This window comes from Vibrio sp. H11 (assembly GCF_004804295.1).
Lineage (GTDB): Bacteria > Pseudomonadota > Gammaproteobacteria > Enterobacterales > Vibrionaceae > Vibrio > Vibrio ostreae.
Genome location: NZ_SSHN01000001.1, coordinates 399,725 through 457,395 on the forward strand (window position 1 = coordinate 399,725; position 57,671 = coordinate 457,395).

Genomic DNA, 57,671 nt, shown 5'->3' on the forward strand with positions numbered 1-57,671 from the left:
GCGTATGCCAGTTATGATAATTCCATGGCATATTTCAATGACAGGGAAGTGTCAAAAAAGTGTCAGAAATACTTTTCCAGTTTTATGGTTAAATTATGTTCTGTGGCTTTTTTTTCTTCAGCTATATTATTATCGCCAAAGTCTTTTTCGGAAGATGAGATAATTTATCCCATGGATGAATCTTCATGGATATATAAAGGAGGTACTTTTAATTGCACGCTGATGCATACGGAAGTTCCGCAGGGGAAGTTTTATTTCCGCTCAAATAAAAAAGATAACGTTACTTTAGAATATCGTTTTAATAGTAATCAGTCTGGGTGGATATATGCACAGGCTGGCTTATTAACCCCGCCATGGATTAAGCCGTTACAAGCGGACACTGTTAGTCAAGGGCAGATAAATTCACAGCGTGGTTTTTCATTTAGTTCAGATATTGAGCGAATTCTTCACTCAATGAAAAACGGGAAGTGGTTGACGGTGTCTGTGGGGGGAAGTGAGGCTTCCTCCTCGCTCAAGTTGATTCTGCCGACGATTCGTATTCAGTCCGCACTGGATCAGTTTGCCGAATGTCGTCAGCGACTGCCGTTAATCACCTATCGTGAAGCGCGTGATATGACGCTGCACTACCAGGCTGGGCAGCAAAACTTAACGGCCGCCCAACGTGGTCAGCTGAAGGCGTTGATGAGTTATGTCCGTCTGGATAAGCGCGTCACCCAGGTGTTGATTGATGGTCATACCGATAGCGACGGTGCTCGTTTGGCGAATCTGGCCGTATCGCGCAAGCGTGCTGAGCAAGTCGCCGAGGCACTAAAAAATCTGGGACTGGATGGAGCGAAAGTGCAGGTTCGAGCTCATGGATCGCGTTATCCGCTCGCCAGTAATCACAGTGAACAAGGGCGGGCGAAAAACCGCCGGGTCGCGATACGTTTAGTCAGGGATAACGAAAGCGTGGTCAATTCTGCGCATACCAACAATAAAATAAAGGTCAAATAATGACGAAGTCAGATGTTCTGTTGGTTGAGCCCAATGACAATCTTGCTCAACCTATGATTGATGTCTTGATGGAAGCCGGTTATCGCGTGCGCCATGTGCGTACCGGGCGCAGCGCATTGCTTGAGCAATCGGCAGCAATAACCGTTGTTAGTGCAAACTTACCAGATATGGGAGTACGCGAATGGGTCGCGTGCCACCAGAAGCAGGCCGGGGCAGGCGTGGCGATCGCCATCGTCGATCAGGATCAGGGTATCGTTGCGGCGGAAACGATGAAAGCCGGAGCGACCGATTACCTGCTGCGTCCGTTTGAGACCGGTCAGTTACTTAACCTGCTGCGCCGCGTTGAAGCTTTAGGTAAGCCGATGGCTAATATCGTGGCTGAATCCTGGCGCAGTAAACAGGTGTTGCAGCTGGCTCATCGCGCCGCCTGTACCAGCGCCAGTGTGTTGATTACCGGTGAATCCGGTACAGGTAAAGAAGTGTTGGCGCGTTATGTCCATCAGCAATCCAGTCGCGCTCAAGGCCCGTTTGTGGCGGTCAACTGTGCAGCGATTCCTGAATCTATGCTGGAGGCGGTGCTGTTTGGCCATGTTAAAGGGGCGTTTACCGGCGCGCTGGCCTCGCAAAGTGGCAAATTCGAAGAAGCCAACGGCGGCACCATTTTGCTGGATGAAATCGGTGAAATGTCTCCAGCGGTACAGGCCAAACTGCTGCGTGTGCTGCAAGAGCGTGAGGTGGAGCGGGTTGGCAGCCATAAGGCGATTCAGCTCGATATCCGCGTTATCGCCGCCACCAATAAAGATCTGCGTGAACAGGTTCAGAAAGGCTTGTTCCGGGAAGATCTCTACTATCGTCTCGATGTTCTGCCACTGCACTGGCCTCCGCTGCGGGAGCGTAAAGAGGACATTCTGCCTATCAGCCAATTTTTTATTAACAAGTATCAGGATGGCAGCCAGTGTTTTCTATCTCAGGACGCGCGTCAGGCCCTGAGCCAGTACCCTTGGCCGGGTAACATCCGGGAGCTGGAAAACATTATTCAGCGTGCACTGGTGATGCGCCACGGTGATTACATCACCGCGCAGGATCTCATGCTGCCAGTCGAATATGCTGCAACGTCTGCCCCCAGTGTTACCGATACCACGATGGGGCACGTTGAAGCGAAAAAGCAGGCGGAATATCAGTACATCCTGGACAAATTACGTCAATTTGGTGGCAACCGTACTAAAACCGCCAACGCGCTGGGTGTGACGACCAGAGCTCTGCGCTACAAACTTGCCGCCATGCGTGAGCAAGGTATCGATCTACAGTCAGTATTAGGTTCAGCCGCCTAAAGGAAGGGGAAACATGGCAAATCAAATGATAGCGAATGCAATGTCAGCCGAGCAGCTGATGCTGGGCAAAATGGACGCGATGCGTGACATGGCGACACCGCAATTTGTGGTGCGTCCGAATCCGGTTGATGAGCCGTCGCTCAATCAGCCGCTCTCTTTTTCGGCGGCGATGACCAGTGTCTTAGACCGGGTTAACGCTCACCAGTCGGTTGCCAGCCAAATGATGACGGATGTTGAAACCGGTAAAAGCGATGACCTGGTCGGAGCGATGATTGCCAGCCAAAAGGCCAGCCTGTCTTTTAACGGCCTGCTGCAGGTTCGTAATCAGGTGGTCGGAGCGTTTGATGACATTATGAAAATGCCGGTGTAATCATGTCTGAACTTTCTACTCAAGTGGCTGGCGCGGCCAGTCTCAGTCCGCAAGTCTCCGCAGCTTCAGCGGCGCCGGGCATGGAAAACATTACCCGTAAGGCCAAGCAGCTTTGGTCGAGCAGCCAGCGTAACCTGGTGTTGTCGGCAGTACTGGCGGCGATTGTGGCAGCGATCATTGTGGTGGCGCTATGGAGTTCATCCCAGAGCTTTCGTCCGCTGTATGGCCAGCAGGAGCAGTTTGATGTCGGCGAAATTGTTTCTGTGCTGGAATCGGAAAGCATTAACTACCGCCTGCAGGAGCAAAACGGCCAGGTTCTGGTGCCGGAAGGGGATGTGGCGCGGGTACGTATGTTACTGGCGGCGAAAGGCATCAAGGCCAAGCTGCCAACCGGGCTGGATTCGCTCAAAGATGACAGCTCGCTCGGCACCAGTCAGTTTATGGAAACGGCGCGTTATCGGCATGGTCTGGAAGGCGAGTTAGTACGTACTATCATTGCTCTTAACGCGGTCAACAATGCACGTGTTCATCTGGCGATTCCGCGCCAGACACTGTTTGTGCGCCAGAATGCCGAAGCGCCGTCAGCCTCAGTGATGCTCGAGCTGAAAGCGGGGGAAGATCTGAAAGCGGAGCAGGTTGAAGCGATCATCAACCTGATTGTCGGCAGTGTGACCGGCATGAAACCGGAACACGTCTCTGTGGTGGATCAGTATGGTCGCCTGCTGAGTGCCGATGTGGCTTCCGGCGAAAGCGGTAAAGTGAATGCCAAGTATCTCGACTATCAGAAAAACCTCGAGAAGCAGGTGATTCAGCGGGCGTCGGATATGCTGACGCCGATTGTCGGACCGAGCAACTTCCGGGTTCAGGTTGCCGCTGATATGGACTTCAGCCGCGTGGAAGAGACGCAAGAGATTCTCGACAACGCGCCGGTGGTGCGCAACGAACATACCATACAGAATAATTCGATTGATCAGATTGCGCTGGGAATTCCCGGTTCACTGAGTAATCAGCCGCCGGTGACCGGTGAGCAGCCGACCAATGACAGTGAAAACAGTAACGCCCGTCTGGAAGTGAATCGTCAGTACGCGGTCGGCAGCAGTGTGCGTCGTACCCAGTATCAGCAAGGCCAGGTGCGCAAGCTGAACGTGTCCGTGCTGCTCAATTCGGCGTCAGCCCCTGGTGCGGAAGGCTGGAGCGATCAACAGAAAACCGAGATCTCCGCCATGCTGATGGATGCGGTCGGGATTAACGCTGAGCGTGGCGACAGCCTGAGCCTGATGACGTTCAACTTCACTCCGGTAGAAATCGAAGCACCACCAAGCATTCCATGGTGGCAGGATCCGACCGTGCAGCAGCCACTGCGTTACGTGATTGGCGGCTTGCTTGGTCTGGCAATGATCTTCTTTGTGCTGCGTCCGTTGATCATGCACCTGACCGGCGCGGATCGTCGCGATCGCGAACTGGACGTGGCGCCGCCACCGGAAGAGCCGTATTACGAAAATCTGCAGACGCGTGAAGAGCGCGAGCGTGAAGAAGCGCTCAACCGTCGTCTGGAAGAGAAAGGCATTAAAGCCAGCACGGGCCTGGATGTGACCAGCGATATGCTGCCACCGCCGGGATCGCCGTTAGAAATTCAATTGAAGCACCTGCAACTGATCGCCAATGAAGAACCGGCACGGGTAGCAGAAGTACTGAAACAGTGGGTAAATGTGAATGAGCACAGCACAGTCAACGCAGAACCAGAAGTTTAACCATATCGAGCAGACCGCGCTGGTACTGCTAGGTATGGGTGAAGACGCGGCGGCCAAAGTGCTGCGTCATTTCAGCCGTGATGAAACTCAGCGTGTCACCCGCGCGATGGCCAAACTGAGTGGCATCAAGAGCGACAGCGCCAAGGATATCATTCAGCACTTCTTTGAAGATTTTCGTCAGCACAGTGGTATTCGCGGTGCATCGAAAGAGTATCTGTCGAATACCCTGCGCAAAGCGCTGGGTAATGACCTGGCTAAAGGGTTGCTCAACAATCTGTATGGCGATGAAATTCGCAATAACATGCAGCGTTTACAGTGGGTTGATGCCGAGGTGCTGGCGCGCTTTATTGCCAATGAGCACCCGCAGATGCAGGCGATTTTTCTCGCTTATCTGCCACCGGACAGCTCTTCAGCGGTGCTGAAAAATCTGCCGTCTGACTATCAGGACGAGTTGTTGTATCGCATTGCGCGTTTGCAGGATATCGACCATCAGGTCGCCAACGATCTGAACGAACTGATTGAGCGCTGCATTGAACAGGTATCCATGACGCAAAGCGCGCCCCTGTCCGGCGTTAAGCAGGTGGCGGATATTATTAACCGCTTCGAAGGCGATCGTGCGACCCTGATGGAAATGCTTAAACTGCATGACGAACAAGTGGTGAGTGAAATTGAACAGAACATGTTTGATTTCATGGTGCTGGGACGTCAGCGTGAAGAGACCATGGACCGTCTGGTGCAGGAAATTGCGGTCGAGCAGTGGAGTATCGCGCTGAAAGGGGCCGAGATTACCCTGCAACAGGCAATCAAACGCTCCATGCCACAGCGGATGGCGAAATCACTCGAAGATGACATGCAGGCCCGCGGCGCAGTGGCGCTGAGCCGGGTAGAACAGGCACGTCAGGATATCATGCAAACGGTGCGTGAACTCAATGATGCCGGTGAAATTGAACTGCTGCTTTATCAGGAACCGACGGTGGAGTAAGCCATGGCAACGGAAAAAATTATGCGTCTGCCGAGTGGCAGCTATCGTCGTCACCGTTTCCCACCCCTGGCTCAGCCGGTCAACGCTAAGTCTGAGCCGGGCATGGAGGATGAGTGGTTAGACAGTCAGGTTGATGTTCAGCAGCAACTCGAAGCAGGTTTTCAGCAAGGTTTGCAGCAGGGCTACGATGAAGGTGTGCGTCAGGGGATTGAACAGGGTCACAAGCAGGGGCAACTGGAAGGTCAGAAAGAGGGCTTTCAGAAAGGGTTTGTCTCGGGCGAACAAACCGGTAAACAGACATTTCTTGACGCCGCCAAGCCGGTGAACGAGCTGTATCAGCGTCTGTCTGATTGGCAGGCCGAGCGTGAGCAGCAGCAGCGCCATATGATTTGCGAACTGGTGCAGAAAGTGGCGCAGCAGGTCATCCGAGCAGAACTGACGCTGATGCCGCAGCAGATTTTGTCGTTGGTGGATGAAACACTTGATGCGATGCCGGGTAAAACCGAAAGCGTGACCGTACATCTGAATCCGCAGGATCTGGATCGCATCCGCCAGGTTAATGCCGATCTGCCGCAAAGCTGGAAACTGGTCGCCAACAAAGAGCTGCCGGCTGGTGGCTGTCATCTGGTGACGGATGATGCCGAAGCGGACGCCAGCTGTGACTCACGTTTGGAAACCTGTATGGACAGTGTCAAGCAGCACTTGCTCGAAGAGGTGATTAACCCGGCTGAGGCTGAGCATGAGTAACCCGGTTGCGTCCGGTCAGTTGTCAGAGCGGCTCAATGATGCTCTGGCATCACTCGATTCGGTACCGGTGGCACGCGTCACCGGACGTCTGGTCAAAGTGAATGGCCTGATGCTGCAGGCGGTCGGCTGTCGGTTTAAGCTCGAGCAGCGCTGCATGGTTGAAACGGCGGAAGGCGACATGATCGAAGCGCAAGTGGTTGGTTTTGATCATAATGTCGCCTATTTAATGCCCATTCGTCGTTTGGGCGGCTTGTTTGCCGGCGCCAAGGTGATTCCGCTTGAAGGCGATAGTATGGTGCAGATCAGCAGCCAGTGGCTGGGGCGGGTGGTGAATGGTCTCGGCGAACCACTCGATGATGGCCCGGCGCTGCGGGGTGGTGAACGGGTATCGCTTGAGCCAAAGCCAATTAACCCGCTTAAACGCCGTCCGGTCGATACGCCGCTGGATGTAGGCGTACGGACAATCAATGGCTTACTGACGGTCGGCAAGGGCCAGCGCATCGGTCTGATGGCGGGCAGCGGCGTGGGGAAAAGCGTGCTGATGGGGATGATCACGAAGAACACCGAAGCGGATGTGATTGTGGTGGGCCTGATTGGCGAGCGCGGACGCGAAGTGCGTGAATTCATTGAGCGTAATCTGAGCGAACAGGCTCGCAAAAAGGCGATTATTATCGCGGCACCGGCCGATGAGTCCCCTTTGATGCGCCTGCGTTCAACCTTATTATGTCACCGGGTCGCGGAGTATTTCCGCGATCAGGGCAAAGATGTGCTGCTGCTGATGGACTCTCTGACCCGTTATGCCATGGCGCAGCGTGAAATCGCGCTCTCGCTCGGCGAACCGCCGGCGTCACGTGGTTATCCGCCGTCGGTGTTCAGCATACTGCCGCAACTGTTAGAGCGGGCCGGTAACAGTGACAACCTGGATGGCAGTCTGACCGCTATTTATACCGTGCTGGCGGAAGGCGATGATCAGCAGGATCCTGTGGTTGACTCAGCCCGGGCAATCCTAGATGGTCACGTCGTGCTGTCACGCCAGTTGGCCGAGCAGGGGCATTACCCGGCCATCGATATTAATGCGTCAATAAGCCGTTGCATGTCGGCCTGTACCCAGCCGGCACATGTCACTGTGGCGAACCAGTTCCGTCAGCTTTATTCAAATTATCTGCAGGTCAAAGAGCTGCTGCCATTAGGTGGCTATCAGCCGGGGCAGGATAGCGAACTGGATCGGGCGGTTGCCATGTATCCACAACTGAAAGCCTATTTACAGCAGGCCGCCGGTGAAGTGGTCGATTATCCGTCCAGTCTGACCCAGCTCGCACAGCTGTTTCAGAATCAGTAGCTTATCCTGCATCAGACAGGGTGCGCAGGCAGAAAGAGGTGGTGATGAAAGATAAAATTCGCGCAGTCGGTAAATTGCAGCAGGTTGAAGAGAAACGCCGGGATCGTATCGGTCAGCAGCTTGACACCATGCGACAGCGTCATCAGCATATGCAAAATCAGCTGGAGCAGCTAGCGCAGCTCAAGTCCGGCAACGGCGAATCGACCCGGCAGGCCTCGGCGCTCAACAGCACGGTACTGATGAATCTCAGCCGGGTTGATCACATGCTGCAAAAATTGCTGGTGCACCACGAGCAGGAACAGGCGGTGATGGAAGCACAGTGTCACTCGGTACAAAAAGAGCTCGCCAGTCGTCACGCAAGAGTGAAAGGTATTGAGCAGGTACTGGATCGCTGGCGCAGGAAGCAGGATTACGACAAAGCGCGCAAAGAGCAAAAGCATATCGAGGATATTCTCAATGCGCGCTATCGTAAGCGTGAGCTGTAACGACAGCATTTAAAACTCGCTGATAGCAAAACAACAACCGCGAGCGCTTAACGTTCTTTTTATCAGGCCAGCTTGCCGCTGGCCTGAAATCTTTCCAGCTGCCTCAGGTACGGCGTCAGATCGCCGATACGGGAAGCCAGCCAGGCCGGATTATAATACGTATCAAGGTAGCGCTCGCCGCTGTCACACAGCAGGGTCACAATCGAGCCCTGTTCACCTCTCTGCTGCATCTCACTGGCCAGTTGTAACGCTCCATACAAGTTGGTACCGGTCGAGGCTCCTGCTTTACGACCAATCACGCGCTCAAGCCAGTGGATGGTCGCGATGCTGGCGGCATCATCAATAACCCGCATTTCATCAACCACATCGGCGATAAAACTCGGCTCCACACGCGGGCGGCCAATACCTTCTATTCGGCTGCCACAATCGCGGGTCAGATGACCATCGCGGGTACGGTAATAGTCGGCAAAGACCGAGTGCTCTGGGTCAACCACACACAGTTTGGTGGTGTGCTGCTGGTAGCGGATAAAACGCCCTATGGTTGCGGACGTACCGCCGGTACCGGCGCTCATTACGATCCAGCTTGGCACCGGATGCGGCTCAAGCTGCATCTGGCGGAAAATACTGTCAGCGATGTTGTTATTGCCGCGCCAGTCCGTCGCGCGTTCCGCGTAGGTAAACTGATCCATATAATGGCCGCCCAGTTCCGTTGCCAGCCGGCGCGATTCGGCATAAATCTGATCCGAACGGGCGACAAGATGCGCTTTACCACCATAAAATTCAATCTGTTCAATCTTTTTACGCGCGGTGCATTCCGGCATGACCGCGATAAACGGCAGTCCGAGCAGACGGGCAAAATAGGCTTCAGACACCGCAGTACTACCGGAAGACGATTCAATAATCGGCGTATCACGGCCAATCCAGCCATTACAAATCGCATACAGAAACAGGGAACGCGCCAGGCGGTGCTTGAGTGAACCGGTCGGGTGGGTGCTCTCGTCCTTGAGGTAAATATCGATACCGTCCAAACAGGGCAGGTCAAGCTTGATCAAGTGAGTATCTGCTGTACGTTGTACATCAGCTTCGAGGATGCGGATGGCATCGGTTGTCCATTTGGTATCGCGCTGCATGACTGTGCTCCTTAACAGGTAATGGAAATAATTTACCCACCTTCGGTGAGAAAAGCTTGGCTAAATTCGGCCTGGGTTGCTAGGTTTGGAGAATAATTTTCTCCCAATGATGAAGTTGTAATGGAACTGGATAAAGTGGACCGCCAAATTCTGGCCATGTTGCAACAGGATGCGACCCTGTCACTCAATGAGCTGGCAGAGGCCGTCAACCTGACCACCACGCCGTGCTGGAAACGGCTGAAAAAGCTGGAAGAGAGTGGTGTACTGACCAAGCGGGTGGCATTGCTCGATGCCGATAAACTCGGCTTAGCTTTTATCGCGTTTGTGATGGTGAAAACCAGCGATCACTCCCATGAATGGTATCAGCGTTTTGTCAGTAGCGTTGAGTCTTATCCGGAAGTGATGGAGTTTTACCGCATGGCGGGAGAGTATGATTACATGATGAAAGTACTGGTCAAAGACATGAAACACTTTGACCAGTTTTATAAGAAGTTAGTCAACGGCGTCGACGGGCTCAATAACGTGACCTCCACCTTTGCAATGGAATCATTAAAATACACCACCGAGTTGCCACTGTCTTAACGTGTTCCGGGCGCACGCCCGATTGTCAGCCAAACAGCCAGGCGAGCAGCAGAACGAAAATCAGCAGACCGGCAAATGCTTTCAGCAGCGGTTTGATATCCGAACTGCCGCCGTTTGGTGGTTGATTACAGCATCCCATAAGATGACCCCCAGTAGGTGAATTCCGCCAACAGTGTAACGCTTACCCTAAGGGCAAGGTAAAGCATGAAAAGGCTGGCTGCCTAGCGATCTTTAAATCGCATCACCCCTTCCTGTACAGCACTGGCGACCAGGTCACCCTGCTGATTGTATATTTCGCCCCGTACCAGACCGCGTGTATTGCTGGCCGTCGGGCTCTCAATGGCATACAGCAACCATTCATCCATTTTAAACGGACGGTGGAACCAGATAGAGTGGTCAATGGTGGCAACCTGAAACTTAGGCGTCATCAGCGTGACTTCATGAGGATGCAGGGCGGTCACCAGGAAGCCCCAGTCGGAAGCGTAGGCCAGCAGATACTGGTGAATCAGCTGATTGTCGGGCATAGCGCCGTTGGCACGAATCCAGAGGTACTGTTTGGGTTCTGCCTTTTCTGGTTTGAGAGGGTTAATCACGGTGACCGGGCGCATTTCAATTGGCTTTTCACCGCACAAGATTTTTTTCACTTGTGGCGGCAGCAGGTGAGCAATCTGCTCCGCAAGTTCCGATTCGGAAGCAAAGTTTTCCGGCCCGGGTACATCCGGCATGGTTTTCTGATGTTCAAAGCCCGGCGCTTCACCGTGATATGAGGCGGTGAGGTAGAAGATCGGGCGGCCGTTTTGAATCGCTTTGACCCGGCGGGTAGAAAAACTGCGTCCGTCACGCAGGTTCTCGACATCATAGATGATTGGTTTTTCCGGATCGCCCGGATAAAGGAAGTAGCTATGGAAAGAATGTACGGTGCGCCCTGCATCCACGGTATAGCGCGCAGCAGAGAGTGCCTGACCAATCACTTGCCCGCCGTATACCTGTGGCAGGCCAAGGTTTTCACTTTCGCCGCGGTACAATCCTTCTTCCAGTTTTTCCAGCTGGAGTAAACTCAACAGCTCTTGCAATGGTTTGCTCATAGCGCCTCTCTTATTGTGTTTTTACTCTACTATTTTGTGAGCCAGGTCAAATGCTTGTCAAGACCTGCGTATAAGGATGACACGCCAATCTTCGTTATCTACAATGAATACAGGTTCACTAAATAAAAACACGATGAAAAATATTCTGATTTTGACGTCAACGTTAATTATTGGCTCGGCTTTATCCGGTTGCCAGATGACCGATAATGGCATGCATCAAACCACGCCTGCTCTGGAAAAAGCTGAAATTATGCCCGACAAGGTGCTGGATACCGTGAGCGGCACAGTTGCTTATCGCGAGCGTATTGCGCTGCCGGATAACGCGATTGTACGGGTTTCCCTGTTTGATGTTTCAAAAGCGGATGCACCGGCTACACTGCTCGGAACCCAGGAGTTTACCACCTGGGGGCAGCAGGTGCCGTTTGAGTTTTCTATTCCTTATGATTGCGCCGACATTGATCCGAAACACCGCTATTCAATCAGCGCCCGCATCGAAGTGGATGGTCGTCTGATGTTCATCAGTGACAGTCATTATGGCGTGATTACCGACGACAAGCGCACGCACCAGGTCGAGATGAACCTGATCCGTGTTCATGAGGCACAGGGCAACAATGACAGCGCTGAGTAACTGAAATCGGTTGAGAACTGAGACCGGTGAATGACTTAAACCAGTGAATGGCTAAACCAGTGAATGGCTAAACCGGCTGCCAGCGGAACAGACGCAGTGCAATCTTACCGGCGCTGCTTACCGCGATACCTTCCGCAACCAGTTTCTCCCTTTGTCGCTCCCAATCAGGGCCGGTGAGGGAAATCTCACCTTTACTGTTAATAACCCGAAACCACGGCAGGGTGCTGTCCGGAGGCAGATTTCCGAGCGCCTTACCGACGTGGCGGGCATAACCCGGATAACCGGCCATACGTGCAATATCACCGTAAGTGGAGACTTTTCCACAGGGAATTTGGTGAATAACGGCAAAGATCTGCATTAAAAATTGGTCCATAATGACAAAGTCCTATTTTATTCTAGGGTAAGGATTCCAGGGACAGGATAAGGAGCGGGCGTTGCTATTGTCTACTTTTCAGTTCATCACCACAATACTGCTGGCGATGGTCTGTGCGCGAGCACTTGGCCTGAGTGGTGGTGACATGCCATTTATTGCGTTTGTCATTCCGGCTTTGTGGCTGCTAAGCCGCAGCGGCTTCAGCGGTGTTATTCTGCTGCTGGGCGTATTAAGTTATGCGTTAACCATTCCTTATCAGCCTGCCTCGCTTTCGGTCAGCATGTGGGTCATTTTCCCTCTGTTGATGGTGGTATTTTCCCACCCGCGTAATATGCCGGTGATCGCAGTGGGTATTTTGATTGTGGTGACCCTGGAAGTCGGCATCATGGTCACTCAGTCGGCCGGGAAGCTGTCAGGGACACCGGCCATGACCATGGTGCAGATCATCGCGATAGGCATGATTTGGTGGGCGGCGGCAAGCTGGAAACCGACCCAGCAACACAGCTGGTGGCCGTTGGCTCTTGTGGTTCCGCTTTGGGTTGCCGGGCTGCAGATGGCAGCGGTGCTTGCTTTGTGCCTGACCGGATTAGTGGCAGTGATCGAAAACCTGAGCCAACAAAAAAAATTCCAGTGGGGGAAATTGCTATGCTGGACACTGCCTTCAGTCGGATTTATGGCCGTGATTCTGTCACCGGAAATTGACGTCCCTAATCCGGTGTTTGTCGTGTGGTTATGTCTGCTGGCAACGGCCTGGATGACCGACTACATCCTCAAGAGTAATGAGCAACAACCGCTGTAAAATATGCATGAAAAATCTAAGTCAGTGCAAAGTTATGAGCTGGGCTCAATGAAGTCTTTATGCATATGCCTAAAAAATGGTTATTATCAGTCACTACTAAAATAAAAATGTATTTATACCAACGTCAATGCTTAAAACTCTAGTCACTCGTGCTTGTTTGGGTCTGGTGCTGTTCGTCTGTTCAGTATCGGTCCATGCAGAGCAAACTGCTGACGCGCCCTATTTAGTCGCTACCGAAGCCGACGATGTGGTCACGCGCGTGCTGTTTGATACCATCGCGTATCAATTCAATGTCGACATTCAATATGTCAATTATCCCAGCTTTGATGCGATTCTTAAATCCGTTGAGTCTGGCGAAACAGACTTTGCCGCCAATGTTACCTATACCAGTGAGCGCGCTCAGCGGTTTGATTACTCTGCGCCGACCAATATCGAATACACCTATTTATACAGCCATAATAATGCGACGCTAACCGGGATTAAGCGTATCGGTATCCCGAAAGGGACGATTTATGGAGAGCTGGTGGCGAAAAACTACCCCGATATTGAGCAGGTTGAGTACGACAGGGCCGAAGATGCGCAGGCGATGCTCAAAAGTGGCGAAGTGGATGGCGTGATCGATGCCATCAATCAGCTCAAACCTATGCTGAGTGCGGGTATGGATGCTCAGCTATTGAATGACCATATCTCTATTCAGCCGGTGTCGATTGTGGTGCCGAAAGGTCAGCACGGGGCGTTGCTGAATCAGTTTGAGGCCTATATTCATTCGGCGAAAGTGCAGAAATTACTGCGCGAATCGATACAAAAATATCAGTTCGATATCCGCAAGCAGGCTCTGCGCCAGGCGGTACTCGACAGTGATATCAATTTACAGCGTCCGCTGCGGGTTAAGCTGGAAAATCTACCCCAGTTTGCTCACTACGCCAGTGATGGTTCGGTGCGTGGTATCAGCGCGGATATCCTGTTTCAGGCCTGTGATCTCTTAGTACTAAAATGCGATTTGGTCAGCAAAGCCGACGAAACCTGGGAAAGCATGTATAACGACATCCAGCAGGCCCGCATCGATATGATCGCGCCAATCACTATCTCACCGCCGCGCAAAGAGAAAGTCTATTTCAGCGAAAGTTATTACAGCCCTCAGGCCATAATGGTTAAACGTGAAGGCTATAAGGATAACGTCTACAGCAATGTGTCGGAGTTGGTCGTTGAACGTATTGGTGTGGTGAAAAACGACTTTTTCGAAGAGCTGATGATGCGCATGCTGCCCAACAAAACCTTGCAGACCTTCGATTCACAAAATGAACTGATTCAGGCACTGGTCGAGAAGCAGGTTGATTACATTGTTCTCAGCCTGGGTAACTTTAACAATGTATTACGTCACTCCCATTCTCTCTTACCTATTGTTGAAGATGAGCTGATCGTCAGTTTTTATACTTATCATGTCGGCATTGCGTTTCCGAAAAATGCCTTTGGTGCCGCACTCGCTCCGCTTATCAGCCGTGCGATCAAAATTATCGACTCACAGAAAATCGTTAAACATTATGACTATCAGCCGGATTGGCGTGCGACACTTTTGACTGAACAACGAGTTGCCCGGCATAGTCAATGGTTGTTTGCATCTCTGAGCGTGTTTTTATTGCTTATCGCGGGTTATCTGCACTTTTTGTCAGACACCGATAATCTGACCAAACTACGTAACCGCCGAGCCTTGTATCGTCGCTACCGACGCGGAATTTCGCCGAGTAACACGCTGATATATTTGGATGTGAATGACTTTAAATCGATTAATGGCAACTATGGTCCTGAAATCGGTGACAAGGTACTAAAGCAACTGGCCAGCCGCATCAATCATGTCTGGCGTGGCAAAGCTTATCGAACCGGTGGTGATGAGTTTGTGCTGATTGGCGATGTAAAAGGTGAAGAGCTGAAGTCGGTAGTGAATAAACTGCACAGCTTCCTGTTTATTTGCACCGAGCGTGACATCAGTTTTGAGGTAACGGCGGCCGTTGGGGTGTCAAGCGGGCGCAGCAAGCAATTGTCGCTGCATGATGTTATCCAGCAAACCGATGGCGCCATGACTGATGAAAAACGCAGCTGGGCAGGTCAGGATACACGCGACGCGCTTTATCATGGCTTGTGATTCGAACACCGAATCGCTCAATTGCTGGACAGTTGAAAGAAAATCAATGCTTTTGGTCTGATTTGGGGTTGCAATGAGGATAGGGATGCTTGATAATCGTTCCCACTCTTCGGCCGCAAGCTGAAGTGAACTATGGGGGCCTTGGTCCTCCCGCAACACTAGTTCGTGAACCTGGTCAGGTCCGGAAGGAAGCAGCCACAGCGGATGATGTGTGTGCCGGGATGTGGCTGGGGCCTCCACCCAATTTTGGCGCTGAAAGCATAAAGCGTCCCAATAAAAGCATAAGCTGTCCTTTTAAACCCCATAAAGTGCCCTAAACTGAATAGAGTTGTTTTCTTACAACATTTAGGGACAAGTTATGTCCGTTCGAAATCTGCGTAAACCATCCGTAACAAAAATGTGTACAAGTTTGCGATTCCTAAAAATCGACGTATCATTTTGTGTGAAAGTTCTTTAGAACGAGATTGTTGTTATCATCTCGAATACGCTAAGGACGTTATATCATTCCCATCACAATCCGAAGGTTTCTATTATTCTTCAGGTAACAAGCTTTATCCTTACACTCCTGATTATCTAGCACTCACCCGATTTGTGGTTATCAGCAGGATCAGACTCTCACGATTTCGATCCCGATCAATTGATTACACAATCAATTGTTTCTAAAGCCAACTTTTTACCGTTGGCTTTTTGAATCTAATCATGAGTGACTATACTGCTGAGGCGGCTGATTCAGAATGACTCGCTGAGCGGAGATTCAAAAATGCCGCGCCGCGCACCCCTCCGGCATCGCCGTGTTTAGCCTGAACGATTCTAGGGCACTGAGCTATAGGTAACAGATACTTCGGGATACGCTTAGGCAGTTCATCATAAATAAGACTGAAGTTGGATAAACCGCCGCCGAGCACCACTACGTCTGGATCGTTCGCCGTAAAAATATTGGCGAAACAAATGGCCAACAGTTCCATAAAACGCTCAACGTGTCGCTGTGCACTAATCTCGTTTTGTTGGAACCCATGGATGATATCGACTGCCGAGCGTTGTTCACCAAAGTAGTGTTGATAAAGTAGTTCAAACCCCCGCCCAGATAAGTAGTTATCCATGCAGCCCTTTTTGCCGCAGCCGCAACTGAGTAACGGTGCTTGTTCCGCCCCAAGGTGGAACCAGGCATCGACCGGTATTCGCATGTGGCCGACTTCTCCGGCAACGTGGTTATGACCAGAAATAATCTGACCGTTATAGACAAAACCACCACCAAACCCCGTACCTAAAATCAGTCCCAGAACGGACCGAGTCTGTTTTAGTTCTTCATCCCAGGCCTCTGATAGTGCAAAACAATTAGCGTCATTTTCAATTTTGACCTGACGGCCGATCGTTTCCTCAAGATCGGTGCGTAGCGGCTTGCCATTGGCGGCTGGGATATTTACCGTAAGTACGGTACCGCTCAGTGCATCTTCCATGCCGGGCAAGCCAAGGCCAATGCTGCCCTTGACATCGAATTGCTGATCATACTTAGCCACCAGACCAGTGATGGTCTCCAGCAGTAATGCATAATCGTGTGTCGGGGTCGTGACACGTTCGGTGGCAATCCGTTCAAGTTTATCGTTGAATGCACCAAACTCGATTTTGGTCCCACCGACATCAAAGCCATAATACATCTGATTATCTCCTGATACAGGGTCTGTTTCAGGTACCAGCCAGTCATGACGAGTGCACCCAATCCAGATAAAAATGAAGACATAAATAAGGATACTATCCGTAATCGCACAGGTTCATTAATAGGGGGTGATATGTCCTGTCAGGTCATAATAAATCAGAACCCTGGCAGTTGGATACGGATAGTATAATCATCATGCCTTGTTTTAATATATTTCTACCCAAATATCAATGTAATAATCTGATAGTGATAAATAGCAGTAATGTTAATTACGGATAGTTTCGTTGAAATTTTCATCTATTTGAATGTTTTCATTTGTTGATTTTTATATGGAAGTTTATTGTTTGCTATTGGCAGTGCTATTTTGGGTGTAATCCAGATTTGAGATGATTTCTTTGTTTTAACTTATTGATATTTATAGTTTGCTTTTTGTCTTTCTATTTTTATGTTTTTGCATTGAACAATTGTGAAATACCAGGTGGTTTTCATTATTTTCATAGACATAATATTGTTGTTTTTATGGGTGTTTAAAGTTAATCACAACATGTTTGAGTAGGTGTCTACAGATACCTTTACTTGGATGCCAATTTTATTTTTAGCCATATTGTAGAGTTGTAATATGTTATTGGGTTCGATTGTCTCTAGAGTGTATCTTGGATTTTTCCTGATTATTTTTATGATGTTATTTCTGGCCGGGGTGTTACTAAAGAGTAACAAGGAAGTGAATTCCAGTTTGGCGTTTATGGTACAAGAATCTACCCCTTTGATGCTCCATTCCGGAGAGCTTAAAACCAGTTTGCTCGATATTAATCGCCACCTGGACGCATATTTGTTTTCTGTCTACTGGGATGAACTGGAGGGAGTGAGCCAAGTTATTGATGCAAAAATCGCCAGCCATAACAGTCTCCTTGAATGGTTTGAGGATGTCGCGGTTCAGGATCCCCGGGTGGACGACGTACTTGCGAAAATAAAGCAAAAAACTAAAAATAGCTTTATTGATATCAATGAGATAGTACAGAACTATGCACATTATCTTGAGCTGAAAGAACAAGCTATGCATCAGCAGTCTCTGTTTCAATCGCTGGCGATGCAGTTAAATAGCAACCTGTTGGGTAATCTGGCAGTAACCAAACAAGATGATAAACGCCAAGTGGTGGAGAGGCTTCTTACTCAAGTGGGGATAATTGTCGGAGAGATGAATGAAGCGTTTGCGTTGCAAGACGTAATAGAAACTCGTGCGATAGGGCGGCGCTTTGACCAGCGCAAACAACGATTTGATAAAGCGGTACTTGAGTTTAAATCTCTGGTCCCCTCTTTTTATCAGCAAAGCGAAACTTCGTTAAGTTTATTTCAGCAGCAATTGTTTTCTGCAATGGGTGCACTCGCACAGCATGTCGCTGTTGTTGAGCTTTACGACACGTTACAGCAGCAAAGAGAACGCTTGAGAGAGCAAATAAATGCTCAATTAGAAACAATCGATAGCTTGTCGGATTACGCGGCTTCTTCCGCTAAGTTACGTTATGTCGAAGCCGCAAATCAGGCTGATAGGACGTTAAGCACCCTCATCCTGATGTCATCGCTCTGTGTCGTGTTTGCGTTGTTTATTGGCATCCATATTGCGAACTTGATTCGCCGTCCAAGCAAAAACCTGCTGCAGGTTCTCAATAAGGTCTCTGCAAAAGACTTGACCGAAAAAATCAAGCTATCTACCCGTAATGAGCTAGGTTATGTGTCAGCCCAGGTCAATGTCGTAATCGACGACTTGGCCCATATCATCAGGCAGATAGGTAACGCCGCCACACAGTTGACTCATGCTTCGTTACAAAATCAGCAAACGAGTGAAGGGCTCAAGCTGACCATTGCGGAACAAACATCGCAAACGGCTTTGATAGCGACAGCGATGGAGGAAATAGAGTCAGCGGTCAACGATATTTCTTGTTCCGCCAATCAAACGTTATCCATTGTGACTTCGGCAGTCTCAGATTCTACTTATGGTCAACAATCAATGATAAGTAATGTCGAGCTGTTAAATCTACTGTCACTCCGTCTGAATGAGACCACGCAGACGATTCATCAGCTGAACTGTGATTCTGAGGGCATTGATTCAATTCTGGATGTTATTTCCGGTATTTCTGAACAAACCAATTTATTAGCGCTCAATGCGGCGATCGAAGCGGCGAGAGCTGGAGAACAGGGACGGGGATTTTCTGTGGTTGCGGATGAGGTTCGCGTACTTGCGGCAAAAACTAATATCAGTACCAAAGAAATTCAATCCAAAATAGAGCAACTGCAAACTCGTGCCAGTGAAGCGGTTCAGCAAATAACAGCGTGTGTGGGTGATATGGCTAGCTGCATTAGCCAGACGGACAGCGTCAATTTATCATTGCGTCATGTGCATGCCCTGTTGAACCAGATCGAAGATCGCAGCCACCACATTGCTGCTGCAACGACTCAACACCAATCGGTTGCAAAAGAAGCGACAAACCATGTCAACCACATCCAGGTATTAGCCGAGCAAAATTTACTTCGCGCCGAGCAATTAACGGCTCACAGTCAAAGTCTGGAGCAGATGGCAGAGCATCAGTCACAATTAACCGAGCAATTTCAGTTGCCTATAAAAATACAATAGATTAAATCGCAACGGATGTTTAGCAGGTCAATTCTTCAGCTAGAGGTTATGAAAGTCTTTCATGATATGAAATGAAACTGTTGGAGTTTTCAATTTTTATTGTATTGCTTGTTGTAAGCCTGGGTTCGCCGTGATGAATCTCACAATCCACGGAGACAGGATCCGAAATACTCTGTCTGTAAGCGATTTCAAGCATGAGGTTCTTTTGGTCACGATTAAGCATGTATCAGAACTTGCAGGTGTTTCCCAAGCAACGGTTTCAAGAGTGGTCAACGGGACAACGCGCGTAAGTCACGATAAGAAATTGAAAGTTGAGAAAGCGATTAAAGAGCTTGGATATCGACCTAATTCAATAGCTCAGGCGTTAGCATCCAGCCGAACCGGTAGCGTTGGTGTCGTGGTGCCTGAACTGGGGGGCTCGTTCTTTTCAGGGATTTTGCAGAGTATCGAAGGCCATTTGCGCCGTTTAGGTTATCACGCCGTGGTTACCGCGGGATCTAACACCGAGCAAGGTCAGCGAGAGTCAGTCGAATTTTTACTGGGTCGTCGGGTGGATGCATTGATCCTGCATACTCAGCAGCTGTGTGATGATTATCTGATTGCGTTAGAAGCGAAAGGGATTCCGATAGTCCTTATTAACCGAGTGATACCGGAAATGCAGGCCAGTTGCATCGATATCGATAATGAAGAGGGAGCCAGGCTGGCCACTCAGTATCTATTGCAGAAGGGACACAAGCGCATTGCATGTATTACCGGTCCTTTGGATAAGTCCGATGCACGGGGGCGTTTGCAAGGCTACAGGCGCGCTTTAGAGGAGGCCGGGCTGGTATATAACCCGGCGATTGTTTCTGAAGCGAGTTTTACCGAAGAAACCGGAGTCAGTGCCATGCAGAAACTGCTGCGAAGAGGGCGGCATTTTACAGCCGTCTTTGCCTCAAATGACCATATGGCTTTTGGGGCGTTTGAAGTATTAAAAAGGGAAGGATTCTCGGTTCCTGAGGATGTTTCACTGGTGGGGTTCGATAATGTTCTGTTTGCTCGTTATCTCACGCCAGGCTTAACCACGGTCAATTTTCCAATCGAGGAAATGAGCATCGAGGCCGTACAGTTAACCATTCAAAAACTAAGTAAAAATAAATGCGATGTGAATTTCCAACTGTCACCAGTTTTGGTGGTGAGAAATTCCGTGAAGGATTTACTAAAAACGTTATAAATTATTAAGGATGTATGATGAAACTTAAGACTCTTCTGCTATCCAGCGCAGCGGCATTTGGGCTCGTTGCCACTGCGACTGCGGCCAATGAACCGATTCGCTTTGACGGATTCCCTGATTTCGACAGTAGCTTAAAAGTGCTTCTCCCCGACTTTGAAAAAAAGACCGGCATCAAAGTAGATTACCTGATGAATAATCATGGTGATCACCATACCAAGTTAACCACCAACCTCGCGACTGGGTCCGGTGCAGGGGATGTGATTGTGGTGGATGTTGAAAAAATTGGCCCTTTTGTCGCCTCTGGCGGGCTGGTCAATTTATCCAAACAGTATCAGGCCGACCAGTATGAAGAACGGTTCGCTCCTTATGCCTGGGCGCAAGGCAAGGGCGCGGATGGCGATATGTACGGCATTCCGGTCGATTTGGGGCCAGGTGTCATGTATTACCGCACCGATATCTTTAAACAAGCCGGGTTAGATATCAATGAAGTGCTCAAAAGTTGGGATTCTTATATCGCGGCGGGTGAGAAACTTAAGCAGCTGAATATTCAGCTTATTCCGTCAGCAGCTGACGTCGCTCAGGCGATTATTTTTACTACTGTGCCTGAGGGCGAAGGCCTTTACTTTGATAAAGACGGTAACCCGGTTGTCACCTCTGAGCGTTTTGTGAATGCGTTTAAAATCGCGAAAGAGATTCGCGATAAAGGGTTGGATGGTCGCATTCTGGCGTGGTCAAACGAATGGTACGAAGGTTTTCGTAAAGGTACATTCGCGACTCAGCTTTCGGGTGCATGGCTGCTAGGTCACTTGCAGAATTGGATTGCTCCGGAGACCAAAGGAAAGTGGGCCGTGTCACATTTGCCTAACGGAATTTATGGCAGCTGGGGTGGCTCCTTTTTATCGATACCAAAACAATCGTCACATCAGGATGAAGCTTGGGAATTGATTAAATATATGACGACTGAACGTGATGTCCAACTGAAACATTTTTCTACGATTGCGGCATTCCCTGCCAATACGACCACTTATGATGACGACATGTTTAAAGAGCATATTGAGTTTTTGGGTGGCCAACAAGCGAGATTACTGTTTGCCGAAGTGGCGAAAAATATCAAGCCTGTCCAGCCATCAAAAGGCGACCACATCGCTCGTTCCATTGTATTAGAAAATGCACTAATGGAAGTATTGGATGAAGATAAGGATATAAAAACGGCGCTTAAAGAAGCCGAACGTCTAATTAAGCGCCGTACGCGTAATCTATAAGAATCAGTGCTCAGGGAACCTTAAATTATCGGTTCCCTGGGCAAGAGGTCGTTATTATGAATTTCTCACAAAGTAAAACGATGGAAGGTGTATCGGATAAGCGTTTTTTTCATTTAAATTTGAAAGCGCTTACACCCTACGGTTTCTTGTTGCCATTTTTATGTATATTTTCCGTGTTTGGCATTTTTCCTTTACTGTTTTCGGTTTATCTTTCCTTTCACGCCTGGAATCCGGTGGAAGGTTTGGATGCAATGAAATACGTTGGGCTTGAGAATTATCAAGTAGCGCTTACCGACCCATGGCTGTGGCGCTCACTGAAAAATACCTTTTGGCTGGCAATTACATCGGGTGTGGCGCAGCATTTAATTGCGATTCCTGTCGCCTATATTCTCGTTTCTATGGGTGACCGTTTGCGTCACTGGCTTACCTCGGCGTATTTTTTACCTTATATTACCTCGACCGTCGCCGCATCACTGATATTTTTTAATATGTACTCACCCAGTACAGGCATTATTAACCAAACATTAGTTGCGCTGGCTGACAGCTCTTGGTTTGGTTGGGCTTTTGCGTGGGTGAATGATTTCCAGCCTATCCGCTGGTTGGATGATGCGACTCTGGTGAAACCTTCTATCGCGATTATGGTGTTCTGGAAATATACCGGTTTTAATATTGTCCTTTATACTACAGGTCTAATGACTATTCCTAAGGATATATTAGAAGCGGCACGCATGGATGGCGCCAATGCCTTCCGCCGTTTCTGGAATGTATCTTTACCTATGATCCGTCCTTTTATCTTCTTCGCTGTAACCATGACCATTATCGGTAACCTACAGCTATTTGAAGAACCTTTTGTTCTGACTCGCGGTACCGGTGGTACCGGCCAATCTGGACTGACCATTTCGATGTATTTGTACAAAGTGGGTTGGGAATGGCTCGAGATGGGTACAGCTTCGGCCATTTCCTGGCTGCTGTTTGCCCTGATTGCAACCTGTACCATGATTCAATTTTTCTTTTTTGGTAAGAAAGGCTTAGGGGAACAATAAGATGCCAGTTAACGCTCTTAACACTAATACTTCAGTGATGCTCGCATTAAAGCCAAGTGACAGGTCAGTTGAAGTTTTCACAAAAGTACTGTTGGTTATATTAGGTGTGATTCTGATCGTTTCTGCCATCGTAACGATATTTCCTTTTGTTTGGTCGGCATTGTTATCCACACGGGATCGGACGGAAATTTTTGGATCCGGGATTAGTTTTGCTATCGGAGACAGCCTGGCAATCAACTACGAGAAGCTAAAAGAAATCATGCCATTCTGGCAGGCGATGTTTAATTCAATTTATGTCGCTTTCCTTGGTACCACTATTTCGCTGTTGTTTTGTAGTATGGGTGGTTATGCATTTGGTGTATTTCAGTTCAAAGGAAAAAAACTGCTGTTTGGCATGTTGGTTGGTTCAATGATGATACCGCCGGTATTGAGCTTAATTCCTTACTTTATGATTATTAAGTTTATTGGTTTGTTGGATAACCATATTGCGGTTTGGCTGCCGTTTACTACAACTCCATTTGGTATTTTCTTGATGCGTCAGCATGTGGTGGCTTCTATTCCCAAAGAACTATTAGAGGCAGCTAAATTGGACGGTGCCGGACAGATAAGAACATATTGGAGTGTGGTGCTTCCCTTAATGAAGCCGGCATTGGCGACATTGGCCATTGTGCAGTTCGTTTTCTTCTGGAATATGTTTATGCAGCCGTTAGTGGTGTTGACGACGCCGGAAAATTACGTCATTACCCAGGCACTGAGAAGTGTTCAAGGCATCCCTAATACGCCGTGGGGAGCGGTGATGCTCGGTACGACAATTTCGATATTACCTCTGGTAGTTGCCTATTTGTTTGCTTCTAAACAGATGATCAGTGGTCTCACTTCTGGTGCGGTAAAAGGTTAGATTTTTTAAAGGTTAAGACAATGAATAAATATGAACTTCCTCAGGCTTCTCAGTTACGTAACAGAGATTTTGTATTCGGTGTCGCCACATCATCTTATCAGATTGAAGGTGGTGTGGCGGAAGGAGGGCGAACGCCATCGATATGGGATACCTTCTGCCGCAAGCCGGGTAAAGTCGACAAAGGGGATAATGGTGATATCGCTTGTGATCATTATCATCTGTGGAAACAAGATATTGAAATGATCGCCAGTCTGGGGGTCGATGCTTACCGTTTCTCTATTGCCTGGCCGCGTATCATGCCACAGGACGGGGTAGTGAATCAGGAGGGGCTGGACTTTTATGAGCAGATCATTAATGAGTGTCATGCACAGGGTATGCAAGTTTATGTCACTCTCTATCACTGGGATCTCCCTCAGTACTTAGAAGATAAAGGGGGATGGCTGAATCGTGAGACTGCCTATAAATTTGCTCACTATGCGGATGTCGTCAGTCAGTATTTTGGCAACAAAATCGACGTTTATACCACCTTGAACGAACCGTTTGTTGCTTCGTTTTTAGGATACCGCTGGGGGATTCATGCTCCGGGGATTGAAGGTGAGCGTGAGGGATTTTTAGCATCACACCACATGATGCTAGGACACGGATTAGCTATGCCTGTGTTACGTAATAACGCGCCAGCCTCGAAACATGGCGTAGTGTTTAATGCCTCACCGGCCTATCCCTATTCTGAACACGATCAGGGGGCTGCCGACTATTCCGACGCAGAGAACTATCACTGGTTTATTGACCCTGTTCTTAAAGGCGAATACCCGCGTCTGGTGGTTGAGAAAGAGTCGGCCTATATGCCGATGATTCTGCAAGGCGATCTGGAGATTATGTCTGCACCTGTTGATTATATTGGCATCAATTATTACACCCGAAATGTGGTGCGATTTAATGACCAGGGTGATATCGAAACGGTCAAGCAAAGCCAGAATGAACATACCTACATTGATTGGGAAATCTATCCACAAGGGTTAACGGATCTGCTGGTACGTTTAAAAGAGCGTTACCCGAATTTGCCGCCTCTTTATGTCACCGAAAATGGTGCCGCTGGTGATGACCAGTGCGTTGATGGTCACGTCAATGATGATCAGCGGGTGCGTTATTTCCAGCAACACCTTTGCGCGGTGGACGAAGCCATTCGGTCAGGGGTGCAAATTGATGGCTATTTTGCATGGAGTCTAATGGATAATTTCGAATGGGCATTTGGTTATTGTCAACGCTTTGGAATGGTTTACGTCGATTATGAAACGCAAAAAAGAACACTTAAACAAAGTGCTATTGCTTATCAAAATATGTTGTTAGAACGCACTGAGGAGAATAAGTAATGGCTCGAGTCGAATTCAGAAATATTCAGAAGTCTTTTGGTAATGTCGATGTGGTTAAACACTTTAACTTTACCGTGCAGGATGGCGAATTTGTGGTTTTTCTTGGTCCTTCCGGTTGTGGCAAATCAACCACACTCCGCATGCTGGCTGGTTTGGAAAGTATATCATCGGGCGATATCTATGTCGGCGACAAGTTGATCAATAAAGTGGACGCGAAAGACAGAGACTTGGCCATGGTCTTTCAAAGTTACGCGCTCTATCCGCATATGACCGTGTATGAAAACATTGCGTTTGCTCTCAAACTGAAAGGGATGAAGAAAGCGGATATTGATGTTGAGGTGCGCAAGGCGGCCAAGATGCTTGAGCTTGAGCCGCTGCTTGACCGTAAGCCGAAAGCGTTGTCGGGAGGTCAAAGGCAACGGGTCGCGATGGGACGAGCCATGGTGCGCACGCCCAAGGTGTTTTTATTCGATGAACCACTCTCGAATCTCGATGCTAAACTGCGCGGCGTGATGCGTGAAGAAATTAAGCAACTGCATCGTAAGTTAAAAACCACCACCATCTACGTGACTCATGACCAAATTGAGGCGATGACATTAGCGGATCGTATTGTCATTCTCAAAGATGGTTATGTGGCTCAGGTTGGCACGCCAACCGAAGTATTCCAACGTCCGGAAAATAAATTTGTGGCCCAGTTTATCGGTAATCCTTCGATGAATATGCTCGATGCCAAATTGAGCAGTGCCGGTCATGAGTTTTTGGTTGAATTGGGCGATGTTGCTATTCCGCTTCCGGATCGATTTAAAGCACATGCGTCGAAAAACTTGGCACTACATTTAGGGATCCGGCCCACAGATGTTCACTTACGTGCTGAACATATAGATCACGACCGTGTGTTACCGATTACGGTAAAAGTCATTGATAAAGAGCTATTGGGCGCAAGTATTCTGTTGAGAACAGAAATTGCCGGCCAACCTCTGATGGTAGAGACCCAGTCGGCAGAAGTGATGCAAGATGAGTTAACTCTCTATTTAGATCTGGATGCTATTCATTTATTTGATGCATTAAGTGAAAACTCTTTGGCCAGTTAATACGGTTCTTTAGAGCAATAAGATAAATGGAAAAATACTAAATAGCTTCTTCTGTTCGGGAAGAGGCTAGGGATAGTGACGATGAAATTTGGATATTTTGACGATAATAATAAAGAATATGTCGCAACCACACCTTGCACTCCGATTAAATGGTGTAATTACGTGGGCACGTTAAATTTTGGTGGTTTAGTGGATAGCAATGGCGGGGTGCTGCTTTGTAAGGGCGATCCTGCGCTCAACCGCATTACTAAATATATAGCTCAGTTGCCCAATTCGGATTTTAAAGGCTCGACGCTCTACTTGAAAGTACGGACCAAAGACGGTCAGGAAACCGTGTTCTCACCGTTTTATACCCCGACACTCAAGACGTTGGATAAATTTGAGAACCACACCGGCTTATCGTATACCACGATAGTGTCTGAGGCGTATGGCGTTCGCTGTGAAAGTACCTTTTTCGTACCGAGACAAGATCCGGTATTGCTGCAGGATATCAAAGTGACCAATATCTCGGATACAGAGCTGCACATTGATGTGGTTCCTGTATTTGAGTTCACTCACTTTGATGCACTTAAGCAGTTGGTGAATGCAGACTGGGTGCCTCAGACCATGATCGTAAAGGCGCACCCGCAGCAAAGTGGTCATACAGTGCTGGAGCAGTACGCCTTTATGAAGCGCGATTATGCGGTGAACCTGATGACGGCCGATCGTCCTGCCAGTTCATTTGATGGAGATCGTCAGCGATTTCTCGGCAATCGCGGATATGCAAGCTGGGCTGCGCCGCAAGCGCTGAATCAGCCGGAACTGACGAACAGCGAGTGCTTACGCGGTGATAACATCGGCGCTCTGAACCTGCGCATTGGTTGGTTGGCACCAGAACGTACCGAGCGTACCGTGGTGCAACTTACCCAAATGGAGAGTCTGGCCGCTGCTCAACCGTTACTGGATAAGTACCGCGACCATAGTGAGGTTGACCGCGCTTTTGCTGAGCTGGCAGAGTTCTGGCAGGATTATCTCGCGACGATCCAGGTTGAGACGCCTGATCCTGCGATGAACTCAATGCTCAATGTGCATAATCCGCGTCAATGTCATACCACCAAAAACTGGTCACGATATCTGTCACTTTACCAGTTAGGTTATGGCGCTCGTGGCATCGGATTTCGCGATTCTTCACAAGATATTCTTGGCGTCATTGCGCATATGCCGGATGAGGCACGGCAGTTTATTGAACGTCTGCTCTCGGTACAAAATATCGATGGCTCAGCGATGCATCAATTTTTTCCCTCAACCATGGAAGCGAATGGGGGTGATTCGCGCGAAGAAGAGGACCGTCCCGACTACTACGGTGATGACCACTTGTGGATCATTTATGCAGTGACTCAATATGTTAAAGAGACGGGCGACGCCGACTTCTTGAATAAAGTTATTCCTTTCTATCAGAAAGATAAGCAAGGCAATGCGATTGAATCGGCGACAGTATGGCAACATTTGTGCCGTGCGATAGCGTTTACTCAGGCTAACACCGGCCAGCATGGCTTGCCGTTGCTTGGTTTCGCAGATTGGAACGATACCGTCAATTTGCCGACCGGGGCAGAATCACTGATGGTTGCCAATATGTACGGTAAAGCGCTGTTAGATATGCTTGATTTGTGCCAATTGCGGGACGAAGTGTCATTGGCAGAGCACTATCAGGCGCAGTACACACATATGCAACGGATTGTGAATCAATGTGGTTGGGATGGGCAGTGGTTTGTGCGTTATTTTGATGAAGAGGGAGCGCCTATTGGTTCTCATCGCAATCAGCAAGGACAAATTTACACCAATGGCCAAAGTTGGCCGGTTATTTCCGGGTTCGCGACTGCGGAGCGCGCGCGCCAGGCCCTCGATTCTGTTTATGCAAAACTCAATACTGCGCACGGGATTAAATTGTCGACCCCTGGTTACCAAGGGTTTGATCCTGATCTTGGCGGCGTTTCTACCTATCCGCCCGGGGCGAAGGAAAATGGCGGCATATTCTTACATTCCAACCCATGGGTGATGATCGCTGAAGCCAAAATGGGTAATGGTGACCGAGCTTACGAGTACTACCGCCAAATCAACCCGGCTTCAAAGAACGATCAGATAGAGGCTTTTGAATCGGAGCCGTACTGCTATCCGCAAAATATCCTGGGTGATGAGCATCCACAATTTGGTTTGGGACGTAATGCCTGGCTGTCGGGTACCTCCTCGTGGACCTATATCGCGGGTACGCAGTGGATCTTGGGCATCCGTCCAGACATTGATGGTCTGGTGATTGATCCTTGTATCCCGACGGATTGGCCCGAGTTTAAGGTTTGTCGCCAATTTCGCGGTGCACGTTACCACATCCATGTCGTTAATCCGCACCAAGTCAGTAAAGGCGTTGCCGAGATGCAAGTGGACGGGGTTACAGTGCAAGGCAATAAAGCACCGATCTTCACCGAAGGGGAGCACCACATTCAGATCGTACTAGGTGAATAAGTAAAGGGCACCTGAGTGCCCTGACGATGTGATTAATATGGTTTGTAGATAGCCTGGCACTGCCAACGGAAGCTTTGCTGCTGATGCGGTGCCAGGTGTATCAAACCCAGTTGATTGTTAAAGGCATCGGCGGGACAGGTCATGGGTTCAATCGCAATCGATGATTCATCACTTGGTGTGTAGAGTTGAAGGTAGGGATAATTCGAGTCTTGTTGATAAAGCAGTGCAGCGCGTTGATCGTGGCGCTGCAGAGCCAAATCAATCGATTGATCCCCTTTGAATAAAAAGCAGTGATTGAGGGACTGATCGTTAAGAGTTGCGCCCTCGACAAAGCGAGAGCAGGGTTGTAAGTCTCCGCTGGGAAGATCGTCCACATGCTTGACCTCGTGGCAGGCCGGCATGGTCAGGGTACATTGGTTAAGTGGGACTCCCAGGGCAAAATAAGGATGCCATGCGTCTCCGAACGGCAAGGAACATGAACCGTCGTTTCTGACCGTTGTGGTGCAGCTTAGTAAGCCATTAAGCTGTAGTAGGTATCTGATATCAATCTGAAATGCGAAAGGATAACCGGGGTGTAGGCAATCCGTGTTGAAGCGAAGCGTGATTTGGGCGTATTGCTCCGTGGCTTGTGAATCCACCAATTGAAAAGGCTGATTATAGAGTAACCCATGCACAGCGTGCTGCGACCATGAGAAGTTGGCGGGTAATTGATAGTGTTTACCTGCGTATTGATAGCGGCCATGTTTGAGGCGATTAGGAAAAGGAAACAGTTTTGCACTGCGGGAATAATAGGGATGTGTGTGGAGTAATTCATCACTATTTTGATAACCGGATATAAATGAGAATGGACTATGGTTACCGATAAATTTATTTATCATCGCACCAAACCCACTGATTATATTTAGCTCTATTCCATGATTAGGGTTGGTTATGATAATGTTTTCCAGTAATCCGAACTGGTGTGTGTTTATTTTAAACATTGTTAATATCTCCATTTTTATCGATATTAACAATTGGTATTAATTATTCAATATTGGACTTCGATTATGATAAATAAAATTCCATATACAAGCTATTCAGGTTGGTCGAGCCAACTCAGCAGTAAAGGTGAGGCAGTTGAATTTCTCCAACCTTGGTACACACCCATATCAACCACCCCGGAAAATACCGGTATGGCTGTGGGCGGAATAGGTTCGACATTTACCTTGACGCCGCAGGGTACTACACCGAATTTTAGTTTTATTCCGGGTATCTATGTGGATAGCTCAGAAGAAAAAATCAATTTTAATGATTTTTATATCTCCGTGATGGATGCTCCAGAAATCGATAATCTTGATATTAGTAATCTGGCTGATCTGCAACGATTCAATGAATTTTATCCAGCTAGTTTTTGCGGTAAGAGGTTAGTGGTTGATGATATCCCGCACACATTAGAACGAATTAGAACCGCACTGAAGAGTTTAGATTTTTATCTGGATAACCAAGAGGCATTTTCTCGTTGGAATATAGCTTTTACTGACCATACTCAACGTTTGATTGAATTGGAACCTAGAGGGTTAAATACTCAGGTGTCGGTGGCAATAGACTTTTTTAATGGTCTGATCATTAATCAATCAGCGCGTGCATTAGCACTGTCGCCACACGGTTTGGGTAGTATTTCCTCAGTGAATCCTGATGCCATTCACTATCAGGCTTTGTACCCCCTGGCTCAGTACCAATATCACAGTTTTGATAAGATACGCGTTGAGCGCAACGTTGTTTCTCCTATTGTGAAAGGTGATAAAAAACTGTGTTCTTTGCCAGTGCACTGGAATCAGTTTACGTTAACCAACGATTCTGAGAAAACGCAGCGGATTGTATTAGCCCAGCCTTTAGAAAACCTGATAGGTTCTACTTATCAGAAACTTCGTCATGGGATGCAGGATTCGGCCTGTCGCTTAGTGCGGAATACGATAAAACAGTGCCACTCCGGCAAGGCAATACACAGTGGTGATGACCGCTTCGTTGGTGTGAGCCTATGCAGTGACTCACCGTATCCCGCTGACATCGAAGGCGAGATGCTGTATGGAGCGGTGGTGAACAGCGCAGATGTGCAATCAGGCAAAGTCGTTGTGTCAGTCAAACCTTCTGTCTATATGGCAAAGTTAGAGCAAGAGTTGATTGCATCACTCAATACTGGTCGTACCAATGCGCATTTTGACGCGGGTACCTACAGTGGCCGAGAGCCGCTGGCAGCCTTGGTCGTGGTTCAAATCGAATTACAACCCGGTGAAACATTCGATCTGCGTTTTTTACAGATCATGGATCACAGTAAAATCTGGTTAGATGACTGGCGCTCAGAAAAAGCGTATTGCCAGTTTTTTACTGAAAAAGAACGCGCCACTCGGATTGCAGAGGAAGTCTTGCCTCAACTGAAGGAGATTGAAGCGCGGATAGTTCAGCAACAAGTCGAGTTACTGGATTCTGCAACCCGGCAGATACAGGATGCGTCATGTGCCACGCGATTTGCCACCATGGCGATGAATACCCTTTCTTTTCTTGCTGAATCAACAGTGTGGGATCGAAACGATCGTTTTTTAGTCAAAGAGTGTGTGGATTATCCGTTTTTTAACTCCCTCGATGTTTACTTCTATGGTTCATTTGCGATTTTATACCTGCTACCAGAGCTTGATGGCAAGGTCATGGAGGCTTTCGCTCAGGCTATTCTGACCCAGGAGGAGACGCCGCGCCGCTATTGGGAGTATGCGGATAGACCCTACGCTGACTTAACGGATCACAAATATGCAGGCGTGCGGGCGGAGTATGGTGCCGTTATTCATGATTTAGGCAGTCCTTTTGACATTAAGCCTGATGCGTATCACTGGCACAATGTGAAAGAGTGGAAAGATCTCGCACCGAAATTCATTTTAATGGTTTACCGTCATTATCAGCAGACAGGTAATAAACACGTCGTTGAGGCCTGCTGGCCAGCAGTGCAAGAGAGCATCAACTATCTGTCCTCTTTGATCGAGGAAGGTGATAGCCTGCCTTTGGTACATGGAACCGATGATACCTTTGACAATCTATCCTCACATGGTATCGCGATTTACTGTGCAAGTTTATGGGCAGCGGGACTCAGAGTGGCCGGCTATTTAGCCGACATCATGGGTGAGCATACTCTGGCGAAGGCATATCAGCAGCGTTCGGAGACATCGCTCGCGATATTGGAACAAAGTTTGTGGGATGAGCGGCAAGGATATTACCACTTCTATGCTACGCCTATCCAAGTGAATCACCTGACCGGAAAGGATTTCCAACCATTAGCAGCGCTGGGACTTCGTCTGTGCGGAGATAAAGTTGCCGATAAGCAGCAATTAAATGATTATCTTAATCAGGTGGATGAAAACAGTCCGCTTTCAAAATATGAGCAGCGATTAACTAAGAAACAGCAGTTACTGGCGACTGCTCCACTGGCTTTTAGCCCTGAATACCAGGTGATGGTACTCGATTCAGAGAACAGTTTTGGTGATGCGCTAATTGCCGATACTTATTTGAAACTGATGGGGCTTGACGGACTTTTCGCTTCAGAAAGGGTGAGCCGGACACTGGATTTTATCTATCAAACCAACTTCCTAAAAAATAGTCCCCATCTTGGTGTGGCCAATATGACACTGGCCGACGGCAGTCCTGATGAGGCGTTTCAAGCACAAGACGTGTGGGGCGGAGTGCAGTTTAGTCTTGCCAGTGCGTTGAAATTATCCGGTAAAAAACAGCACGCAGAACACTTACTCAATACGGTGTATGAAACGCTTTACCTTTCGGCCAAGATTCCCTTTGCGGCTCCCGAGGGGTTTAACGGGTCATACCAGGTGACAACGCATGATCTGATGGACGTTTTATCGTTGCACGAGACGGATGCGCAAGACTGTTTATACCGGCTGAAAAACATCGATGCGCTCAGAGTTGACGGCCGCGTGAATCCCGATTTGCGTTTCAATAAAGCGGCCTTTGTTCAGGCGTTTGCTTTCGAGGGCATCGATAGTGATCGGATTGAAACACTTTATCAATGGCTAATCCGAAGTAGTATGAAATATACTGCCGGACGTTATTTCAGGCCAGGAATGATATTCGCCTACCTTTATTGTTAATTCTCAGATCGCAAAGGGTTGATTTTAATCAACCCTTTTCTCTTCACTAATCTATAAAGTTATGTTAGAAAAATTGATCAAAATCAGTTTTTAATGCCTCGGGTCTTCACATGGATAGAACAACAAAGAAGAAAGCGCCGACTGCCTACCAAGTAGCTAAAGTGGCTAATGTTTCGCCCAGTACGGTATCACGTTACTTTAACCGCACCTCATATGTCTCGAATGATAAATCGGAAAAAATAGAGGATGCGATCCGCTCGTTAGGCTATAAACCGCAAGTCTATGTTGATAAGTTAGTAAAAACACGCTCCCTGACTATCGGGGTTCTGGTGCAGAATCCAGACAGTCCTTACACGAGTAGTATTTTGATTGATATAGAGAAAGTCCTGGCTGAGCATGGGTACTCAATACTTATGTCGGTCAACAGTTGGCAGGAGAGGCTGGTTTCACACTCTTTAGACTACTTGCTAAAAAGTGATGTGGATGCCCTCATTATTATTTCTGGCAATGTGGATAAAAAACTGATCAAAAAGTGTGCTGATAAAATTCCTGTTGTCGCTGTTGGCTACAACATCGAAGGCGAGAATATCCAATCGATCGCGTTGGATAACATTATGGGAGGATACCTGGCGACGCTGCATTTAATTCAGCTGGGACACGTCAACATTGCTCATTTAAAAGGTTTACCGAATCATGAAGATGCCATCTCTCGATTTGATGGTTATAAAAAATCGCTGTTTGAGGCAGGAATTGAATTTAAGGAAAAACTGGTACTGGAAGGAGACTTTAGTATCAAAACAGGCTATGAAAAGACCGTAGAGCTCATTCAGTCTCAAGTCTATTTCTCGGCAATATTTGCGGCCAATGACCTGACGGCATATGGGGCTATAAAGGCGTTACACGATCACGGTTTAAAAGTGCCGGAAGACATTTCTGTGATTGGTTTTGATGATCTGCCTAGTTCGGCTTACTTTACGCCATCGTTGAGCACGTTGCGCCAGCCATTGGATGAAATAGGCGCTATAAGCGCACGATGCATATTAAAATTATTGTGTGGTGAGGTAGAAACCGTTCGTCTGCCGCCGATCAATTTGATTGCTCGGGAGTCCACTAAATCCCGCTATCGCTAGCAGAGATAAGAAAAAAGCCGAAAATGGTGTCTATTTTCGGCTTTGCCATTGAGATGTCACGGTTTCTCTATTTACTGCACAGCATCCACGCTGTCATCCAAGAAACTGACTGCCCAGAAGAATGGCGCATTCCAGTTGATGGTGATTTCATTCAAGGTCCAAGCTCCGATATCGTCCTTCCAGCAAGTCTGGCCGGTACATTTTCCTTTCATCGCGGATGCGACGGGATCACTGAAGCTGATCGAGTTCGGACCACCGGACATCACGCCAGGGGCTACCATAGGTGATTGAGGATCCGCGGCATGTGCCCAGAAGCGATGGTGTGGATTAAGCAATGGGCGACTGCCGTAGCCGGAAACATAAGATTGATCGAGCGGATTACGGCCTAAGATATAATCCATAGCGTCAATTATAGCGTTGATATACTTAGGATCCTTGGTGAAATCGTAAGCCAAACCTAAGAAGATACTGCGATTCATTAAATTGGAATTTGAACCCCATGGGTACTCTTTCGTATTGTAGGGAATACGATAGCCTTGTGTGGCAATGGACTGATAATATTTGTCTGCGGTTTGAATAATATTAGCGCGTGCTTTTTCAATATCTTGGGCCGGTAAGCTATTCGGTACGATGGCCAGGGTTAAAGTACCCGCGCTACTGACACCTTGCCAGTACAGATCTCCGGTCGAGTCTATATCTCCTTTCGGCGTACTTAAATAGTAAGGCGATGCTTGAATAAACTGTTTGTATTCTTCTTTACCGGTCGTAACAAATAACTCAGCGGCTGCCCAGTAAAACTCGTCAGCCAGCTGTGTATCATCGTACGGACCTGAGCCGGTGAAGTTGTCGTAAGCATAAATATTGTTGTGTTGCTTAGCGGCTTGCCACGCTTTTTCCGCTGCAGTCAGGCAGCGGTTAGCATAGTTGGGATCTGAGTCTTGCCATACTCGTGCACATTGCGCGGCGGTGGCAGCCAAGTTCAGTGTCGCTGCTGTGGTCGGATGGCTCAGGAAGCGTTCGCGAGGATCCTTGTGTGGAGGTAATGGCATACCGGTCCAGGCATCATCGGCAACCTTGTGAAAAACCATGCCGCCGGCATCAATTTGAGTCAAGGATAACTGGTCCAATTGCTTGGATTGATCACCTACAGGAACCCAAACGGAACTGTTTTCCGGCACTTGCATCGCCATTAAGAAGTCCGTCATCCAACGCGCTTCATCGAGAAGATCGTTGTTGCCGTTTTGATTTTCCGGGATTTTGACTTTACCGTCTTTAAATGCACTGAACTTGGTTGGGTGGGCTTGCTGCTCTCGTTCATAGTAGTTGGTCAGGGTCCATACAGAGATCCCGCCGTTGACCACATATTTGCCATGATCACCTGCGTCATACCAGCCACCGGTCACATCCAGGGTCAGGTTACAACCGGGCCACTGGTTGCCTTTGGCATCGGTTTGATTAAAGCAGGTCACCACTTCCGGCAGATGGCCCGCCGGACGTGCGAGATTAGCTCTTTGGACATACTCGGGAACAATCTCAATGCCGCTGCGTTGCTGATAGAAGAATGATAGCGCATCGTATTTCATATTGTGATAGAGGGTGTTGTCAATCGCAAAAGGATGGCTTCGACTGCCGTCGACTTCAAGAATGGCTTGATGAAGCGGTGTTTGAACCTGACTAAAATTAATCCATTGTACCTGCTCACCGGACGCGTTATTGGTGCCAAAGGGTGTGGTTTGTCCTTTGGCTACCACCTGCTGATTTTCATCCAACAGCTTCCAAGCGACGGGCGACGTGGCTTCAGTCGCCACGGTTGCGTATTTAGGTCCATGCACAAAATAGCCAACTTGGTTCACTCTCACGTCAGCCAGGTTGGTTTCTTTCACATATTCCGGGCCCGATAATTTCACGTCTTTGACACAGACAGTTGTCGGGGATTCGGTGCCCATTTGAAACTGTAATTGGACTTTGTCGTCATTATCTGCAGGCTTAAATGAAAACTGAAAAGGTTTAAGCTCTTGATTTAAAGAAATATCTTTGAGCAAATGAGTTGTGTATGGTGCACCATTGTGCTGCACGAGAGCCTTGACATTCGTTGCCTGCTTCGCCAGCGCACTGAATGTTAATTGGTAATCTTCGCCTTTTTGTAACGCCAGGCCCGATTGGCCGAGGATAACATCCCACGGATTTTGCCCTTGTTGGTTAAAGGTAATGCACCCCATGTTGTCATTTGCAGTCAGCTCCGCACCAGCCGCCCACCAGGAATCGGTGCCTTGTGAAAAGCTGCCATTGGTGAGTAGGTTTTCTCGGTGCTGGCTGGTACCAGCCGATGGCCCTGAATCGACGGCACAGCCACTCAGTCCAATAAAGCCACAACTGAAAAGAGTCACTATACATAAACGTTGTTTATTCATTATAACCTCTGGGATTGTTTAGCAGAAATAATAAGGGTTATCTATTCTGATGACCGTTATAACCTAAATATGCAAGGGTTTAATTAGGTCAATTCACTTAGAAATATAAGTATTTTGATAAAACGACATGTTGCTTAACAATGCAAGCGCTATTTTTTAAACTGTGAAGGTTACAGCTAATTAAATAAGCGATATAAAGAGGATTTTTAAAGATGAATTCATCTTTCAAGAAATCGTTTCATGACGTTTATGGAAGTGTGATTGAATTCATTTTTCTATTTATTTTCCGATAACTCAAATATGTTTTTATGGCTTAGATATAGAAAAAAAATTTTTAATGTCATTAAAGTTGACTCATCGGTCATAGGGACAAAGCTCGATAGTTAGAAGTAGGTGATTGTCATGCACAATGATCGAACGATACATGAGGTTTCATTATTAAGGATGAGGTTAACAATGATTACTACTTTTCGATGCAGTGTGTACGCCATATTACTCAATAGCTTGTTTGTTTCGTCTAGTTTTGCTTTGAATTGGAGTGGAATGAACTGGCAGGTATCAGACGGCTGGAAGAATGAAGGCAGTGAATTTGACTGTACTTGGCAGGCTAACAATGTTTGGCAAGAGGCTGATTTGTTAATTATGCACGCCAAGTCAGAATCTTACGGCAAGAGCTGTTCTGAAATTCGCACTTATGATTATGTCCGCAGGGGGCGCTATGAAGTGGAAATGCAGGCAGGTGCGGTGCCCGGAACCATCAGTTCATTTTTCACTTATGCGGGAGAATCTGGTACAGCGAGCCATTATGAAGTAGATATCGAATTGATGGGCGGGACCAACTTACTCCACACGAACGTATGGATTAGAGGTCAACAGTTTCCCGTTGATATCGATTTAGGTCAATATGGCATGTCAATCTGGAATATGGAGAAATATGCCTTTTCCATTGATGAGTATGGCGTGACGTGGGAGGTTTTTAGCCGCTATCAGAATAAATGGGTTCAAGTTCGAAGAGCGAGTACCAATGTGAGTAGCTATATGCAGCTATTTATTAATAACTGGATCAGTGCTAACCCTCAGTTCCCGCCAAGCTATTATAATGGCTCTCCAGCCTACGCTAAGTATCGTACAGTTAGATTTATTCCTTACGAATGAATGCGATTAAAAAATTGCCAATAATGAGAGTGTAAATAATGAATATAATAATTAAAAAGTCGGTTCTTTTCTCTTTATTCCCTCTGATCATTACAGGGTGTAAATTTGATAAAGAGATCGATCATCTGGACGTTCAACCAACGGAGCAATCAAAACTGTTGGGTGTGAATTCCCTCGGATCGGTATCTGCTTGGGTTCAATCAGAAAGTGACGGTTGGAATGTCAAGGAGGTCAGTGGTTCACCTGCCAGCATGACCGGTATCAATGCGGTGTTGATTAACAATAACGGGCAAAATGATACAGCCGACATACAGATTTCGGGTACTGGCAGTCATATTTTCATGCTCAAATCTGAATCGGCTATGAACCTGAGTCAGTATCAGTCCGGCTTTTTGCAATTTAAACTCCGAGCTAAAAGTGCTCTGCCGTCATCCATCGTGGTGTCAATTGATAACGAATGGCCAAACAGGAGCAGTTTGGTTGTTTCTGACGCATTAGAGGAATTAGCAGGGGGCGGGCAGTGGGAAACCCTGACTGTGCCAGTACAGTGTTTCCAACCTTTTGATGGTGCCACCGCAATTGATTTAACTAAAGTGGGGACGCCGTTTCATCTCGATGTCCAGCAGCCGTTTGATTACGAGATAACCGACGTAGAATATAGATTGAATGCGGGCACGGACTCCGTCCTGATTAGCTGTGGCTCAGATCCGGCTTCAAGTGGCGTTAATCAACCACCTGCTCTGCAAAGTACGGATATCGCGCTTTACTATTCCGGTGATAAAGCGCAGGCGCAAGATTACTCTTCTGTTTATCCATTGAATAGCTTTGGGTTTGATGTAGCAGAAAACAATCAAGTGATTCACGTTTCATCGTCTGATAATGGCGGCGTTTTTCTTGGAAGCGATAGTGCAGACAAGAATTTTTCTGCAGTTCAGGATAAGTTCATCAGCCTCGACCTGATGGTTAAGAGTTACGGAGAAACCAATGGTATCCAGCTTCGAATGGATGGGATTACTGAAGATTTCAATACATTCTTGACCCTGGATAATGCGATTTTACCCGCTGATAATGAATGGTATCGCTGTCAATTACCGATAGGCTCATTGATCCCACAAGGTAATCTGACTCAAGTTAGAAAAGCGCTATATCTGTCCGGGCCTTGGGATAGCATGAATAATTTGGATTTTTCCTTTACTAATGTTGCCGTCAGAAGCGAAGAGGAGGGCTATAACCCTTCATCCCCATGCGTAAAATTATAATTTTTTGAAATTTCACCATTTATAAGAATATCAATTCTTAATAGAAAAAAACATTAACTGATACAGTTAATGAGTGACATCGCTTTCTCTATAAATTTACTAATAAGTGTATTAATAGCGTTGTCAATTTTAAATAAAAATTACTGTCTAATAATAGGTATAAGAAATGAAAGCGTTAAAATTAATCTCTGCTTGTATTGCTTTGAGTTCTCCATTTTTATCCACCTCTACTCTTGCAGCAAATATAGAAGGTTTCAACTTTACCGGTTACGCTCGATACGGCGGTGCATTTCAAAATAGTGACGAAAAATTAGTAACCACGGCCGGAGCATTGAACGGCAATGCAACCGGTCGCCTAGGAAATGAAAACAACGGCGGAGAATTTGCCCTGTCGAGAACATTTACCAGTGATCAAGGGGCAAAATGGGACATCGTGGTGATGTTTGACCATTACTCTGATGAGTCCTGGGCCCAAAACGGCGGCGTGAAACTGAAAAAAGCTTATGCCAGTGTTACTAACTTCCTGCCTTCACAGCCAGAGTTGCGTGTCTGGGCGGGGCGTGACTTTCATCAGCGACCTCAAACGGATCTCAATGACTATTTTTGGATGACTCATGATGGTCAAGGGGGTGGTTTTTATAATCTGAACTTAGGTGGAGTAAAGCTTGACCTGGGAGGTATAGCGCAGGTTCAAGGCGATATGGTCGGAGACAGCGGTAAATATGGCATTACCTCGAAAATACACGGGATGCGGATTTTTGATAAAGCTGATCTGTCTTTCTATGCAAACTACGGCTTCGCATCTGAGAAAGCCAAAGAACAGCCTTATTATGATACCAAAGCTTATCAGTTGGCAGCGGATCTTTCGATGAATGGACATCAGTTATTATTCCGTTATTCGAATAATGCCAAAGATAGTGTGTTTGATCTGGTTGAAGATCAGGAAGCCTGGTTAGTGAGTTACAATGGTAAAACCGATTTTTCTGACAAAGCCGGAGTACAGTATTTAGCTGCTTATCAGTTCCTGGATGTCGCCGATTATAATGATCGAGCGAACTACAACGTAATTATCAGACCAACGTATGCGTGGGACAGTATTAATTCCACCTGGATTGAGGGTGGTTACAGCATCGTGGATTATAAAGATGTTGATGCCACAAACTCTTCATGGAAAATAACTGTTTCGCAAAACATTGCCATCGGCTCTCAAACTTGGGCACGTCCGATGTTACGTTTCTATACCACAGTGGGCAGTGCAGACAATGAATATGTTGGTTTTGATTCTGCCACGGGTGAAATGCAGTCAACTCGTCTCGATACGCTCACCTTCGGCGCCATGTTTGAAGCTTGGTGGTAAATGATATTGAACCATGAAGGTGGCTAGAACCAGCCTGATGTCATCGGCCGTGGTCAAGTTAAATCTGGCACTTGATCCCGGCCTAGTCTGCTCTATTGCTCAATACCGTTCCATTGCTCAATACCGTTCCATTGCTCAATGCCGTATGGATGCAAGCTTCGGTGTCTTTTTGTCTGATACTCTTTCTCTTCTGATATGCTGTGATTGCCATTTCATTGAAGCATCAAATGTCGACCTATTAAATTAAAATACAATTAATACAGTATGTTAATTTATTCATGAAACTAATGTGATCGGCTTCGAGTCGCTCACTCATCTACCACCGACATGCATTTCTTTTGATAGAATTGTTATATGTGTGATCAAGGTTAAAAATAAGTGAGCATGGGTGCGTAAATGAGTAAGATTAGTGTAAATTTGCGCCTTGGCTGACACGTTAGCGTGGTCGGCCGATATGTGATGTCGGTATTGGGCACTTTTTACTCATTATCATATGAGTTGAATAAGCCATTTGCTATTCAGGGAAGTCAAAAAGAGCAATGCGAGTTTTAATTGTTGAGGATGATCGATTAATCAGTGAGTCATTAGAGCAACGCTTCAATGACCTTGGCCATGGCGTAGACTGTGCTTATGATGGTGATGTTGCCTATTCACTGATCAGTCACACACAGTATGATTTGATTATTTTAGACCTTAATTTACCCAAACGAAGCGGAGAAGAAATCACTAAAAAAATCCGCCAACTTTCAAATACGCCTATCCTGATTCTAACTGCGCGAAAACAGGTGTTCGACCGAATTAATTTACTTGATCTCGGCGCGGATGATTTTTTAAGTAAACCTTTCGACTTAGGCGAACTTGAGGCACGCTGCAGAAGTATTGTTCGGCGTAGTCGTGGCAATGATCATAATGTAATAGAGTTGGGTAATCTTAGTTTTGATTCAGTCACGGCGACAGTGAAAGTTAATGGAGAAAATATACAGCTTAAACAGCGGGAATATCGCCTGCTTGAAGTGTTTATTACTCACCCTAATCGAGTTTTGAGTAAAGAAGAAATTATTGATCACTTATATGGCTATGATAATCCTCCCAACCAAAATGCTATTGAAACTTATGTTGGGCGATTACGCAGGGCACTTGCGAATAGCGATGTAGAGATTAAAACTCTTCGAGGGTTGGGTTATGTTTTAGCTGTGCCAGTATGATGTTTGGCCTTCCTATATCAACAGGTTCCCTTCGCTTTCGTTTACTTGCTTATTCCACCAGTGCATTACTGTTCATCGGTTTAATATTTATGGTGGCAGTCAAACGTTTTGCATATGAAACCGCTCAGCACACCTTCGATCGCCCGCTTGCGTATGCCGCATTACAAATTTTGGATGAAGTTCGCTTAGACGGTGAGGAATTGAGTGTTGATCTGCCGTTTTCAGCCTTTAGTGGCCTGGCCGACTCTCCGCGTGACAAGGTGTTTTATTTGGTGACAACGAGGCAGCGAGAGTATGTCACTGGGTACCAATCTCTGTTATCCGAACAGATTGTAATTGCTCAAATTAACGCGAACCCTCTTAATTTAGAGGTGGTTCCGCACTTCTTTGATCTAAAGTTCAAACAACAGCATGTACGCTTTGCCTTGGTTGGTCGGGTGATCAACACCAGGAAAGGACCACATCATGTGTATGTATTGATCGGACAAACGACAGAAGCGAGAAAAAACTGGGAGCAAACCTTGTCAGATACGGCTTCTAAGCTGATATTTGGTGTCGTACTTTGTATCATTATTGTCATTGTTGTTTTAATCACCCAAGTACTCAAACCACTCAAGCGGATTAATCAAAAAATATCTCAACGTTCGAATATTGATCTGACTCCCATCGATCTGCAGGGGCCAGAGGAAGTCATCAATCTTGTTAAAACAATTAATAGCTTCATGTCCCAGTTGGATAATACGTTAATCAATTTGAAGAACTTTACCAGTGAGGCAGCTCATCAGCTTAAGACGCCGGTCGCGGGGATGCGCTCTCAGGTTGAGTTGATGTTAAGCCGGGAAACATCCCCTAAAACGGTGTATTCGCTGCATCGTGTTTTAGAAGCGTGTGGCATTTTAGAAAGAACTATCGAACAGCTTTTGAATCATGCCACCATTAAACATCGCTTTCAGAGCCTGGAGCCAACCAGCATTAATATTAATCAGCTGGTGCAGTCGGTTTGCCGTGAACTGGCTATCAACGCATTAAAACGCAATATAGGACTCAGTTTTCAGCACAGTGGACAATATCAAATCAAAGGTGATGAGTTTGCACTCAAGCAGATGCTGTCTAACCTCATAGAGAATGCGATTAAATATTCTTCGGAGAATAGTCAGGTTGAAGTTGAAGTGATGCGCCGTGGAACTAAGGCTATTATCTTGATTCGAGATTTCGGCATTGGCATAAAAGATGAAGACAAGCCGTATGTTTTTGAGAGGTTTTATCGTACTTCAGGAAATAAGCAAACTGGCTCTGGACTCGGTATGTCTATCGCCGCAGATGTGGCTAAGAAATATCATGCCAGATTAGTGTTGTATGACACGACTCCACAAGGGTTAACGGTAGAGATACAATTTCCGTACAGAAAATGGGAGGAGATTCAATGAAAGCTTTTCGTACGATGCTGTTAATCATAGTATTTGGCTTCAGTACTTATAATGTTTGCGCCAATCAAATGAATCCGCGCATTGTTAGGGTATTTGGGGCAGCTTACTTGTCGGAAATGCAACCTTTGCTCGATGATTTTTCTCAGCGTAATCCGAACATCGAACTACGCTATCGCTGGATGACGAGTGAAAAGCTTGACCAATATGTACGCCAGAAGATTCTTCCTCAACCGGATGTCGTCATCAGCTCAGCGATGCACCTGCAACTGGGCTTGGTTAATGATGGCTATTCACTTGAGTATCACCATGAAAGATCGAGTGAAGACGGGAGTTTTGTTGTGTTACCCGACTGGAGCCGATGGCGTGATGAGCTGTTTGGTGTCAGTTTTGAGCCTGCTGTGATTGTGTTTAATAATGCCTTTTTAGAGGGTAAACAAGTCCCGACTAATCGAGTTGAATTGCTTTCATTCATCCGGCGATACAGTCACGAGCTCATGGGGAAAATAGGACTTTATGATATACGCTCAGTGGGTATTGGTTATTTATTCTGGTCTTTTGAACGACAGCAGGCTCGTAATTATGGACAATTTTTGGAATTATTTAATCATCATAATGCACGGACTTTTAATAGCACACGTGAGATGTTAGAGGCGCTAAGCAATGGCGAGATTGCCATGGCTTATAATATATTAGGCTCATATTCAAACAGTTGGAAAGATCAGCGCGCTAATGTCACCATTACCGCAATGAAAGATTATACGCCGGTGATTATTCGTACCGCTCTTATCAATCGCACCACTCAGAACAAGCAAGACGCAAAACGGTTTATTGACTATTTACTGTCATCATCCGGGCAATGGACAATGGCACAATACACGAATATGCCACCGATACGTTCGGATATAAATAGCGTCAATTCAGCCTCATTTCTACGACAACAATATGCTGAGCAACTCAAGCCTTTGCCTCTGGACGTCCGTTTACTTGTGTTCGCCGATAAAAGTAAACACGAGATCGTCACTACCGAATGGGAAAATGCACTGAAAAATTATGACTGACTGAACGTTTACGACGGTGAGTCAGTCATGAGTCAGTGAATTGACAGGTTCATTTTGTAGCTTGATACCGCCACTTTTCCAGGACTGGAAAAGTGGGTCTAATGGTAAGGAGCTAAAAATGACATTTCCCCAATCTATTCCCTGTATGTTGATCCGCGGTGGTACATCAAAAGGGGCTTATTTTCTCGCCTCTGATCTACCTCAATCCCCTGATGAGAGAGATGAATTACTGATTAAAGTCATGGGATCTGGTGACGCGCAGCAGATTAATGGCATTGGCGGTGGTACTACATTAACGAGTAAAGTGGGTATCATCTCTCGATCTGAATCCAGCGATGCGCAGTTGGATTATTTCTTTGCCCAAGTCGGCGTAGAAGAAAAAGTCGTTGACACCAGACCTTCTTGCGGAAATATCTTATCCGGTGTTATCGCCTTCGCTACGGAAAAAGGCTTGATCGAACTGACAGAAGGCACGACAACCGTACGTGTTAAAAATATTAATACCAATACGATTATTGAAGTGACAGCCGAAACGCCGGATAAACAACTGCAGTTTGAGGGGACGACAGCCATTGATGGTGTGCCCGGTTCTGGGTCTCCGGTGCTGCTTAATTTCTTAGATGTTGGCGGCGCTAAAACGGGTAAACTCTTTCCGACAGGTTCTGTCAAAGAAATAATTCATGGCATTGAGGTCAGTTGCATTGATGCTGCTGTTCCCATGGTTCACATCCCTGCGCAGGCTCTGGGCTTAATTGGCAACGAATCGAAAGCGGAGATCGATAGTAATACCGAGTTACTTAGTAAGATTGAAGCGATTCGCCTTGTAGCAGGTGAAAAAATGGGCTTGGGTGATGTGCGCGGTAGCGTGATACCTAAAGTTGCGATTGTCTCTCCTCCTCATGATACCGGTACAATAACTTCTCGGTATCTTGTTCCTCACAATTGTCATGCCAGTCACGCGGTGACCGGCGCGATTTGCGTCGGCGCAGCCAGCCTGATTGAAGGCACAGTCACGCATCAGTATGCCAAAGCCTCTGCGGGCTCGGTCATCATTGAGCATCCGAGTGGCAAAATTGAAGTAAAGATTACCGTTCTTGAAGGTGAATCTGAACCTGTGATTGCCCAGGCGGCGTTAGTGCGGACCGCAAGACCGCTGTTTAAAGGCGATGTCTATCTAGCTTAGTTGTGCGTGTCGGCGTACAGCACATTCCATTTATCCCGAGATCTATGTAGCAAGTTTGTTAATAAGCTGTGGGTGTGTCAGTTTGGTGACAGTTTGACCCCCTACTGTGACCCTATCGCACTGCCGCGATTAACACTACATAAAGCCACAAGAATTTAAGGAGGCACTAATGCTGCTTAGCAATACTATGAATCGCACCGTGTTACGGATCAGCAGTAAGATTGTATCTGCTACGTTGATGACATTTTGTCTGGCATCGCAAGTGAATGCGCAATCAGTGAGTTTCGAAGGCGAACGTATTGAAATGACCGTCCCTTACAAAGAAGGAGGGGGGACCGATACTTGGGCTCGTTTTTTTGGCCCTTACATGACTCAATCGCTGCCAGGTGAACCTGTCGTGGTGATAAAAAATGTTCCTGGCAGTGGCTCAACCAAAGGTGCAAACCAGTTTGCTCGACGAGCCAACGACAATGGTTTGGATATCTTGGCGAGTTCTGCATCAACCCACTATACCTATTTGCTTGGTGACCGCCGGGTTCAATATGACTATAAGGATTGGAGCGCGGTACTGGCAACACCAACCGGAGGCGTTGTGTATATTTCAGCCAACGAAGGAATCAACAATGCCGAGGAGTTTGTTAACAATCTCAACAAGCTGGAGTTCAAATACGCAAGCCAGGGTGCAACCAGCATCGACCTCGTGCCATTACTCGCCTTGGATTTACTCGGTGCGGATGTGCAAGCCGTCTTCGGTATGAAAGGACGCGGTGCAGGCAGACTGGCATTTGAACGAGGTGAAGTGAATCTGGATTCACAAACCACTTCAGCGTATCTGAAAAAAGTTGTGCCTCTTGTTGAAGAAGGTAAAGCGGTTCCTTTGTTCAGTTTTGGTGTGATCGATGCTCAAGGCAAACTGCAACGTGATCCTAACTTTCCTGACATCCCGCATTTCGGTGAAGTGTACCAGATGGCGAAAGGTGATGAGGCGACTTCACAGGGTTTCAACGTGTGGAAGTCTTTCTTCGTGGCCGGATTTGTGGCTCAGAAGGTGTTCTTATTGCCTAAGTCAACCCCAGAAGATATTAAACTGGCTTGGCGTGATGCGATGAATAAACTGGTTGAAGTGCCAGACTTTAAAACAAGAGCTGATGAGGTGTTAGGTAACTATAAACAGCTGACAGGTGTTGAAGCGGATCAAGCGATGGATTCAATTCTTTCACTGGATGAAGAAAGTAAAAAGTGGATTGCTAAATGGCTGAAGGATAAATATAACACTGTGCTTTAAGCTTTTTATTACTTACTTTAATTTCTATTAAATATATTGAGAGAAATAGGTGGTTTACTCTGACATTATCGTTAGGCGTAAATATAAATAATTTTATTAACTATTATATTGCAATGTGAAATTATAAGGATTCAAGGATGTTGAATGAATTACTTACCGCTTTGCAGACAATTTTATCAGTTCATCACCTCATATATATGCTTGGTGGCGTGCTGCTTGGTCTAGCAATAGGTATCTTCCCAGGACTGGGAGGTATTGCCGGTTTATCATTACTGCTGCCATTCTTATATGGGATGGAGCCCATTTCTGCACTCGCTATGCTGATTGGCTTAGTTGCGGTTATTCCGACCTCAGATACCTTTACTTCTGTATTGATGGGGATTCCCGGTTCGAGCGGTTCCCAGGCGACGGTACTGGATGGTTTCCCTATGGCTAAAAACGGCCATGCGGCGCGTGCTCTGTCTGCGGCTTTTACTGCCTCATTATTCGGAGGGTTGTTTGGTGCGGTAGTATTGACTGGCTTTGTTTTGATCGCCCGTCCGGTCATTCTGGCATTTGGGTCTGGTGAACTTTTTATGCTCACCTTGCTCGGACTGACTATGGTTGGATCGTTGGCCGGGAAAAGCTTAGTAAAAGGCTTATCCGCGTGCGGTTTGGGGATTTTGCTGGGCAGTGTTGGCAGTGCGCCGGCAACGGGTGAATATCGAATGTCATTCGATAATTTCTATCTCATGGATGGCATACCTTTGGTTGTCGTCGGGCTTGGCATTTTTGCGCTGCCAGAAATTATTGATCTGTTGCGGCAAAACAAACCGATCGCAAATGCCAGTAAGCTGGGGTCAGGTTGGTTCTCTGGTGTTAAGGACTTTTTCGCCAATAAATGGCTAGCGCTGCGCTGTAGTGTTATCGGCTGTATCATCGGTGCACTTCCTGGTCTCGGTGGTAGTGTCGTTGACTGGATAGCTTATGGTCACGCGGTACAAACAACAAAAGATAAACCGAGATTTGGTCACGGTGATGTAAGAGGGGTTATTGCACCTGAATCATCCAATAACGCAAAAGAAGGCGGTGGCCTTGTCCCGACTTTGTTATTTGGTATTCCCGGCTCGGGCAGTATGGCGGTCTTTCTGGGAGGAATGGTTTTAGTCGGTCTTGAACCTGGTCCTGCGATGGTAAGTACTGATCTACATATTACTTACACCATTGTTTGGTCCCTTGCTCTGGCGAATATCTTTGGCGCCGCGGCATGTATGCTCATTTCACCTTGGGTGGCACGATTAACCACGGTACGTTATGCGCTTCTGGCTCCATTTATGGTGATGGTTATCTGCTTTGCGGCATTCCAGGCAACCCGTGATCTGGCTGATCTGGTGACTTTGCTTGCGATAGGGGTTCTCGGGATCCTGATGAAGCGATTTGACTGGCCACGACCTGCTTTTCTGATTGGTTTTGTTCTCTCTTCCGGAATGGAAACCTATCTGTATCAAGCCATTCAGTTTGATGGTATCGAGTTTCTACTTCGTCCAGGAGTGATGATCATTGGTGCTATCACTTTGTTATCTCTAATCTTTATGATTCGTCAAAATATGAAGAAAAGTAATGAAGGAGAAGGGAATGAGAACAAGCTTCAACAAGCACCGAGTCGCAAACCTCAAATTTTGTTCGCAGTGATGATCAACTTGATTTTTGCCTACGGTATTTATGACGGTTATCAGCGCAGTTTCTTTGGCGGTATTTTCCCTATCGTTGTTGCAACGGGAATGTGGTTACTCTCGGCCATTGTGGTTGTGCAACTATTGACAAGACCAGATAGTTCTCCGGTCTGTTATGATAATGAGTATGTACAAGGGTATGCTTATGACAGTAATACAGCATCAATCATGCATTATGTGTATTGGCTGGCTGCACTGATTATTGGTAGCTATTTAGTCGGATACGTTATTTCAATTGTGCTCTTCTTCTGTCTGTTCCTAATGAACAAAGCAGGAATGAGTTTGTGGAGGTCATTAACGGTTACGGCGGCGGCATCGTCATTCTTGCTTGGCCTGACTCATATCATGATGCTGGAGTTGCCAACGGGCTTATTACAAGAATCCGTATCATTACCATGGCCATTAGGTTAGGAGGAGAGCTCAATGTCAATCCGGTCGATAATCATGCCATTTGCTTCTCAGGAAGATGGCGAGCAGCGATTAGAGGGCGCACTGCGTGTCGCCCAATTTTTCAACGCACATTTAGACGTATTGCATGCTCAAACGGGAGCTGAAAAATTAATGCCCAGTGAGCGCCGTTTAGTCTCAAGAAAGTTTTACGACCAGATCGATAAGCTGGTTCGTGATTACGTTCATGATGACATGGCGCAGGCTAAGCAGAGCTTTGAGCAATTACGCACTCAATATAGTATTCATGATGAAATCAGCGGCTCTGATGCTGTCAGTGCCAATTGGCATGATATCTTTGGTTATCGTGGTGAGGTCGTGGCAGAGTGGGGTAAAGTCTCTGATTTAATCATTATTCCTCAATCGCTTAATGGGCAAACCAGTGTCAGCTTCGAGGCGGCAGTGAATCATGGAGGCAAACCCATTTTGGTTATGCCTCGCAAACAAACCCATTTCGCTCCCGAAACGATTATGATCGCATGGAATGGCGATAATGCGGGAGCCAACGCAGTGAATAGTGCGCTGCCATTACTCAAAAAAGCCAAACAAGTGGTGGTGGTCACCAGTGAGAAATACCTGTCAAAGAAACCGACTCAAGTGGATTTGGCTCGTTATCTTGCGCGGCATAAGATTGAGGTGGAGTGTCTTGCTTTTGCTCATAAGAGTAGAAAAACTGGCGCGCAACTGTTGGAGGTCGCATCGGAGTTGAACGCGGATTTGATTGTTTCTGGTGCCTTTTCTCACCAAAATCTTCATCAAAAAGTGTTTGGTGGTGTGACTCAGAAACTACTCATGCGCTCGGTCATTCCGTTGTGGATGATGAGTTGATGATTATCAATATGTCAGCTCAATGACAGTTTAATCTGTTATCTTCACTTTAGGCTGGTTAGCGATTAATTCGTCCGCCCAAGAAAACAACAAGGTACCAATCTCTATCCTTGTTTAGCTAACCAGCCTTACTTTCTTGCTAGCTCGTGAGCACGGCAGCAAGCGGAGTTGCCACCGGCATTGTTTCACCTGATGACAGTTGAAGTAAGTCACTTTTTTAAAACAATAATCAGTTTTATTTGCTTTGATGAAAAATTCGCGAAATGCGATCCACTTGCGTAAGTATTATACGCCTTCCTCATTCAAGAGCGTTTCCGATGTGACTGGTTAAAAATATCATGTCACAGCGTTGATTTTTAGAATCAGATAGTTAGTGTCTATTATTTCCCAAGCTATTCTTCTGTATTTTCCGTAATGCTGGTTCAAACCTTGGATACACTTAATCATCGTTAATGTGCATTTTTGATTAGAAAACCTCTTACCTATTAGGCAACTTTTTGAATTGTTTATTATAGTGAATGATGAGGTTTGCGATTTAATGGTCAGTCAGTTGTCAAAAATTCCATTTATAGGTTTCAGTCGCGAGTCCTACGATCACAATAATGAACCGTGAGGAATAGTTATGCAAAAGTTAACAGCAATGGTATCCGCGTCCATGTTAGTCGCATCAACGGCGACCATGGCAGATCTGTATGTTGGCGCTAAAGTCGGTAAAACCTGGCTTGATGACGCGTGTCATAATTCGGAATCCTGTGACTTGGATGGTACGACGGCAGGAGCTTTACTCGGTTATAACCTCACCGATTGGCTGGCACTGGAGGGGGGGTACGACTATTTGGGGAAATTTAATGGCGCGGGTATTTATCGTGACACCGCAGAAGCATTCACCATTGCGCCCAAATTGAGCGTTGGCCTGACAGACGCGCTCGATCTGTACGGTAAAGTTGGTGGTGCACGGGTATTCTACGGGAATTCTTCGGATTACTCATACTTAGGTGCTGCGGGTCTGGAATATGCAGCAACCAGCAATCTTGGTGTTCGTCTTGAGTATCAATACCTGAGTGATATCAATAATGATGTTGTACGTGCTAAAGCGCACACAACCACGCTAGGCCTGGTTTACCGTTTCGGGGGCAGTGCAGAGCCTGCTCCAGTTATGGCACCTGTGAAACCAGCTCCCGTAGCAAAACCTGCACCTGAGCCACAAATTGTGACCAAAACCTTTGAGTTCCAGCGTCTGGATAGTAAGACTTTCGCTAATGACAGCGCAGAGCTGAGTGCTGAGAAAAAAGCGCAACTCAATGATCTGGTCATATTCATGAAAGAGCACCCGCAGGCGAAAGTAGAAGTAACAGGCCATACTGACTCAAGTGGTCCTGAGGCCTATAACCAGAAGCTGTCTGAGAAACGAGCTCAGGCCGTGGCCGCAGTACTGGAAGAAAAAGGCATTGCAGCTTATCGTATCAAAGCGACTGGTCAGGGGGAAAGCAGCCCGGTTGCTTCGAACAAAACGGCAGAAGGTCGTGAGCAAAACCGCCGCGTAGAAATAGTGATTCCGGCATTTAAATACCAAGTGCAACAATAAAAACTTTTTAATCAAATAGATATAGATTTGAAATATCAAAAGGATATATTGATTGGCAGTCAATATATCCTTTGCTTTCTGGCCTGATACTTAATTTCATATTTTGTAAAATTAATTGATATAGAAATTGGATGGGTTAGAAATACAAGTTTGATTAAGTATTAGCGTGATATTTCTAACCTGGTGATTTTCGTTAAGAATAGGTACTAAAAAGAGCGGATTATAACGCCAAATTTTGGGCAGAAACCAAGTGGTTATGTCTGGCGCGTTATCTATTTTGCCAGGTAAGCAATAAGTACCTATGTGGGAATAAATCCAGCACACTGTCATTCTCAAAGGAGGTTAGGATGAATTGTCGTCACCTCGACAGCTTAAAGAAAGTTCGGCGTAGATTTTGGCACACAATATTCGGTGTAAAAGAAATTTATTTGTGCCAGACGTGTGGAAAAAGAATTATGATGCGTTAATCATACAATTAGCAATATATTGTTATTGGCCCCATGTTATATAGATCTACCTATTTTATCGATAACGTTAACTCCATCGCTTTCAGTAATGCCAGATAAATTTTTTCAGCTTCCTTATGCTTAATCACTGAGCCTTGCAGCGATAACACGACTTCGCCTTGAACTTTAAAGCGATAGAACTGGCCATCATATTCAAATATGGGGATGAGTGTTTCTTGCAAACACTGACTTTCACTTAATCTTTTTACACTATGAATCATATTGTTATCCATTCTACTATCCAACTTGACTTGCTGCTGCGTGGTAGTTTTGAATCATTCAAATGATTGACCGTAATACTAAGGGTGATAGCCGCAGCTCACACTTCACGCATGGCTAAATTCAAAGAATCAAACCATGTGAGGATGCCTGGATGGAATCTACCCATAAGTCTGCGCCGCCCAACGGAACTCCAAGGGCCTGCAGGGCTGGTGCGAGTTTTTCACCTACAATCGCTGTAAGAACATTTGAGAGTAAGGGAGATAAAAAACTATTCAAGGCGGCTGTCACAATGCTAAGTGGTGCTCCCAATCCAAGTGGGGCATCAATATTGATATCAAATGCAGTTGTAAATGCTCGGCTTGGGTCTTCTTGAATACTATCGGCCGCCGTCGAAGAGTAGGGTAGTTGATCCAGAGCAATGAGAGTCGGCGTTAGATCGCGATTATCTGAAATATCAATGTTTATGCTAATGACTATTGGAGAAAAAATGAGCAGTCCAATGCTGATACTGATGGGTTTTGCCTCGATGCTTACTAATGAATCTTGAATCAGAAACTCCGCTTGCGGATTTTCACGGTTGAGATTCAATTGTGTCAAAGTGGCTTTGGCTTGGGCAGCGGTCACGTTAATTTCAAGCGGCGACACTTCAATATTCGCGAGACCTAAAGTGGCAGAGCTCAAGGCATCAGTAATACCATCAACTAGGTCAAGGCTTGCCGTGAGTGTGAGTTCAACCTGAGAGTTTTTAACACTTGGCGGCGAGTCCTCATTAATTGGTAGTGTTGCAACCGTGTACTGCGGCGGTTCGATGATTTGGGTTTTCACTGTTACATCGGTAATGCCCGGGACACCAAGAGAAAGAGCGGGAATATTAACAAAATGGTCTTTATTGGCAGCAAATATAGTGGTTTTAATTAAATCCAGTGCACTGAGCGATGTCTCCAGTGCCGCGCCTTGAGTTCCATTTTCACTTAGTGTGAATACATCCCCCAGGACAATGTCAGGAATACTTTCGACCAGAGCAAGTTGGTTGATAATGAGGTTCAGTCCATCCGGAAACTGATCGCCGTTGTCCAGGACATTGAGGTAAGTTTCAAGCACGGACAGAAGAGATATGTTGGTTTCGAGTACTTCCTGCGGTGAGCCTAAACCGAGATCAAGTGCCAATGCGTCAAGGACACTGCCCAGTTTTAATGAGGTGTTCGCTAAGCCATCATAACTGGCTACGTCTAAATCGAGGCTGGTGCCTAGCAGTCCGCCCAGCAATCCATTCAAGATCCCGCTGTCTGCTGAGCTGAGGGTTTTACTGCCAATGCCAAAACTGATGATACCTGCTTTCTGGACTGCAGCTTCTGCCATCAGGGTGATTTCATTGTCGTTGAATAACCCGCCGGCAATCATACTTTGGGGAACCGTTTTGGTGACCACAACTTTAGATGCCGGGTAGCCATTAGCGACCGCGGCAGTGCTGGTGTCGATGACCCAGCGATTGTTTTGAATGGTGGCATACCCATTCTGAATGGTCAGGCTGTCCACCTGATCCTTATATTTGTCCGAGAGCATCGTGGCGAGGTTTGAGGCACCTTCAGACTGAATAAAGTAAGGGTTGTTGAGCCCGATTTCCGAGGCGGCAAGATCAGCGATAGACTGCAGTTGCTGACGCTGAAAAGCCAGGCGTGCGGTATCAATAGCGACGGAAGTAAAGATAACCAAACTGAGTAAGGCAGCCGCAAGCCACAAAGTGATGGCGCCTGACTGATCGCGTTTCGCCATGATTATTCTCCGAAATCGTTCTTAATGAATTTTTCCGGAATCGCGTGCGAAAACGATTTTTCAGCACGTTGCTGGGTCGCCTTCGCCGCTTCGGGCGTTAGTGTATCTTTATGGCTGGTTGCGAGCATATTTTGCCGCTGGATTTGCAGCCAGATCCGCGTCTGCTGGCCTGTCACTTCTTCACCTTTCTGTGGTTTGGCCGGTAATGTCTGTGCAACCGTTGCGGATGCGTACGTGATTACGCTAACTAAAAGAAAAAGTGCTTTCATTGTTCCGTCTCCTCGCGACTTAATGGATTAAAACTACGCAGGGCAGTGACTAACTCCCGATTTTCTTTATATCCCCAGCCGTATCGCTTGATGAGGCTTTGCGCGCCTTTACGATCATTGTCGCGTGATAAAGCCAGCCATAAGTTTTTGGCCGAACGGTGATTGTTTGGGTTGAGCTCTAACGCGGTTAAAAACTCTCTTTTTGCCGCGTCTGTGTCGTCATTAAGTAGTAAGAAGAAGCCGTAATCGTTGCGGATCGCCGAGTTATCGGGCTCCACATCGACGGCCAGTCGCAGCCACTTGCCGGCCTGTTGGTAGTTTTGCCGGTATGCGGAAATCAAACCGAGCCCATGTGCTGCCTCACCTTTCAAGCAGGTATCCAACAAGCGATCATATACTTTACTGGCCTCGTCCCATTGGCTCGTTTTCAGCAAAGCTTTGGCCTGCAAAGCGGACTGGCTGACGGATGTCGTCTCCATTTTCTTTAGCATCGCCAAAGTGGAATAGTATTGCTGTTTAGAAAAAGCTTGTTGGGCCATCGACAGCTTCATCCCCTGCGATTGAGATAACTTTTCGTTACACGCACCTGGCGATTGAGTATATTCAACGGGTTGTTGGCTGGATGAGCAGCCTGCCAATATCAAAGGAATCAACACCAATAAAGACTTCATTTAACCTCCAAAGGCTGCCATCAGCGCCAGGGCTGCCGGACCACCGAGAACAATAAACAGAGCGGGAAACATCAGCGCCATCATGGCAATGGATATTTTTCCGGATAATTTGGTCACTTTTTCCTGCAATTCGACCCGTTTGTGCTGATATATCAACTCCGCCAGGGATTGGAACGATTCCTTTAAACCACCGCCGGTTGCTGCTGCTTGCGATAACATGGTCAGAAAGTCCTGGAATCCACTGGATAAGGTGAGTTGCGCCATATCATTAAACACGATCTCGCGGTTTTGACCTGCGTCGATGCGAGCCACGATAAGCTCTATATCCTTATTGACCTCAGGGGTCAGTTCTTTCGCTTCTTGGAGGTAAGCTTTGAGCAGGCCTTCCAACGAGAGGCCAACCTGCCAGAGAATGGCCATCATATGCACCGTGGTCAGCATTTCTTCATCAATTCGTCGTGCTCGTCTTCGTGCCTGAATTTTGAACCAGTAGAGCGACAGTAACGCGCCTAGTGCCATGAATAAGGCATAAAACAGGAAGGTGCGCTGCATGGTTGAGGAAAAGAGGTACTGTTGGCCGGTAAAAATTAAAAACAGCCCGGACCAGATGATGAACATCTTGAACAGACACAACACTTGCTGCCGCCCACTGATATACCCGGCCTGACGCATGGCAAGCACAATGTCGGACAGAGATTTTTGATGATCTTGTTTGGATTTTCGCCACCATTGCAGCGAATATTGCATCAATGGCTCGCGCACAGATTGTGTCTTTGGTGTCACTGCCATCGATTCGTCAGATTCAAGCAGTAACTTCTCCTGGCGAATGGCGATCAAGTGGCAAATCCCTGCGCAAAGCGTTAACACCACTGACAGTACAAAATAGGTCTGAGTCATGGCTCTTTTCCTTGGCTGTAGACATTTCACATTGGCTATAAACTACGAAACATTCGCCAGATCACGACGATGCCCGATAGCTGCAGGACGATACCAAACAGTAACGCCTGACGACCTGTCTCTGAGTACCACATATTGATCAACAGCTCTGGGTTCTGCGTCAGCATGTAGGCACTGACCAATACTGGCGCGGATCCGATAACCCAGGCTGTTATTCGGGTTTCTCCGGTGATCGATTTAAGCTCACGTCGGCTCAGATCTTGCTGCCTGAGCAATTTAACCAGGCTGTCGAGGGAGTCCGTAATACTGCCGCCGTATCGTGTATTGATGCTGAATATCGAGCCCAATAACCGCAATGCCGGAACGCCGGTAATCTGACTCTCTTTAATAAAAGCATGTTGTAATTCAATGCCTATTGCTCTGCGGTCATTGACGCGTTGCAGTACGTCTTTGAGCGGGCTGGTGGTCACTTTTGCTGACTGGTCTACCGCTTGTGGTACAGTCAATCCGACTTTGATACGGCGATGAACCTGATCGATAAAAGAGGGAAGTTGTTGTGTCAGGCGTAATCTCATTTTGGCTTTACGAAGGCGCGCCAAGAATGTAACGATCAAAAGACAGGTGACGAAACTGATCACAAAAGCCAGGCTACCAAACATTCGTCCCACGATGAAACTGACGCTAATGATGAGTAATAATAACAAGCCATTTTTTAACCATGACTGGCTAAATCCCATCTGCTGGGCTTTCTCTATTACGTACGCTTGCGGGCCTTCGTGACGCACTCTGGTTTCAAGTTCCGTTGTGTGACTTTCTTGCGTGGCCTGTTTCTTCTGGACGTAGGCGGCTAAGGCATAGCAAACACCGGCGACTGCCATGATTCCCAGACTCAGCAGCAGGTAGAGGTTTACCATAGTTGCTCCTCAAGCTTCATTTGCAGCTCATTGGTCGGGATGCCACTTGGCTTAAACGTCCTTTGTGTATATTCGTAAAGCTTATGAGTTTTGATATGTCCATCTTCAACCGCGCCGACTTCCACCACTTCTGAAACAATTCTTTTGCCATTCGGCAGGCGACTTATCTGTATCACCATGTCGACCGCGGATGAAACCACTTTTCGGATGAAGTTCTCACTGGAATTAAAACCGGTCAATGTCACCATCATTTCCAATCGGAGCAGGGCATCTCGTGGTGAGTTGGCATGTAAGGTGCTCATGGATCCCAGATGTCCTGTGTTCATGGCTTGCAACATGTCCAGCACTTCACCGCCACGACTTTCGCCTAAAATGATACGGTCAGGTCGCATTCGCAGAGCATTTTTTACCAGCTCGCGCGCGGTCACTTCACCGCTGCCTTCCGAGTTTGGTGGTCTGGTTTCAAGACGCACGACATGGGTATTTCGCAACTGCAGTTCGGCTGCATCTTCAATGGTGACAACCCTTTCATGTGGCGAAATATATTGACTGAGAATATTTAACAACGTGGTTTTGCCTGATCCGGTCGCTCCGCTGATTAATATATTCAGGCGTGATGCAACACAGCGTTTCAAAAAAGCCAGCATGTCGGGTGACAGTGTGTCATTATCCAGAAGGTATTGTTCCGTTAAGCTATCCTGTTTGAACTTGCGCACCGAGAGGCAAGGGCCATCCAGGGCCAGAGGCGGAATGATGGCGTTAATACGACTGCCGTCAGGAAGACGAGCATCAACCATTGGATTGGACTCATCTATCCGTCTGCCGAGCGGGGAGAGCATTTTTCTAATGACTCTGATAACGTGTTCGTCGTTGAGAAAGTGATGATCCACTTGTTCCAACAGGCCTTCGCGTTCGACGAACACCAGTTTCGGGCCATTGATCAGAATATCGTTGATCGATGGATCTTTGAGTAAGTTCTCGATCGGGCCATAACCTAGCATCTCATCGACTAACTCTGCGGCCAGAGTGTCGAGTGGTGTTGATTGGCTAATATGTTCTTTGATTAAATATCGCTGGATATACGTGATGACCGGCAGCATCAGGTTCTCGCGGCTATCAGAGGCGAGGCCAAACAGGACACCATCATCTTCCATTTGCTCAAGCACGTACTTATGTAAGTCGGCCTTTAACTCCAAATCTAAAGGCTGACAGACAGAATTTTTAAAGGCATTCAACCAGTTGATTGTCGTCATAAACGGCTCCTGAAGCTGCGTTAGCTGATTATTAGAAAGAGAATCAGCACGGGCCAAAGTTATTTAGAAAATCCTATGTCACTGGGAAGATCTTCTGGCTCTGCATGCATGAAGACCATCTTGAAAAAGTCCGGTTGGTAATTGCGGTAAATCTCTCCCGGTAGCGGTGGTAATGTGGTGCCTTTTGCAATCGGGCGTACCAAGTGGGGCGTCACGACCATCATCAGCTCTTTGTCATTTTTTTCCAGGCGACTGGAGCTGAAAAAGGCGCCAAGAATCGGGATGTCACCCAAGCCAGGAAAGCGGTCGGCATTTTTCATCGTAGTACTGCTGATCAATCCACTGATAATAAAGGTCTCTCCGTCACCAAGTTGCACCGTGGTGTCGGTGCGTCGTACGCTAATTCCGGGTACCTGAACACCGCCGGTACTGACGGAATTACTGTAATTGAGTTCACTGACTTCGGGGGCCACTTTCAACATGATGCGGTTGTCCTCCATCACGGTAGGAGACAAGTTCAACCTCACGCCAAATTCTTTGAAGTCGATGGAAATATCCCCATCATTGGAAGACCTCGGATACGGGAATTCACCGCCGGCTAAAAAG

Annotated in this window: 47 protein-coding genes and 1 other RNA gene (2 of these 48 running past the window's edge); 34 read left to right on the forward strand and 14 right to left on the reverse strand. The window is 47.0% G+C overall.

The annotated features are described in order from the left end of the window. The 8 genes in view from E6C74_RS02045 to fliJ are tightly spaced (at most 44 nt apart) and all read left to right on the forward strand, a layout consistent with a single transcriptional unit that may run on beyond the window. Positions 1–993, forward strand: the 3' portion of a protein-coding gene (locus tag E6C74_RS02045; RefSeq protein WP_240798107.1) for an OmpA family protein. Its footprint begins 6 nt before the window's first position; 993 of the gene's 999 nt are visible here — the last part of the coding sequence; the start codon falls outside the window, past its left edge; its stop codon occupies positions 991–993. Then, positions 993–2,324 carry a sigma-54 dependent transcriptional regulator gene (locus E6C74_RS02050; RefSeq protein WP_168796928.1) on the forward strand — a complete coding sequence of 444 codons (1,332 nt, stop codon included), beginning with the start codon at positions 993–995 and terminating at the stop codon, positions 2,322–2,324. Before E6C74_RS02045 ends, E6C74_RS02050 begins: the two co-directional genes overlap by 1 nt. 13 nt (positions 2,325–2,337) lie before the next feature. Next, positions 2,338–2,694, forward strand: coding sequence for a flagellar hook-basal body complex protein FliE (fliE, locus tag E6C74_RS02055; protein ID WP_136482882.1), 357 nt, complete (start codon positions 2,338–2,340; stop codon positions 2,692–2,694). Between the two features lie 2 nt (positions 2,695–2,696). Next, positions 2,697–4,445, forward strand: coding sequence for a flagellar basal-body MS-ring/collar protein FliF (fliF, locus tag E6C74_RS02060; RefSeq protein ID WP_136482884.1), 1,749 nt, complete (start codon positions 2,697–2,699; stop codon positions 4,443–4,445). Then, positions 4,408–5,427, forward strand: a complete 1,020-nt coding sequence (locus tag E6C74_RS02065; RefSeq protein WP_136482886.1) for a flagellar motor switch protein FliG — start codon at positions 4,408–4,410, stop codon at positions 5,425–5,427. Before fliF ends, E6C74_RS02065 begins: the two co-directional genes overlap by 38 nt. Positions 5,428–5,430: 3 nt before the next feature. Next, complete coding sequence (gene fliH / locus E6C74_RS02070) at positions 5,431–6,174, forward strand: flagellar assembly protein FliH (protein WP_136482888.1); 744 nt, start codon at positions 5,431–5,433, stop codon at positions 6,172–6,174. After that, positions 6,167–7,513: a flagellar protein export ATPase FliI gene (gene fliI / locus E6C74_RS02075; protein ID WP_136482890.1), complete on the forward strand. Its 1,347-nt coding sequence runs from the start codon at positions 6,167–6,169 to the stop codon at positions 7,511–7,513. Before fliH ends, fliI begins: the two co-directional genes overlap by 8 nt. Positions 7,514–7,557: 44 nt before the next feature. Beyond that, positions 7,558–7,998, forward strand: coding sequence for a flagellar export protein FliJ (fliJ, locus tag E6C74_RS02080; protein ID WP_136482892.1), 441 nt, complete (start codon positions 7,558–7,560; stop codon positions 7,996–7,998). A gap of 62 nt (positions 7,999–8,060) precedes the next feature. Here fliJ and E6C74_RS02085 read toward each other — a convergent pair whose 3' ends face one another. Beyond that, a complete protein-coding gene (locus E6C74_RS02085; RefSeq protein WP_136482894.1) occupies positions 8,061–9,128 on the reverse strand; it encodes a PLP-dependent cysteine synthase family protein in 1,068 nt (355 codons plus the stop codon). Between the two features lie 120 nt (positions 9,129–9,248). Here E6C74_RS02085 and E6C74_RS02090 point away from each other — a divergent pair, with 120 nt between their 5' ends. Next, positions 9,249–9,710 carry an Lrp/AsnC family transcriptional regulator gene (locus E6C74_RS02090; protein WP_136482896.1) on the forward strand — a complete coding sequence of 154 codons (462 nt, stop codon included), beginning with the start codon at positions 9,249–9,251 and terminating at the stop codon, positions 9,708–9,710. A gap of 221 nt (positions 9,711–9,931) precedes the next feature. Here E6C74_RS02090 and tesB read toward each other — a convergent pair whose 3' ends face one another. After that, a complete protein-coding gene (tesB, locus tag E6C74_RS02095) occupies positions 9,932–10,795 on the reverse strand; it encodes an acyl-CoA thioesterase II (protein ID WP_136482898.1) in 864 nt (287 codons plus the stop codon). Between the two features lie 133 nt (positions 10,796–10,928). Between tesB and E6C74_RS02100 the strand changes: the two genes are divergently transcribed. Next, positions 10,929–11,423 carry a YbaY family lipoprotein gene (locus E6C74_RS02100; protein WP_136482900.1) on the forward strand — a complete coding sequence of 165 codons (495 nt, stop codon included), beginning with the start codon at positions 10,929–10,931 and terminating at the stop codon, positions 11,421–11,423. Positions 11,424–11,490: 67 nt separating this feature from the next. Here E6C74_RS02100 and E6C74_RS02105 read toward each other — a convergent pair whose 3' ends face one another. Next, the gene (locus tag E6C74_RS02105) at positions 11,491–11,796 is read right to left on the reverse strand and encodes an MGMT family protein (protein WP_136482903.1); all 306 of its coding nucleotides are present in this window, start codon (positions 11,794–11,796) and stop codon (positions 11,491–11,493) included. Positions 11,797–11,857: 61 nt separating this feature from the next. Between E6C74_RS02105 and E6C74_RS02110 the strand changes: the two genes are divergently transcribed. The 3 genes from E6C74_RS02110 (at position 11,858) to ffs (ending at position 14,971) form a co-directional block, all read left to right on the forward strand. Then, complete coding sequence (locus tag E6C74_RS02110; RefSeq protein WP_168796929.1) at positions 11,858–12,595, forward strand: hypothetical protein; 738 nt, start codon at positions 11,858–11,860, stop codon at positions 12,593–12,595. A gap of 127 nt (positions 12,596–12,722) precedes the next feature. Beyond that, positions 12,723–14,735 (forward strand): transporter substrate-binding domain-containing protein, encoded by a 2,013-nt coding sequence (locus E6C74_RS02115; RefSeq protein ID WP_136482905.1) that lies wholly within the window; start codon positions 12,723–12,725, stop codon positions 14,733–14,735. A 139-nt stretch (positions 14,736–14,874) separates the two neighbouring features. After that, an RNA gene (gene ffs / locus E6C74_RS02120) (signal recognition particle sRNA small type) lies at positions 14,875–14,971 on the forward strand. Positions 14,972–15,442: 471 nt separating this feature from the next. Here the strand turns inward: ffs and nagK are convergent. Further along, the gene (gene nagK, locus E6C74_RS02130) at positions 15,443–16,390 is read right to left on the reverse strand and encodes an N-acetylglucosamine kinase (RefSeq protein WP_136482907.1); all 948 of its coding nucleotides are present in this window, start codon (positions 16,388–16,390) and stop codon (positions 15,443–15,445) included. Between the two features lie 618 nt (positions 16,391–17,008). Between nagK and E6C74_RS02135 the strand changes: the two genes are divergently transcribed. The 8 genes from E6C74_RS02135 to E6C74_RS02170 all read left to right on the forward strand — a co-directional run bounded on the left by E6C74_RS02135 (position 17,009) and on the right by E6C74_RS02170 (position 28,391). Beyond that, positions 17,009–19,018 carry a methyl-accepting chemotaxis protein gene (locus tag E6C74_RS02135; protein ID WP_136482909.1) on the forward strand — a complete coding sequence of 670 codons (2,010 nt, stop codon included), beginning with the start codon at positions 17,009–17,011 and terminating at the stop codon, positions 19,016–19,018. Between the two features lie 205 nt (positions 19,019–19,223). Beyond that, positions 19,224–20,231, forward strand: a complete 1,008-nt coding sequence (locus E6C74_RS02140; protein ID WP_136482911.1) for a LacI family DNA-binding transcriptional regulator — start codon at positions 19,224–19,226, stop codon at positions 20,229–20,231. 17 nt (positions 20,232–20,248) lie between these two features. Then, the gene (locus E6C74_RS02145) at positions 20,249–21,493 is read left to right on the forward strand and encodes an extracellular solute-binding protein (RefSeq protein ID WP_136483188.1); all 1,245 of its coding nucleotides are present in this window, start codon (positions 20,249–20,251) and stop codon (positions 21,491–21,493) included. A gap of 56 nt (positions 21,494–21,549) precedes the next feature. After that, complete coding sequence (locus E6C74_RS02150) at positions 21,550–22,536, forward strand: sugar ABC transporter permease (protein ID WP_136482913.1); 987 nt, start codon at positions 21,550–21,552, stop codon at positions 22,534–22,536. Between the two features lies 1 nt (position 22,537). Next, a complete protein-coding gene (locus E6C74_RS02155) occupies positions 22,538–23,434 on the forward strand; it encodes a carbohydrate ABC transporter permease (protein ID WP_206208363.1) in 897 nt (298 codons plus the stop codon). A gap of 20 nt (positions 23,435–23,454) precedes the next feature. Then, the gene (locus E6C74_RS02160; protein ID WP_136482915.1) at positions 23,455–24,804 is read left to right on the forward strand and encodes a GH1 family beta-glucosidase; all 1,350 of its coding nucleotides are present in this window, start codon (positions 23,455–23,457) and stop codon (positions 24,802–24,804) included. Beyond that, positions 24,804–25,895, forward strand: a complete 1,092-nt coding sequence (gene ugpC / locus E6C74_RS02165; protein WP_136482917.1) for a sn-glycerol-3-phosphate ABC transporter ATP-binding protein UgpC — start codon at positions 24,804–24,806, stop codon at positions 25,893–25,895. Before E6C74_RS02160 ends, ugpC begins: the two co-directional genes overlap by 1 nt. An 81-nt stretch (positions 25,896–25,976) precedes the next feature. After that, complete coding sequence (locus E6C74_RS02170; protein ID WP_136482919.1) at positions 25,977–28,391, forward strand: glycosyl transferase; 2,415 nt, start codon at positions 25,977–25,979, stop codon at positions 28,389–28,391. A 32-nt stretch (positions 28,392–28,423) separates the two neighbouring features. Here the strand turns inward: E6C74_RS02170 and E6C74_RS02175 are convergent, their stop codons facing one another. Then, positions 28,424–29,371: an aldose 1-epimerase gene (locus tag E6C74_RS02175; protein ID WP_136482922.1), complete on the reverse strand. Its 948-nt coding sequence runs from the start codon at positions 29,369–29,371 to the stop codon at positions 28,424–28,426. Positions 29,372–29,437: 66 nt separating this feature from the next. On the opposite strand from E6C74_RS02175, the gene E6C74_RS02180 reads away from it, so the two are divergent. Both E6C74_RS02180 and E6C74_RS02185 read left to right on the forward strand, forming a co-directional pair. Continuing rightward, positions 29,438–32,518 (forward strand): GH116 family glycosyl hydrolase, encoded by a 3,081-nt coding sequence (locus E6C74_RS02180; protein WP_136482924.1) that lies wholly within the window; start codon positions 29,438–29,440, stop codon positions 32,516–32,518. 110 nt (positions 32,519–32,628) lie between these two features. Next, positions 32,629–33,648, forward strand: a complete 1,020-nt coding sequence (locus E6C74_RS02185) for a substrate-binding domain-containing protein (protein WP_136482926.1) — start codon at positions 32,629–32,631, stop codon at positions 33,646–33,648. Between the two features lie 71 nt (positions 33,649–33,719). Here E6C74_RS02185 and E6C74_RS02190 read toward each other — a convergent pair whose 3' ends face one another. Further along, positions 33,720–36,059: a glycoside hydrolase family 9 protein gene (locus tag E6C74_RS02190; protein WP_136482928.1), complete on the reverse strand. Its 2,340-nt coding sequence runs from the start codon at positions 36,057–36,059 to the stop codon at positions 33,720–33,722. 543 nt (positions 36,060–36,602) lie between these two features. On the opposite strand from E6C74_RS02190, the gene E6C74_RS02195 reads away from it, so the two are divergent. The 11 genes from E6C74_RS02195 (at position 36,603) to E6C74_RS02245 (ending at position 50,560) form a co-directional block, all read left to right on the forward strand. Then, a complete protein-coding gene (locus tag E6C74_RS02195) occupies positions 36,603–37,214 on the forward strand; it encodes a family 16 glycosylhydrolase (RefSeq protein WP_168796930.1) in 612 nt (203 codons plus the stop codon). A 38-nt stretch (positions 37,215–37,252) separates the two neighbouring features. Next, positions 37,253–38,473, forward strand: coding sequence for a putative glycoside hydrolase (locus E6C74_RS02200; protein ID WP_136482932.1), 1,221 nt, complete (start codon positions 37,253–37,255; stop codon positions 38,471–38,473). 166 nt (positions 38,474–38,639) lie between these two features. After that, positions 38,640–39,830, forward strand: coding sequence for a carbohydrate porin (locus E6C74_RS02205; protein WP_136482934.1), 1,191 nt, complete (start codon positions 38,640–38,642; stop codon positions 39,828–39,830). Positions 39,831–40,369: 539 nt separating this feature from the next. Continuing rightward, the gene (locus tag E6C74_RS02210) at positions 40,370–41,035 is read left to right on the forward strand and encodes a response regulator transcription factor (protein WP_136482936.1); all 666 of its coding nucleotides are present in this window, start codon (positions 40,370–40,372) and stop codon (positions 41,033–41,035) included. Beyond that, positions 41,032–42,462 carry a sensor histidine kinase gene (locus E6C74_RS02215; protein WP_136482938.1) on the forward strand — a complete coding sequence of 477 codons (1,431 nt, stop codon included), beginning with the start codon at positions 41,032–41,034 and terminating at the stop codon, positions 42,460–42,462. The genes E6C74_RS02210 and E6C74_RS02215 overlap by 4 nt, the downstream gene beginning before the upstream one ends. Continuing rightward, positions 42,459–43,520, forward strand: a complete 1,062-nt coding sequence (locus E6C74_RS02220; RefSeq protein WP_240798108.1) for an ABC transporter substrate-binding protein — start codon at positions 42,459–42,461, stop codon at positions 43,518–43,520. The genes E6C74_RS02215 and E6C74_RS02220 overlap by 4 nt, the downstream gene beginning before the upstream one ends. A 118-nt stretch (positions 43,521–43,638) precedes the next feature. Continuing rightward, positions 43,639–44,703, forward strand: a complete 1,065-nt coding sequence (locus tag E6C74_RS02225; RefSeq protein ID WP_136482941.1) for a 4-oxalomesaconate tautomerase — start codon at positions 43,639–43,641, stop codon at positions 44,701–44,703. A 169-nt stretch (positions 44,704–44,872) separates the two neighbouring features. Beyond that, positions 44,873–45,988 carry a tripartite tricarboxylate transporter substrate-binding protein gene (locus E6C74_RS02230; protein ID WP_136482943.1) on the forward strand — a complete coding sequence of 372 codons (1,116 nt, stop codon included), beginning with the start codon at positions 44,873–44,875 and terminating at the stop codon, positions 45,986–45,988. A gap of 137 nt (positions 45,989–46,125) precedes the next feature. Further along, complete coding sequence (locus tag E6C74_RS02235; RefSeq protein WP_136482945.1) at positions 46,126–48,111, forward strand: tripartite tricarboxylate transporter permease; 1,986 nt, start codon at positions 46,126–46,128, stop codon at positions 48,109–48,111. 12 nt (positions 48,112–48,123) lie between these two features. Beyond that, entirely contained in the window at positions 48,124–48,975 is an 852-nt protein-coding gene (locus E6C74_RS02240) for a universal stress protein (protein ID WP_136482947.1), read from the forward strand. A gap of 622 nt (positions 48,976–49,597) precedes the next feature. Further along, on the forward strand, positions 49,598–50,560 hold the full coding sequence (locus E6C74_RS02245) for an OmpA family protein (RefSeq protein WP_136482949.1): 963 nt from the start codon (positions 49,598–49,600) through the stop codon (positions 50,558–50,560). A gap of 517 nt (positions 50,561–51,077) precedes the next feature. On the opposite strand, the gene E6C74_RS02250 is transcribed toward E6C74_RS02245, so the two are convergent. The 8 genes from E6C74_RS02250 to E6C74_RS02285 all read right to left on the reverse strand — a co-directional run. Then, positions 51,078–51,299 (reverse strand): hypothetical protein, encoded by a 222-nt coding sequence (locus E6C74_RS02250; RefSeq protein ID WP_136482951.1) that lies wholly within the window; start codon positions 51,297–51,299, stop codon positions 51,078–51,080. Between the two features lie 109 nt (positions 51,300–51,408). Next, positions 51,409–53,061, reverse strand: coding sequence for a pilus assembly protein TadG-related protein (locus E6C74_RS02255; protein WP_136482953.1), 1,653 nt, complete (start codon positions 53,059–53,061; stop codon positions 51,409–51,411). Positions 53,062–53,063: 2 nt separating this feature from the next. Next, positions 53,064–53,330 carry a DUF3613 domain-containing protein gene (locus E6C74_RS02260; protein WP_136482955.1) on the reverse strand — a complete coding sequence of 89 codons (267 nt, stop codon included), beginning with the start codon at positions 53,328–53,330 and terminating at the stop codon, positions 53,064–53,066. Next, positions 53,327–54,001, reverse strand: a complete 675-nt coding sequence (locus E6C74_RS02265; RefSeq protein WP_136482957.1) for a tetratricopeptide repeat protein — start codon at positions 53,999–54,001, stop codon at positions 53,327–53,329. Before E6C74_RS02265 ends, E6C74_RS02260 begins: the two co-directional genes overlap by 4 nt. Continuing rightward, entirely contained in the window at positions 54,002–54,838 is an 837-nt protein-coding gene (locus E6C74_RS02270) for a type II secretion system F family protein (protein ID WP_240798109.1), read from the reverse strand. A gap of 95 nt (positions 54,839–54,933) precedes the next feature. Continuing rightward, on the reverse strand, positions 54,934–55,812 hold the full coding sequence (locus tag E6C74_RS02275) for a type II secretion system F family protein (protein WP_136482961.1): 879 nt from the start codon (positions 55,810–55,812) through the stop codon (positions 54,934–54,936). Beyond that, complete coding sequence (locus tag E6C74_RS02280; RefSeq protein ID WP_136482963.1) at positions 55,806–57,065, reverse strand: CpaF family protein; 1,260 nt, start codon at positions 57,063–57,065, stop codon at positions 55,806–55,808. The genes E6C74_RS02275 and E6C74_RS02280 overlap by 7 nt, the downstream gene beginning before the upstream one ends. A gap of 59 nt (positions 57,066–57,124) precedes the next feature. After that, positions 57,125–57,671, reverse strand: the final stretch of a protein-coding gene (locus E6C74_RS02285; protein WP_240798110.1) for a pilus assembly protein N-terminal domain-containing protein. 575 nt of this gene lie beyond the right edge of the window; the window shows 547 of its 1,122 coding nt (coding positions 576–1,122); its start codon lies beyond the right edge, outside the window; the stop codon is at positions 57,125–57,127.

Bases quoted from the DNA above. Each gene is read 5' to 3' on its own strand.
- E6C74_RS02050 (WP_168796928.1), top strand. From the start codon at position 993: ATGACGAAGTCAGATGTTCTGTTGGTTGAGCCCAATGACAATCTTGCT.
- fliE (WP_136482882.1), top strand. From the start codon at position 2,338: ATGGCAAATCAAATGATAGCGAATGCAATGTCAGCCGAGCAGCTGATG.
- fliF (WP_136482884.1), top strand. From the start codon at position 2,697: ATGTCTGAACTTTCTACTCAAGTGGCTGGCGCGGCCAGTCTCAGTCCG.
- E6C74_RS02065 (WP_136482886.1), top strand. From the start codon at position 4,408: ATGAGCACAGCACAGTCAACGCAGAACCAGAAGTTTAACCATATCGAG.
- fliH (WP_136482888.1), top strand. From the start codon at position 5,431: ATGGCAACGGAAAAAATTATGCGTCTGCCGAGTGGCAGCTATCGTCGT.
- fliI (WP_136482890.1), top strand. From the start codon at position 6,167: ATGAGTAACCCGGTTGCGTCCGGTCAGTTGTCAGAGCGGCTCAATGAT.
- fliJ (WP_136482892.1), top strand. From the start codon at position 7,558: ATGAAAGATAAAATTCGCGCAGTCGGTAAATTGCAGCAGGTTGAAGAG.
- E6C74_RS02085 (WP_136482894.1), bottom strand. From the start codon at position 9,128: ATGCAGCGCGATACCAAATGGACAACCGATGCCATCCGCATCCTCGAA.
- E6C74_RS02090 (WP_136482896.1), top strand. From the start codon at position 9,249: ATGGAACTGGATAAAGTGGACCGCCAAATTCTGGCCATGTTGCAACAG.
- tesB (WP_136482898.1), bottom strand. From the start codon at position 10,795: ATGAGCAAACCATTGCAAGAGCTGTTGAGTTTACTCCAGCTGGAAAAA.
- E6C74_RS02100 (WP_136482900.1), top strand. From the start codon at position 10,929: ATGAAAAATATTCTGATTTTGACGTCAACGTTAATTATTGGCTCGGCT.
- E6C74_RS02105 (WP_136482903.1), bottom strand. From the start codon at position 11,796: ATGGACCAATTTTTAATGCAGATCTTTGCCGTTATTCACCAAATTCCC.
- E6C74_RS02115 (WP_136482905.1), top strand. From the start codon at position 12,723: ATGCTTAAAACTCTAGTCACTCGTGCTTGTTTGGGTCTGGTGCTGTTC.
- nagK (WP_136482907.1), bottom strand. From the start codon at position 16,390: ATGTATTATGGCTTTGATGTCGGTGGGACCAAAATCGAGTTTGGTGCA.
- E6C74_RS02135 (WP_136482909.1), top strand. From the start codon at position 17,009: ATGTTATTGGGTTCGATTGTCTCTAGAGTGTATCTTGGATTTTTCCTG.
- E6C74_RS02145 (WP_136483188.1), top strand. From the start codon at position 20,249: ATGAAACTTAAGACTCTTCTGCTATCCAGCGCAGCGGCATTTGGGCTC.
- E6C74_RS02150 (WP_136482913.1), top strand. From the start codon at position 21,550: ATGAATTTCTCACAAAGTAAAACGATGGAAGGTGTATCGGATAAGCGT.
- E6C74_RS02155 (WP_206208363.1), top strand. From the start codon at position 22,538: ATGCCAGTTAACGCTCTTAACACTAATACTTCAGTGATGCTCGCATTA.
- E6C74_RS02160 (WP_136482915.1), top strand. From the start codon at position 23,455: ATGAATAAATATGAACTTCCTCAGGCTTCTCAGTTACGTAACAGAGAT.
- ugpC (WP_136482917.1), top strand. From the start codon at position 24,804: ATGGCTCGAGTCGAATTCAGAAATATTCAGAAGTCTTTTGGTAATGTC.
- E6C74_RS02170 (WP_136482919.1), top strand. From the start codon at position 25,977: ATGAAATTTGGATATTTTGACGATAATAATAAAGAATATGTCGCAACC.
- E6C74_RS02175 (WP_136482922.1), bottom strand. From the start codon at position 29,371: ATGTTTAAAATAAACACACACCAGTTCGGATTACTGGAAAACATTATC.
- E6C74_RS02180 (WP_136482924.1), top strand. From the start codon at position 29,438: ATGATAAATAAAATTCCATATACAAGCTATTCAGGTTGGTCGAGCCAA.
- E6C74_RS02185 (WP_136482926.1), top strand. From the start codon at position 32,629: ATGGATAGAACAACAAAGAAGAAAGCGCCGACTGCCTACCAAGTAGCT.
- E6C74_RS02190 (WP_136482928.1), bottom strand. From the start codon at position 36,059: ATGAATAAACAACGTTTATGTATAGTGACTCTTTTCAGTTGTGGCTTT.
- E6C74_RS02195 (WP_168796930.1), top strand. From the start codon at position 36,603: ATGAACTGGCAGGTATCAGACGGCTGGAAGAATGAAGGCAGTGAATTT.
- E6C74_RS02200 (WP_136482932.1), top strand. From the start codon at position 37,253: ATGAATATAATAATTAAAAAGTCGGTTCTTTTCTCTTTATTCCCTCTG.
- E6C74_RS02205 (WP_136482934.1), top strand. From the start codon at position 38,640: ATGAAAGCGTTAAAATTAATCTCTGCTTGTATTGCTTTGAGTTCTCCA.
- E6C74_RS02210 (WP_136482936.1), top strand. From the start codon at position 40,370: ATGCGAGTTTTAATTGTTGAGGATGATCGATTAATCAGTGAGTCATTA.
- E6C74_RS02215 (WP_136482938.1), top strand. From the start codon at position 41,032: ATGATGTTTGGCCTTCCTATATCAACAGGTTCCCTTCGCTTTCGTTTA.
- E6C74_RS02220 (WP_240798108.1), top strand. From the start codon at position 42,459: ATGAAAGCTTTTCGTACGATGCTGTTAATCATAGTATTTGGCTTCAGT.
- E6C74_RS02225 (WP_136482941.1), top strand. From the start codon at position 43,639: ATGACATTTCCCCAATCTATTCCCTGTATGTTGATCCGCGGTGGTACA.
- E6C74_RS02230 (WP_136482943.1), top strand. From the start codon at position 44,873: ATGCTGCTTAGCAATACTATGAATCGCACCGTGTTACGGATCAGCAGT.
- E6C74_RS02235 (WP_136482945.1), top strand. From the start codon at position 46,126: ATGTTGAATGAATTACTTACCGCTTTGCAGACAATTTTATCAGTTCAT.
- E6C74_RS02240 (WP_136482947.1), top strand. From the start codon at position 48,124: ATGTCAATCCGGTCGATAATCATGCCATTTGCTTCTCAGGAAGATGGC.
- E6C74_RS02245 (WP_136482949.1), top strand. From the start codon at position 49,598: ATGCAAAAGTTAACAGCAATGGTATCCGCGTCCATGTTAGTCGCATCA.
- E6C74_RS02250 (WP_136482951.1), bottom strand. From the start codon at position 51,299: ATGGATAACAATATGATTCATAGTGTAAAAAGATTAAGTGAAAGTCAG.
- E6C74_RS02255 (WP_136482953.1), bottom strand. From the start codon at position 53,061: ATGGCGAAACGCGATCAGTCAGGCGCCATCACTTTGTGGCTTGCGGCT.
- E6C74_RS02260 (WP_136482955.1), bottom strand. From the start codon at position 53,330: ATGAAAGCACTTTTTCTTTTAGTTAGCGTAATCACGTACGCATCCGCA.
- E6C74_RS02265 (WP_136482957.1), bottom strand. From the start codon at position 54,001: ATGAAGTCTTTATTGGTGTTGATTCCTTTGATATTGGCAGGCTGCTCA.
- E6C74_RS02275 (WP_136482961.1), bottom strand. From the start codon at position 55,812: ATGGTAAACCTCTACCTGCTGCTGAGTCTGGGAATCATGGCAGTCGCC.
- E6C74_RS02280 (WP_136482963.1), bottom strand. From the start codon at position 57,065: ATGACGACAATCAACTGGTTGAATGCCTTTAAAAATTCTGTCTGTCAG.